The organism is Xylanibacter ruminicola 23 (assembly GCF_000025925.1).
GTDB lineage: Bacteria > Bacteroidota > Bacteroidia > Bacteroidales > Bacteroidaceae > Prevotella > Prevotella ruminicola.
In genome coordinates, this window is record NC_014033.1 from 3,154,044 (window position 1) to 3,211,714 (window position 57,671).

Genomic DNA, 57,671 nt, shown 5'->3' on the forward strand with positions numbered 1-57,671 from the left:
CCGGCAAGCTCGATTTCTGTAATGCAGGTCATAATCCCCCCATACTGGGCAATGGCAACGAGAGCAGATTCCTGAAGATGGAACCCAATGCGCCTATCGGCCTTTGGGAAGGACTGAAATACGAGGGCGAGGTGATAGATGATATCCGTGGCCACCTGTTCTTTGTATATACCGATGGTTTGAACGAGGCCGAGAACACGAAACTTGAGCAGTTTGGCGACGAACAGGTGCTTAACGTAGTTAAAAGTGCCAGCCAGCTGAATCCACGAGATATGGTAGATACCATGAAGAACGAGGTGAATCGTCATCGCAACGGCGCCGATCCTAACGACGATCTCACCATGCTCTGCCTACATGTAGTATAGACTTTTTAAAAAGAGAATATTTGATATGATTAAGTGTAAACATCTTTGTATGATGCTGTTACTGGCATTATGCACTCTTACTGCTCAGGCTCAGGAGGCCGAGCTTATTCGTAATGGCGATTTTGAATTAACCCCCAGGGTTGAAAAAGGTGCTAATGCCACCACCGCTTGGGATAGCCGCAAGCCCTTAGTAGTGGTTCATGTTGATCCTGTTAGTACCGATAATCCTTGCTATGCCGTCATCTGCTGCGACACCATCTATAACCAGGGTTTTGATGGTATCCCTGTAGTCGAGGGTACCAAGTACGATTTCTCAGTATGCCTGCGCAATCTGCCTGCCTTGAAGGAAGAGGACCGTGTGGAAGGCTGCAAACTGCTGATTATCCAGCTGGTTGATGAGCAGCGCCAGCCCCTGGCCGAGGCTACCATCCGTGCCAAAGGCAACCAGTGGCAGCAGTACCACGCTGTGTTTACGGCTCATGGTAGCTGTGCCAAGGCCCAGTTGGCTATTGTGGGCGTTGGTTGCCAAAAGATAGCTATCGATAAGGTAAGTATGAAAAAACACCAGTAGAGTATGTTACATATCCGTTGCAAGAATAACAACATCACCAAGAGTTTCCCTGAAGGCACATCGTTGGCCGACGTTTATCAGGCGTTTGCCAGCGAACTTAATTTTAAGTATCCAGTAGTATCGGCCAAGGTCAACAACGCCTCGCAAGGCCTGAAGTTCCGTTTGTATCAGAATCGCGACGTAGAGTTCCTTGATGCCCGCAGTGGTTCTGGTCGTCGTGTTTATACCCGTTCGCTGTGCTTTGTGCTCTACAAGGCCACCAGCGATGTGTTCCCAGGTAGCAAGCTCTACATGGAGCACCCCATCTCAAACGGCTACTACTGCAACTTTAAAAAGAAAAACAACGAGCCCCTGACGGATGAGGATGTGCAGAAAATCTGCCAGCGCATGAAAGAGATTGTAGATCTCGACCTGCCTTTCCGTCGCACCGAGGCCACTACCGACGAGGCTGTACGTGTGTTCAGCGAGCGTGGTTTTGCCGATAAAGTAAAGTTGATTGAAACCAGCGGTCAGATATATACCGATTATTATATGCTGGGCGATACCGTAGATTATTACTATGGTCCGTTGGTGCCCTCGGCAGGCTTCCTTAAGGTGTGGGGCCTGGAGCGCTATCACGACGGTTTGTTGCTGCGTGTGCCCGATAAGAACGATCCTACCAAATTGGCCGAGAAGGTTGACATGCCTCGCACGTTCGAGGTGTTTGCCGAAAAGGTACGTTGGGATATCATCATGCGCCTGTCGAATGCCGGCGATGTCAACAAGGCCATCCTGCGTGGCTATGGCTCCGAGCTGATTCAGGTGAGCGAGGCCCTGCAGGAAAAGAAAATTGTAAAAATCGCCGAGGAGATCGACCAGCGTTTCCGCGACCCAGAGAATCCCATCCGTATAGTCCTCATTACAGGACCGTCGAGCTCAGGTAAATCCACCTTCTGTAAGCGTCTTTCTGTGCAGCTGCTGGCTTGCGGTTTGCGTCCCTATTCTTTCTCAACCGACGATTACTTTGTGAACCGTGTCGATACCCCCAAGCTGCCTAACGGTCAGTACGACTTTGATAATATCGAGACCGTGGATTACAAGTTGCTGGGCGAGCACCTGGAGCGCCTGATGAAGGGCGAGGTAGTAGAAGTGCCCCAGTATAACTTTGTAACTGGTAAGCGCGAGTGGAATGGCAAGAAGTTTAAGTTGAGCAACGATAGCGTGCTGATTATCGAGGGTATCCACGCCCTGAATCCCCTGCTCACTAAGCAGATTCCCGATTCGGCCAAGTACAAGATTTACATCTCGGCCCTTACCAGTATCTCGCTCGACGATCATAACTGGATTCCCACACAGGACAACCGTTTGCTGCGTCGCATTATCCGCGACTACAACAAAGGAGCCTTCTCAGCTCGTGAGACTATCAGTCAGTGGCACAGCGTGTGCGAGGCCGAGGATCAGTGGATTGTACCTTTCCAGGAAACAGCCGATGTGATGTTCAACTCGGCCCTCAACATCGAGTTTGCCGTGTTGCGCACCCATGCCGAGGTGATCCTCGCGTCAGTTCCCAAAAACTGCCCGGAGTATGCCGAAGCCCATCGCCTGTTAAAGTTCCTGCATTACTTTATCCCCATCAGCGATAAGGAGATTCCCCCCACTAGCATCATGCGTGAGTTCGTTGGTGGCAGCAGCTTCAAATACCGCGGATAAAAAACAAACAACAAAACAAAGGCTTGCTCAATAATCCAGAGCAAGCCTTTTTTGATATTCCCATTAGTGGAACGCGATGTTCCCACGGTGGGAATGAATCGTTCCCAGGTTGGGGACAAAACATTCCCAAGTTGGGAAAATATTATGCGCTTTTGATGGCGATGTGTACAACCTTAGTTTGCACTTTTTGCAACGTTTTTACTAAAAATCCCTCCATCTCTCAACAAATCTCTCAAAACCCGTATAAACACTGGTGTTTTGAGAGATGAGAGATTCTCATAATCCCTCCCTGATCTCTCCCTCATCCCTCCCTCCATCTCTCAATACCATCCAAAATTTAATATTTCAAGAAAAATAGAAAAAAAACGACCGAAACACTTGCAAACCGCGATTTTTTTTGTACCTTTGCACCATGAAACGCACGCTGTGGAAAGCGCGCCAAAAACCTGACCCAAGGAGAAGGACTTAAGGAAGAGTAAAAACTTTTAAAATCTTTTTTTATGACTGAAAACTGTGTTACTATCAGTGAGGCAAATAACGCTTCACAGGAGGCAACGCTCGCCATCGAGCTGTTCCTCAACGAGAATTACGTGTTCCGCCGAAACACCCTCAACGGCAAGGTGGAATATGCTGTGCTGCCTAAAGCAGATGTGTTCCGACCTCTAACCAAGGAGGCCCTGAACAGTATCGTGATTCGTGCCAAGCGCGAACAGATACTGGAAAAGGGAAGTCCTAAGACAGAGATAACGGAATATGTGGAATCTGAGGAGGTGTCTGAGTATAATCCTGCGCAGGCATTCCTGACTACGCTACCCAACTGGGATGGACAGAACCATATCGCCAGGATTTTTGGTCGCATACCTGGCATCAGTTCTGAGCAGCTTAACTATCTCACCATCTGGCTCCGCTCTGCCGTGGCCCATTGGTTGCAGATGGATATGCTGCATGGCAACGAGTGTGTGCCTACGTTTATCGGCAGTCAGGGTTGTGGTAAGACCACCTTTGTGCGTCGACTGCTGCCCCTTGAACTACGTGAGTATTATCTCGACCATCTGAACCTGAGCAATAAGTTCGATAAGGAGATGGCGCTTACCAACAATCTCATTGTGAATCTGGACGAGCTCGAGGCCATCGGCGTTAAACAGCAGTCGAAGCTTAAGCAGACGCTGTCGGTAAGTAAAGTGAATGGTCGTCCCATCTTTGGTCGTACCCAGCAGGATCGCCCTCGATTCGCATCGTTTGTGGCAACCACCAACAATCCTCACCCTCTGACCGACCCTACAGGCAGTCGCCGATACATCTGTATCCAGATTCCTGACGGGCACCTGATTAATAATGAGGGCGACATCGACTATCTGCAGCTATATGCTCAGGTGGTTTATGAGCTACAGGAGCTAAAGGCTCCCTACTGGTTCAGTAACGATGAGGTGGCCCGCATACAGCAGTTGAATCAGGACTTTATGGAACAGAAGGACCTGGGCGAGATGTTTGTTGCATGTTTCCGCCATCCTGAAGAAGGTGAGGTACCTAAGGCGATGAATTGTGACCAGATGATAGTTGTGATGCAGAAGAGCTATCCTTCGCTCACCAATACCATCGGCAACAAGGTACGACTGGGTAAAACCATCAAGGCGCTGGGTTTTAAGCACAGGGAGCGTGCTCACATCTCGTACTACGATGTGATGCCTATCAAGGTGGCATAGAGATGTAGGGAGAGATGGCATGAGAGATGAGGGAGAGATGAGGGAGGGATAAAAGCCATCTCTCATCGCCCGAATCACCAGTGTTTATGCGGGTTTTGAGAGATTTGTTGAGAGATGAGAGATTTTTTGATTAATAACTAAAAAAAATATGAATATGGAAGAGAAAGAACTGAAAGTAGAAAACATCCCTGGGAGCTATGCCCTGTGTTTTAATGGCGAGTGTGGTAAAAAAGATACGTGCATGCACTATCAGGCCATGCTGCTAAAGCGAGGGGAACGTGGTCGTGGCATGGCCATATATCCTACAGCCTGGCAGGATGGCGAGTGCTGCTACTATCGTGAGAAGAAACTGGTACGGAAGGCCTGGGGATTCAGTCAGCTGTACAAGAACGTGGACAAGTATCATAAGGCCGAGGCGCGCCAGAGTGTAAGCTCATTCTTTGGGCGTGGTAACGGACCCTATTATCGCGCCCATCATGGCGAGCTACTGCTCACACCCGAGCAGCAGGAGGGCATTATGAACATCATTGCCCAGTTTGGTCCCATCGACGATATTAAATTCGATCACTACAAAACCGATTGGGACTTTGATTACTAATAACAACAACAAAGGCTTGCTCGGGAATTCCTATGCAAGCCTTTGTTTGTTTATGTTTAGCTGATGTTACAGCTGGTACTGCAGCATAACCATTGAGTAGGGGGCCAGGTCGAGGGTGAACTTCTTCTGGGCCTTGATCTGCTCTTTCTTGGGAGCGATGGGCTGGGCGTCGAAGTTGTTCTCGTCGTTAGGCTGACCTGCGAGGGTGGTCTTGGTGGCCAGCTTCTTGATGCCAAAGCGGCTCAGGTTGATGTTGGCCTTCTTGGCATCGGCACTGGCGTTAACCAGTTTCACGAACAGCTGGCGGGTCTTGGTGTTGAGAATCACGCTCTGACCGTAGTGCACACCCTCCATAGGCTGGATGGCATCGGCAGCATCGCCCTCAAACTTCACGCAGTCGCCATAGTAGTAGTTACCGCTCGACTGTCCGAACAGCTGCTGAACATAGTAGCTGCAGGTGAGGAATGGGCGCTCGTTGTCGTAGTAGATGAGGTCGGGATTCCACTGGGTGCCGTTCTTGCGGGCAAACAGGGGAGCGTAAGATGTCATGGCTACTACATCACCATTGCGCTCTACGTGCAACAGATACAGACCTTCGGCCAGGGCGTCGATGAGTTTCTTGTCCTTAGCGGCATACTCGCCCAGATAGACCTTGGTCTTGCGGTCGCGGGGATAGCTGTCGTACTGGCGCTTGTTCAGGAAGTAGGTGTTGGGCTCGTAGTAGTGCTCGTCGAGGATAGGCATATTGAGTTCCTCGGCCAGCTTCCAACCGTTCTGGTAGTCGCCGTTATCGGCATGCGAGCCAGGACCGGCTGTACCAACAATCACGATTTCAGGATGAGCCTTGGTAACACGCTCGTAGATATACTTGAAGCGCTCGCAGAACTCGGGCGAGATGCGCTCTTCGTTGCCAATACCAAGATATTTGAGGTTGAAGGGCTTGGGATGACCTGCCTCGGCACGCATCTTGGCCCACTTGTTGGTGGCGGGATCGCCATTGGCCCACTCAATCAGGTCGATGCACTCGTCAACCCACTCGTCCATCTCGCTCATGGGAACTACGTCCTGAGCCTGGCCTTTCATGCCCCAACCACCGTTGGCGCCCTGACAGCTGACGCCGGCAGGCAGGATGGGCAGGGGCTCCATACCCAGATCCTCGCAGAACTGGAAGTACTCGAAATAGCCCAGACCTACACTCTGGTGATAACCCCAGGTGTTCTTGAGTTGGCGGCGTGTTTCCTTAGGTCCGATAGTGGTCTTCCAGCGATAGGTGTTCCAGAATCCGTCGCCACCACCGTGAACCACGCAACCACCAGGGAAGCGCATGAACTTAGGATGCAGGTCGGCCAGTGCCTGAGCCAGATCCTTACGCAGGCCGTGGCCCTTATATGTATCTTCGGGCATAAGTGATACCACATCGATATCCATATCACCCTTGGTAAGTACCAGAATCTGCAGGGCAGCCTGCTTGCAGTCGGCATTAGGTGTGAGCACAGCCTCGAACTTCTTCCAATCGCCGTTGCTTACGTCGAAGGTTGTTTCGGCCAGCAGTTTGGGATCCTTAGGTGGCCAGCCCTTTACAGGCTCAATCAGCACCACGCGTACCTGCTTGGCATCGCCTTTTACGTTGCGCATAAAGGCCGAGAAATCGTACTTCTCGCCAGCCTTAACTGAGATGCCGTCGAAACCGTCGTTCTGAATGCCGAAGCCAGTCCAACCTGTGTAGTCGTAATACTGGTTGGCGCGCTCGCAGTGCAGGCGCATATAGGTGGCGTTGTTGGCATGAACGGGGTTGTCCATGCGGGGCTGGATATAGCCGGTGGAGTGACCAGGACGGGTGATGCGCCAGGCGGTGCCGGGGCCCCATCCGTCGCGCTCAACGGGTGAGAACTCGAAGGCGCCGTTCTGAATAAGCTCGGCATAGAGTCCGCCATCGGCAGAGTTGTTAATGTCTTCAAAGAAGATACCAATGAGCTCGTTGCTGATGGCTTTGCCGCCAGCAGGGGCTTTCACTGGTTTCTGGGCGTTAAGACCCATGGTGGCTGCTGCAAGGGCAGCACAGAGAATTGAACGTTTGTACATAGTTGATAATATTATTGATTGTTACTAATTAGTCTCACTTCGTAAATCTCGCCAACCTGCTTGTGGGGCTTGGCCACGAATTTGATGCGCACCTGCTTTTTGCCCTTGAGCAGCTGGGCTGGGATAGGATACTCCTCGAACTTGAACTGTGAGGTGCGATACTTGCCGACGAGGTTGACGGTGGTTACCAGCGTGTCATCTACAAAGATATCGAACTCAGGGTTCTTCCAATCGCCTACACCCCAGTATTTCAGGCGCAGACTCAGGTCGGTCTTGCCGCCTGTCTGCATCAGGTAGCTGAAATAGTGACCATCGCGGGCATCGCGGAAGAATACATCGTTGGTGTTGCCCACGGTCGATTGGTCAGTCTCCATAAAGTGGTCGCTCTCAGGCTGTTGCTCGCCTGGCTGCACCTTGTCGGTGGTGCGGGCCTCGAGTGCCTGGCGCTCCTGCTCCTGCTTGGCCAGATTGGCCAGATAGTCCTTGTAGCTATCCTCAGAGAGCGCCAACCAGTACATCATGTAACGGGCATCGTGCAGCTCGAAGAAAGGCATCAGCTCGCCCTCAATCTTATTTACCATCTTGGTGCTGAGGTTGAAGTGCAGGGGCTTGCCTGCTATGGGTTGCAGCTGGTTGGCAATGCTCTCCACATCCTTATTAACCAGGATAGGGGCCTGGTCGATAGGCAGCTTTTTGCCTGTGGCCAACTGGCCGAATCGGCTGTCGTCGGCTATCAGGTGTGCCAAATCCTCAGTACCCGTCTTCATAGCCAGCATGATAGGGCCGTGCATCAGGGCAATATACTGTGGCAGGTTGGGCAGATACTTCACGCTGTTGTACATGGGGAATTGGATATCAATCACATCGCCCTTTTTCCACTGGCGATTGATGGCTACATAGCTTGATGGACCAGTGACGATGCTCACAGGCTTGCCATTCACCTTAACGCTGAACTGGCCTGGCTTTACCCAGCCGGGGTAGCGCACCATGATGGGTGTTGGCTGTTTGGTGTTGGATGATTGCGTGATGGTGATACGGCTGTTCTCGCTATAAGGGAAACTGGTTTCCTGGCGCAGGGTGATGCCTTTGGCTTTCCAGTTAAGCTCTGAGGCCACAAACAGGTTCACAAACAGGGCATCGCCGCTGTGAGTATAGATAAACTGGTTGTACTTGCCATGATTCTCCATGCCTGTGCCCACGCAGCACCACATGGCCTCGTTGGGAGCCGAATAGTTGCGGTAGTGGCGCGGACGGGCTGAAGTGAAATATACGTAGCCGCCATGCTCAGGGTGCTGGGTTGAGAGTATATGATTGAAGGTAGCCAGCTCGAAGAAATCGGCATAGCGGGCTTCGGGGTTGCGACGATGCAGATCCTCGGTGAGCTTCAGCATATTGTTGGTGTTACAGCTCTCAGGACCGTCGATATCCTGCACAAAGTCCTGACAAGCCTCGCGACTGGGGAAGTGCTCACGACGACTGTTGCCGCCAAAGGCCAGTGTGCGCTCGCCTGTTACGATATCCCAGAAGTAGGCACCTGCAGTGTGGTAAGCCTCGTCGCCACTCAGCTCGGCTATACGCTCAAAACCTATCACCTTGGGCACCTGGGTGTTGGCATGCATGTTGTCGAGCACGTCGCGGCGCTGCATCAGCGGGTTCAGCAGGCGGCGATGCGAGAATCGACGGGCCACATCCAGATATTTCTGCTCGCCAGTGATGGCGTAGGCATCGGCCAGCACCTCGTTCATGCCACCATGCTCGGTATCCAGCGCGCGCTCCATCTGAGCATCGGTGAGATTGGCTGTCAGGTCGATGGCCCAGTCGCAGAAGCCCAGAAAGAGCTTCTTGGCCTGCTCGTTGCCACAGTAAACCCACGCGTCGCGCAGGCCGGCATACATCTTGTGTATATTATAGAAAGGAACCCACGCGCCAAAGTAGGGGCCGAAGTTACCTTTCTTAAAGTTGCTCCAGATACGGTCGCTGCCGGGCACACCGCCCACATAGCCACGGCCCCAGTCGGGGTGGTTCTTGGCATTGGCATCGGCACAGGCCTGCAGCTCGCTAATCCAGTATTCCATGCGCTTGCGGCACTCTTGGCTGCCAGTAGCAGCATTGATGGCCATCGCAGTCAGATAGTGGCCGCCCACGTGTCCGTCCAATCCGTCCCAGTTAGGGTACGACTTGCCTTTCGGTGTTAGTCCGGCCTCTTTCAGATAAGGCGCCAGCAGGCGGTCGTTGTCGTACTTCAGCAGCGTCTCGATGTTCAAGTCGCGCGCATGCTTCAGCGGACCGTTTAGCAGGGTTACATCCCCTAAGGGAAACTCGTTGGCATACAGCCTGTCTTGGGCTTGACTACTGCCAGCTGCCAATGTCAGCAGCACGGATAGTAGCAGGCCTCGTGAATGGTTGTTAAATAGGTACATCATTTGTTATAGTTGTTATTGATTGTTCTTGATGATCTGGTGCACATCGTCGATGCTGTGGGCAAAGGGGCCTGTGTGTTCCAGCTTCAGCGTGCACATGGCGGCTGCAAACTGACCGCTTTCTATATAGCTCATCCCCCTGGCACGGGCATACAGATAGCCAGCGCTGTAGGTGTCGCCGCAACCTGTGGCATCAACTAACTTGGTTGGTGGGTAGGCAGGAGTTTCGTAGAACTTGCCCTCGGTATAGATCACCGATCCGCCACCACCTAAGGTGATAATCACTTCGCGTACACCCCAGTCGTAAATCTGTTGGGCGGCCTCGTAAGGGTCGGTCATGTTCGTCAGCGTCTGGCACTCCCACTCGTTTACCTTCAGGATAGCTGTGTGCTTCAGCAGTCGCAGCTTGTCGGTCCACTCGCAGGCGCGCACCTCCTCGCCAACCACCTCGCGCAGATAGCCCTGCACATCGATGCTCACATCGCCCTTGGTGGCCAGATATTCTACTATTTCGGGTGCAAAGTCGTCGGCCAGCAGTGTGCCTAAATGGAACACGCGGGCCTGCTCGTCGTTCAGTTCGTTAAGTGTGAATGGAGCCGACTTGGCCAGTACCCGCTGTGTGCGGTTGTCCATGTTGGCACCATACTTATTCTCGAAAAACACGTTGGTATCGCTCTCAAAGGCCGTTACCCGCACGCCAGCCTGGCGCAGTTTCTCAACTTCGGGCATCACCTCGCTGCTAACCGAGGTGATAAGGTGGAAATTAACGTCATGGGGCAGTGCCTGGATGGCCCACGCCATATAGTAGGCCGAACCGCCTGCGCAGTGCGTGGTTACGGGCGGAACCTGAGTGATGATCCTGTCACGAGTGATATGTCCAATACAGCAAATATCTGTCATTTTGTCGACTTTTGATTGAATATTATCTTTATTTCGGTTGCAAAGATAACATTTTTTTCTAAATATTTTGTTTTATTCGAGAAATATACTATCTTTGCAACGAATTATTCGTTACTACTAAGATAATTAATGGCGAAAAAAACATTATTGCAGTTAATTCTGCTTTGGATGATAGTGATGTCGGCAGCGGCACAATCGGTTTACGATGTGACGGCAGCTGGCGCTATTGGTAACGGTATCGTAGATGATGCCCAGGCCATTCAGCGTGCTATCGACCGTTGTTCGGCTGAGGGTGGCGGCCGCGTGCTGTTGCCTCGTAATCATACCTTCATGGCTGGTCCTATCCAGCTTAAGAGCAATGTTGAGCTTTATCTGGAAGCTACTGCCATCCTGAAGGCTAACCCCGATGAGAGTATCTATAAGCTGAGTGCTTTTGGACAGAACCGTGGCGAGGGTATGCTGTGGCTCTGGGCCGAGCATGCTGAGAACATCAGTATCTGTGGTAAGGGCACCATTCATGGTAATGGTATCGCTTTTATGGGTGCTGAGCTGAGCGACAGCTACGAGCTGAAGCCATTGAAGGATCAGACTTTCGACCCACGTCCACATGTACTCACACTTACCGATGTAAAGAATCTCACCATTCGCGATGTAACCATCAAGGAGGGTGCCTACTGGACGGTGCACCTGATTGGTTGCGATGAGGCTGTGATTGATGGCATCAATCTGCTGAACAATCTGAAGATTCGCAATGGCGATGGTATCGATATCGACCATTCAAAACACGTGCGTATCGCTAACTGCCATATCACCAGTGGTGATGACTGCATCTGTTTAAAGAACCGTCGTGAGTTCGAGCAGTATGGCTCGTGCCACGATATTACTGTTACCAACTGTGTGATGTCGAGCCGCTCGTGCGCCATCAAGATTGGTAGCGAGAATATGGACTCTATCTATAACGTGGTGTTTGATAACTGCATCATCACAGGTTCGAACCGTGGTTTGGGCATCCAGAATCGCGACGAGGGAACCGTTACCGATGTGGTATTCTCGAACATCCAGTTGGACTGTCGCCTGTGGAGCGATGTGTGGTGGGGTAAGGCCGAGCCTATCTACGTTACCAGCTATCCACGTGCCAACGGCAATCATAAGGATGCCAACTGGCGATTCCCCAAGGGGCAGATTGAGGGTCGTTGCGGCGAGGTGAGTCGTATCTATTTTAACAACATTACCAGCACCAGCGAGAACGGCTGCTTTGTAGGTGGCGACGTGCCTGGCAAAGTGCGCGACATCTATTTTAATAATGTACGCGTACGACTTCAGGGCGAAGGTTCGCGTAGTATGGATAAGAGGCCTTGCAAGGGCGAGGGCTTTATCAAGGCTGACCTGAAAGCTATGCAGGCCATGCAGGTACCCCTGATAACCGAAAACGCTACAGTAGAAATAAGATAAAACTTTTAATATTCTTTTTATACTAACTTTTAATTAATGATTATGCAAAAGATCCTAAATCTCAAGCAAGGAACTCAGAAGGCCATGTTCTTCGTGTTCTTTCTGTTGTGCAGTACAGTGATGCTGGCACAGAACAAGGTGTCGGGAACTGTACTGGACGCAACCGGTGAGCCTCTGATTGGCGTAAGCGTTCTGGAGGCAGGAACCAACAATGGTGTTGTGACCGATTTCGACGGAAACTACACGCTGACTGTAAAGCAGGGTGCCAAGCTCACATTCTCTTACGTAGGCTACACCTCAAAGACCCTGGCTGCCGCCAACGGCATGAAGGTAACTCTCGAAGAGGACAACAAGGTACTGAACGAAGTTGTAGTAGTAGGTTATGGTACCATGCGCCGCAAGGACGTCACATCGTCTATCACAACTGTGAAAGCTGAAGACCTGAACCGTGGTGTATTCACCGACCCAGGACAGATGTTGCAGGGTAAGGTGCCCGGACTGGTTGTATCTTCAACAGCCGACCCTAACGGCTCTCCAACCATCACGCTTCGTGGTGCCTCTACACTGCGTTCTGGAGCTATGTCACCTTACTATGTAGTTGATGGTATTCCTGGTGTTGATATTTCTATCGTTTCGCCCGATGATATTGAGAGCATCGATGTGCTGCGTGATGCTACAGCTACAGCTATCTACGGTTCGAAGGCTGCCAACGGTGTGATCATCATTACTACCAAGAAGGGTGATAAGGAGAGAACCAACGTTACCTATAATGGTTATGTGGCTTTTGATAATATCCTGAAAAAGTATGATGTTGCTTCAGCTTCTGACTTGCGTCAGTATGCCTCTAAGAATGGCGTAGCTCTGAAGGATGGTGGTGCTGATGTTAACTGGCAGGATGAGGTGTTGCGTACTGGTATCAGCCATAATCACAATGTGGGCATCAATGGCGGTAACGGACGTACCAACTATATGATTAGTGGTAACCTCATGAAGCGTGAAGGTGTTATCAAAATGACAGGTATGGATCGTTTCAATGTACGTTCACTCGTGTCAACTAAGACTCTGAAGGATCGACTCACTTTGTCGATGAGCCTGAATGCGATGTATGGCAAGCACTTTGGTGTGCCTACAGGTAATGAGGGTGCATCAGTTCTCGATGCGATGAACTACTACTCGCCTACTAATGCAGTTAAGAATGCTGACGGTTCATGGACGTCGGGAGCTGGTTCAAAGAACTACAATCCACTGGCTCTGATGGAGGAGAATACTTCTGAGACCATCTGGAAGCGTAATCAGTTTATTGGTAAGGCTACTCTGGAGATTCTGAAGGGCCTCCTCTGGAATGTTAACTACTCTTGGAGTAACTATCAGAGCACTTACAGCGCGTATAACACTCGTAACTCTCAGTTGGAGGGTATTGGTAATAAGAATGGTCAGGCCAGCCGTAATACATACTTTGGCTACGAGCAGACCTTCGAGACCTATCTGAACTATGGCTTTACAACAGGTAAGCACAAGATTGACCTGATGGCCGGTTATACTTGGGAGAAGAAAAAGAACAATGATGGTTTCGGCCTGAGTGTTGAGGGGTACTATAATGATGACCTGACATGGTATAATATGTCGTATGCACAGACTATTCTCGGTGTTCAGAACTCTGTATCAAGTGGTTATGTAGAGAATGTAAAGAATATCTCGTTCTATGGTCGTGCCAACTACTCATTCGATGGCCGTTATATGCTGCAGGCTACTATCCGTCGTGATGGTTCATCGGTATTTGGTAAGAACCACCGTTGGGGTACATTCCCATCTGTATCTGCTGCTTGGAATATCACAGAGGAGAGCTTCATGAAGAACCAGAAGATTTTTGATAATCTGAAGTTGCGTGCTGGCTATGGTGTATCTGGTAATGCTATGGGATTCGATGTCTATTCTTCATTCGTTACTTATGGAGCTACGGGTACATTCGAATATGATGGTAAGATCTATCGTACATACGGTGCTTCTAAAAATGCTAATCCCGACCTGAAGTGGGAGACCACATCAATGCTGAACATCGGTCTTGATTTTGCATTCTTGAGAGGTCGTATTAACGGTACTTTGGAGGTTTATCATAAGAAAACCAAGGACCTTATCTGGGGCTATCCTGTTCCAACCACACAGTATGTGTATGGTTGGCTGGACGCCAATGTTGGTGAGATGACTAACAAGGGTATCGAGTTCTCTATCAATGCTGTTCCTGTTCGTACCAAGAACTTCACATGGAGCACCACTCTTAATCTGTCGCACAACAAGAATACTGTTGACAAGATGCAGAATGAGACTTATCATACTACAAACCTGGCGCAGGGAGATCCAATGGTATCTGGTGTTTCTCATGATGGTTGGACCCAACGCATTATGGAGGGTGAGTCTATCGGTACATTCTATACCTATCAGTATGCAGGTACAGTGAAACGTACAGATCCTGATGGAAATATTATTGAACGCTCTGAGTATTACGTTCTTGATGAGAATGGAAACCGTACAGGTGAGACTACTAACAACCCCACTCTGAAGGATCGTTCTATCACTGGTTGTGCACAGCCTAAGCTTAATGCCGGTTGGAACAACAGCCTGACCTATAAGAACTGGAACCTGAATGCATTTATCACAGGTGTATTCGGTAATGATGTTTACAATGCTCCACGTGCACACTATACCAGCTCACAGATGTTCTCTGATGGTAAGAATGTGCTGAAGGAGTTCCTGTCGTTCCCTGTTGGCGATGCTTCTGGCTCACTGCCATCTGACCGCTGGATTGAGAAGGGTACTTACATCCGTCTGCAGTCATTGTCGCTGAGCTACACATTCAAGAACTGTTTCGACAACTGGATTCAGGATCTTACTCTCTATGGTACAGCTAACAACCTTCTCACTATCACAAACTACAAGGGGCTTGATCCAGAGGTTAACCTCGGTGGTATCGATCCTGGTATCGATTATCGTTGGAGCCGTTATCCACACACACGTACATTCATGGTTGGTGTGAAGATTAACTTTGGCGATGGCAAGAAGAAATAAAGTTATTATCATTTAATAAGATTCAAGTATTATGAAACTAAATAAAGTATTTCTTGCAGCTGGCATGTTTGCCGTAGCACTCACCAGCTGTACAGATTTGGATGTAACTCCAAGTTCTCAATACACAGAAGACCCCAGTAAGAATTCTGGAGTTGACCCGATGATTATGGTAGAGGCAAAAATGGCAGATTTGTATTTCCACCTGTCAGGTACATTTGGTCGCCGATATATGGAAGCACAGTGCCTTGCTTCGGATGAGTTTACGTCTCTGGCTTTTGATGGAGGCTACTATGATGGAGGTACCTATGCTCACCAGGCTCTTCACTGCAGTTCGGCTACCGATGCCTCACTCGACTGGTATTCGGATGTAACTGCTGGTATTACAAAGGCCAACACTATTCTTGAGGAACTAGGTAGTAGTGCTTCTGTCCAGATGACAGCACCTGCTCGTGCTATTCGTGCTTACTTTACATGGATATTGATGGATAGCTTTGGCGATACACCTATTCTTGAAAAGGTGCCTGCTGAGGGTGAGGTGGTAGCTCGTTCTCCACGCAAGGAAGTTGCTGAGTGGATTGAGAGTGAACTCACAGAGATTATTCCTTACCTCACAGAGGATGTAACAGAGAATACCTATGGTAAGCCAACCAAGTGGATGTCACAGGCTCTGCTTGCTAAGCTTTATATCAACTGGCCAGTCTATACAGCCGAGTCTGTTGATCAGTATGATGCTGCTACTGCTGCAAATCCAAAACTCGATGCATGTATCGAGCTTTGTGATGACATCATCAATAGCGGTAAGTTCAATTTGGGCTCTGTTGACTATCTGCATAAGTTCTCATACGACAATGGCTCTCAGATAGAAGACTTCATCTATGCAATGCCTTATGACGCTATCAACCGTCAGGGTATGCAGTGGGGACGTCCTCGCTCATTCAAGCAGTTGAAAGGCATGTTGCCAACTTATTATGGATTTGCTGATAAGTTTACCCAGTCGTTTGGTGGTAATATGGTCGTTACACCTGAGTTCGCTAAACTCTTTAGCCTCGATGGCGATATCCGCAATCTCAGCATTCTGCGTGGCGACGTCTTTATCCGTGATCCGAAGACACTGCGTCCTACCTCTGAGCCATTTATGTATAAAGACAAGCAGGTTCATTTCACAGAGGACATTACGCTGATTAAGCAAGACAACACTATCGACGTGGGTAATGATGATAACGCTATCCAGCAGGGCTGTCACTCTATCAAGTGGTTCATTAATCCTGCCGACTATAACAATGGTCGTAACCAGTCGAACGATGTGCCCATCTTCCGTTATGCTGATATCCTGCTGATGAAGGCTGAGGCACTCACACGCATTGGCAAGACTGGTGCCAAGGACCTCTTCAATCAGATCCGTAAGTATGCTGGTGCACCAGAGATCGCAGCAGAACCTACACTCGATGAGATCTATCAGGAGCGTGGCCGTGAGTTCTTTGATGAGAACTGGCGCCGTAACGATATGATTCGCTTCGGTCACTTCGAGGACGAGTTCTTCCCTCACTACAAGAACTTCCCCGATGCTGATTTCGACAAGCGTCATCGTATCTTCCCCATTGAGCAGGAGATGCTCGATCTGAACCCAGGTTGGGAGCAGAACCCTGGTTATTAATCCGAAGTATACATTTTATACAATCTTTATACGTCTGGGCAGTCACCTCGGTGGCTGCCCAGATTTTTATGGTATTTTAATGGGTAATAGTTTTGGAAGTTAGATAATTTTTCGTATCTTTGCGGCGTGAAACCAAAGGTAAAATTATTTATTACTGCTATAACGCTTGCTGTTTGCTTGCCGTTGCTGGCGCAGAAGAAATACACTGGAAAGTTCGTCTTTACGCCACAGTGGACTGCCCACGCGCAGTTTGCTGGTTATTATGTGGCCCAGGAAAAAGGCTTCTATAAGGCCGAAGGTCTGGATGTGGATATAGTACACCCATCGGTATCCGAAACGGCTATGCACCGCATTCAGGAGGCTGAGAGTCATGCCACCACGCTGCCACTCTGTTTGGCGATGGAGATTATGGACAAAGGTGTGCCTTTGGTGAACATCCTGCAAACATCGATGAACAACTCTACGGTTATCGTATCGCGCCGTGGTAAGAATCCGCTCACGCAGAAGGGTGCCCGTGTGGGTATCTGGCATGCCGGATTCGGACAGGTGGCCATCTGCATGAGTCGCAAGGAACATCTGAATTACCAGTGGATACAGTTTACATCGAACTTCGACTTGTTTATAAAAGGTGCTATCGACGCTACGCTGGCTATGAGCTACAACGAGTACTACCAGCTGATGCAGATGGGCTTTACATTTACCAAGGATAATGTTTATCGCTTTAGCGACCACGGTTACAATATTCAGGACGATGGTCTGTACATGCGCCGCGACTACTACGAGACCCATAAGGCCAAGGCAGAGAAGTTTGCCCGTGCCAGCCGTAAGGGTTGGGAATGGGCCAGCGAGCATCCTGAGGAAACGCTGGATATTGTGATGAAATATGTACAGCAGAACCACGTGACAACCAATCGCACGCTGCAGCGCCTGATGCTGAAAGAGATATTGCGCCTGCAGGTGGACCGCGACTCGAAGAAACGCGAGTTCCGTTTGCGCCCCGATATGGTGAAGAAGGCCAATATGCTGATGCGCTCGAATGGGATGCTGAAGCGCGACATTACTTACCAAGAATTATTAGATCGTTAATACCACATGAAGAATCCAAGAGACTATATCCGCACTTCCCTGTCACGTCGCCTTAGTATTATCATTGTACTGATGGCCTCGATATTTTTTCTGGGATCACTTGGATTCTTGTTTGTAGAGTCGCGTAAGGCTGTGCGCGAGGAGGCGCTGAACGGTGCGGCCCAGGTGCTGGATAACACGGTGCAGCGTGTAAACGTGCTGATGCAGCGTGTAGAGATAGCATCCGACAACTTTATGTGGTTGCCATTGCGACATCTTGATGTGGCCGACTCGATGTTTGTGTATTCGCGTCGTATCCTGACCTGCAACCCCGATCTGAACGGTTGCTCGATAGCTTTCGAACCTAACTATTTCCCCGATAAGGGCCATTATTTCTCGGCCTATACCCTTAACGACAATGGCAAATTCGACACCACTCAGGAAGGTAATCCCTCTTATGATTATCATTATATGGATTGGTATCAGGCTCCCAAACTGCTGGATGAGCCAGTGTGGATTGAGCCGTTTGCAGATTTCAACCCTGAGGATGTCTATGCCGAAGAGATTATTGCATCGTACTGCCGCCCAATGAAGGATTCGAAGGGCCGCTATGTGGGCACATTCTCTACTGATATCTCGATGGAGTGGATATCGAAAACCATATCCGAAGTAAAGCCCTATCCCAACTCGTACTGCATTATGATTGGTCAGAGTGGTACTTTCTTTGTACATCCCGATACCACCAAACTGCTGCGCGAGAGCATTTTTACGCCTACACTGGAGCATCCTGATACAGCACTTACCAACCTGGGGCATGCCATGCAGCGTGGCGAAACGGGTGTGCGCAAACTGGTGTTCGAGGGCAAGGAGAGCTACGTGTTCTACAAGCCACTTGGCATTACGGGCTGGAGCGTGGCTATGGTTTGTCCTGAGAGCGATATTTTTGGCGGTTACATGCGTCTGTATAAGATAGTAATCTTTATCGTTATCGTTGGCTTGATATTGATGCGTCTGGCATTCAGTCGTATCATCAAGCGTGAGCTGAAGCCGCTGAACACGCTGGCACAGCAGGCCGAGACGATTGCATCGGGACAGTTCGACAAAACGCTGCCACGCGATAACCGTATCGACGAGATTGGTAAGCTCACGCATTCGTTCAGCGACATGCAGCACTCGTTGGTTAACTACATCAGCGAGCTGAAGCGCACCACAGCTGTTAAAGCCTCTATCGAGAGCGAGCTGAAGGTGGCCAGCGACATACAGATGGGTATGATTCCACGTGTGTTCCCACCATTCCCTGAGCGCCAGGATATCGACCTGTATGCACTGATGACTCCAGCCAAGGTGGTTGGTGGCGATCTGTACGACTACTTCCTGCAGAACGAACGCCTTTACTTCTGTGTGGGCGACGTATCGGGTAAGGGTATTCCCGCTGCGATGTTTATGGCGATTACGCGCGACCTATTCCGCATTATTGCCCAGCAGAACCGTTCGCCATGGGAGATTGCTACGATGATGAACAACTTCCTGGTAAAGGACAACGACCAGAGCATGTTTGTAACCATGTTTATTGGTATGGTTGACCTGCCTAAGGGCCGATTGGAGTACTGTAACTGCGGTCATAATGTGCCTATACTGGATGGTAAGTTCCTGGAGATGGGCAGCACAAACCAGCCATTGGGTTTGTGGGAGTGCAAGGCCTTTGAGGGCGAGGTGATAGAGGATATTCGCAACCGACAGCTGCTGGTTTATACCGACGGACTGAATGAGGCCGAGAACGACCGTCAGGACCGTTTGGGCGACGAACGTCTGCTGGAGGCTATGCAGGGTACTGAGCAGCTTTCATCCGAGGAGGTTATACACCGTCTGCAGGTAGTGGTTAACAACCATCGTGCAGGTGCAGAACCTAACGACGACCTGACGCTGCTGTGCCTCTCGATCCGTAAATAACAAATATGATATAATCCATTTTATCAACCATTTTATTATCAACTGTATGAAAAAGTTTTTTATTTGCCTGATGATGGCAAGTGCGATGACTGCTCAGGCACAAATCGCACGTTTTTCAGGAAAGACAGCACTCGAAGAGATTGCTGCCGACAAGTTCTTGGCTGCTGGTAACATGACCGACTACGATCATTTGCCACGTACATCTCTAACACCTGCCCCTAAGGGCTACGAGCCTTACTATCTGTCGCACTATGGTCGCCATGGTGCCCGCTATCTGCTTGAGGAGAACGATTATGCCATGCCTGTACAGACGTTGCGCAAGGCCAAGTATGCCGGTAAGCTTACGCCGCTGGGCGATAAGGTGCTGGCTAAGCTCGACTCGATGCAGAAGACTACTAAGGACCGACTGGGCGACCTGACAGCTACTGGTCAGCGTCAGCACCATGGCATCGCTAAGCGCATGGCGCAGAACTTCCCTGAGATTTTCAAGAAACCTAATCTGCCTATCCACTCGGTTTCTACCACCTCTATCCGTGCCATTATCTCTATGATGGCTGAGTGTGAGGAGTTGCAGGCTGCTAATCCATCGGCCCGTATCTTTAATGATGCCAGCAAGGCCGATATGCACTATATGAACTACTCGCCATCACGCCAGGAGCGCGGCATGGGTATGCCACAGATGAACGTGATGCGTGCCATGCAGAAGCAGCAGGCCATGAGCGACAGTCTGAAGCACCCTGAGCGCCTGATGCAGCAGCTGTTTAACGATCAGCACTGGGTGTATCTGAATGTAACCACAGGTTCGCTGATGAGCAAGATAGCCGATGTGGCGCTGAACATGCAGAGTCATGATGGAGATGCCACCCTGTTGGAACTGTTTACGCCAGAGGAACTGCGCGACCTGTGGCGCAGCAACAACTTGTACTGGTATCTGTTGTACAGTAATGCTCCACAAACAGGCGGTAAGATGCAGTGGAACCAGAAGAACCTGCTGAAGAACATTATTGAGACTGCCGATACCGTTACCCAGACACAGGTATCGCTGCGTTTTGGTCATGATACCGTTGTGCTGCCCCTGCTGTGTATGCTGGATCTGGATGGATCGGCTGTACAGGTTGATAACCTCGATGAGCTCGAGAACTCGTTCCGCACCTACTACCTCATCCCCACAGGCAGTAACGTTCAGTTCGTCTTCTATCGCCCCAAGAAAGGCAAAACAGGCGATATCCTAGTAAAGGTACTGTTTAACGAGCGCGAGGCCCACATGCCGCTTAAAACCGACACCTGGCCCTATTACAAGTGGCAGGATGTTCGCGAGTACTACTTAGCTAAGCTGGCCGAGCAGGAGAAGAAATAAAAACAAACATGTTTAGATATTATGCAGATATTCCTCGTCGGCAATCTTGCTGGCGAGGATTGCATCTGCAATGGCTTTCTCCATCACCAGCGAGGCCAGCACGCCAACAGTGTTGACGTCCGACAAAATCATACCACCGCTAAGGGAAATGGCATAAACGGTATCGCCATCAGCCATGGTAAACACTGGCCGTATGCTGCGTGCCATGCCGGTAGAGGCCATATTTGCTACCTTCTGTAGGTCGGCGACACTCAGATGGGCGTTGGTAAACACGGCTGCGATGGTGGTATTGCCTGCTATCAGATCGGAATACTGGTTCTTGAGCACTGCCTGTTCGGCACTTACAAAGCCCTTGCGGTCGATGGTGGTCATGCCTGCTATCTTAACACCATCCTGGAAGATGTCGCCTAAGGCATTGACAACAACGGCTACACCTACCTCCAATTGTCCAAGACGTGCTGCAGCATAACCAATGCCACTCTTCTGGGCTGTGGCCATGCCGCCAGGTTTACCTACTGTAGCACCTGTGCCGGCACCTACATTGCCGCTGAGTGGTGAGTTGCTGGCAATGGCATTCTGACAAGCTTTATAACCCATTTCGCGGTCGGGGCGGATGTTACTTTTGCCGTATGAAAGGTCGAAGATGCAACTCTGACATACAATGGGTAGCAGTCCGTAGCCTGTGTTATAGCCATAGCCATGTTCTTCAAGGCTGTTTACCACGCCGTCGGAAGCTGCCAAGCCATAAGCAGAACCACCACTGAAAACCAGAGCGTTGAGAGGCTGTGTGTTGCGCTGAGGGTCTAATAGTGGTACCTCGCGCGATGCAGGTCCACCACCCAGGACTACCGCTGAGGCCATGGATGCCTTTGGGAAAAAGAATACCGTTACACCTGTTTGGGCATCATTGTCTTGTGCATTTCCAACGCTTATGCCTTGAAGTTCTGAAAAAGGAAGGGATTCTACCAAATTATCCATGTCGCTATAGTTATCGACACGGTTTGTTGTATCCACTCCTAACATCTTTTCATCATTGTTCTTTGAACATGATGTAAATATGCTTAAGCCGCAAATACGAATAGCGGCGAAGAGCCCTAAAAAGATCTTCTTTTTCATGTCGTTCAAAAGTTTAATAGGAATTGCAAATATAGTGTTTTTTGATTTTGTGGACCAGCCTGGGCTTGAACCAGGGACCTCCAGATTATGAGTCTGTTGCTCTAACCAACTGAGCTACAAGTCCGATGCCTTTGCTTTGAAAAGCGAGTGCAAAGGTACGGCAATTTCTTTAAATATCCAAATTATTAAGAGAAAATAACTAAAAATGATTGATTGGCAGGGGTAAATTGCGGATTTTTGAGTACCTTTGCAGCCTAATATGGAGATATTCTACGATATAAAAGATACGATGATAGTGCCCGAGTGCGCTGCTACGATAGGCGTGTTTGATGGCGTTCATGCTGGGCATCGCCAGGTTATCAAGCAGATGATGGACGAAGCACAGCAGCATGGCTACAAATCAATGGTAATCACCTTCGATAAGTTGCCACAACAGCTGTTTGTGCCTGGTTTCCAGGCGCAGCTGATTACCACACTCGACGAGAAGATACAGTTGCTTGGCGAACTTGGCATCGACTACTTGGTGGTGCTGCCTTTTGATATGCAGATAGCACAGCTCACAGCGCGTGAGTTTATGGCTCAGATACTGCACGAGCGCCTGAATGTAAAAGCGCTGTGTATAGGCTACGATAACCAGTTTGGTCGTGGTCGCATGGAAACATTCGGCGACTATGTGGAATATGGTAAAGCGCTTAATATACACGTATTTAAGGCTATGGAGGTATGCCCTGATGGGTTTGATGTGCCTGTAAGCTCATCGCTGATAAGACATCTGATAACCGAAGAAGGAAAGGCTTTTGAGGTTTCACAGATGCTGAAGCACTATTACAAACTTACTGGCCGCGTGGTGGCTGGCGAGCATATTGGCACAGGGTTGGGCTATCCTACAGCTAATGTGGTGCCTGATAATGCTGAAAAGCTGATACCTGCCGACGGTGTTTATGCTGTGTTGGCCAGTATTGATGGGAGCGAACCTATGCAGGCGATGATGAACATAGGCAAACGTCCTACTTTTAATGGGAAGCAGCGCACTCTTGAGGTGAATATTCTTGATTTCAAGGGTGACCTGTATGGCAAGCAAGTTGCCATCAGTTTTGTAAAACTTGTGCGCTTGGAGCAACACTTTTCGTCGGCTGACGAGTTAAAACGTCAGATAGAGAAAGACGAGGTATTAATTAGAGATATATTTGAAAAGATAATAAAGTAAATAAGGATATGAAGAATGCGATTATTTATACCGTGCTGTTTGCTGCCCTTCAGGTAGTGGTGTCGACAGTTACCCAGCTGGTTTGGAACCGGTTATTAGGGAATAGCGGCGTCATGGGTACTGAGTTTATGATTGGCACGCTGATAGCATTTAACGTGCTGGGACTGATACTGTTTTTAGCAACCAAGTGGGCTGTGGTTAGCAGAAATTGGATACGTACGCGCCCTTGGATGGTGCTGTTCTGGGCAGCAATGGCGTCGGTGGGGTGTATCGTTCCATCTATGTGGCTGCAAGAAGTGATGCCCGAACTGCCAAATTTAATGCAGGAGGGATTGGAAGAACTGATGGGTAGTCGCTTAGGTTATGTGGTAGTGGGACTGTTGGCACCACTGGTTGAGGAAGTTGTGTTTCGTGGTGCTATCTTGCGTGCCTTGCTTAAGTGGAACCAGAACCATTGGTTGTGCATAGCTATATCGGCAGCTCTGTTCGGCCTGTCGCATTTTAACCCCGCTCAGATGCCGCATGCTTTTCTGGCTGGCTTGCTGCTGGGATGGATGTATTACCGTACGGGTAGTATCGTGCCTGGCGTGGTGGTGCATTGGGTGAACAACTCGGTGGCTTATGCCATGTATAACGTATCGATGGCAGCCTATGGTACAGGCGACCCAACGATGGCGCAGTTGTTTGGCGAACAGCGCGTGCTGCTGGCTGTGCTCTTCTCGCTGTGCATACTGATACCAGCTATCTACCAGCTTAACCTGAGAATGAAGAGAGCTTAAACCATATAACATTGAAGAAGGCTGCACGTTTGTGCAGCCTTTAACTTCAGCGTTAGTATTTCCTGAAAATTTGAGAGAAACAAACCGGAGCTTCACAGCTTTCGGCGTCTTAATTGTTTTACTTGTTTTATTTATAAAGAAAGCATAGAAAAAAATATCTTATTCGTATAAGGCGGGCGTATCCGTGGCACTTACCTTAGTGGTGTCGGCCATATTCTCGGCCTGCATAGTGCCGAGGGTGTTAACGGAGTCGGCCTGATGCTGCTGGTGGAACTTAGCATATGCATCCTTCGGGTCGTCCCATCCGCGGTCCCAAGGGGCCTGTGCGGCGTTACCCAGTGTAAGGATGATGGCTACCACGGCTGCAGCACGGAACAGCGGCATGAGGCGTGTGGTAAGAGTTACCATCTTGGCCTTTGGCGCTTCGGTGTTCTCGCCTACCATTTCGAGTATTCGGGCATCAAAGTCATCGCCCAGTTCAGGCTTCTCCTGCTCGAGAGTAAACAGCGCTTTGTACTGCATCAGACTGGCTGGTACATCCTCCTGACTGAAGAATGTGCGCAGAATTGACTCTTCCTGTAGTGTGGTTTCACACTGCCAGTAGCGCTCCAGTAACTGTTCGATATACTTATAATCCATATTTCTCGGTTTCAATATATTTTTGTCGGATGGCTTGGCGAGCGCGGAAGATGTTTACCTTTACCTGCTCTTCGCTGACAGCCATAATCGACGCTATTTCTTTATAACTCTTGCCTTCGAATTCGCGCAACTGCATAGCGCTTCGCTGTTTCTCAGGCAGTTCATTAATAAGTTGGCGTATCAGCTCGATGCGATCGCGCTGCATAGCCTGCTCTTCAGGGTTCGAGGCGTAGCTCTGGTCGGCTTTGTCGTGGTCGCCTTCTTCCAGACTCTGGTTCTGGTTTTCCAAGTGTCGCATTCTGTCGAGTGCCAGGTTGCGGCAGATGGTAAGGCAAAAGGCTTCAATCGATTCGATGTCGTCCCATGCCTCGCGGCGATTCCACACCTTTATCATCGTGTCCTGTACTACATCCTCTGCCTCTGCAGGGTTGAGGGTGATGCGGAGGGCAAGCCTGTAGAGCTCGTTCTTCAGCGGCAAGATGTCAGTTTTAAAACTTATCTTTTTCATCCTCTCTTATTATATGACGAATAACCTGGGGCAAAAGTTACAAGTAAAACAAAAAAAATCAGAAAATTTTTGTGCCGCTCTCTCCATCGATGGCAGTGGCCAGGGTAATGATAACCCGGCTAACGCCAGCATCGATGGCGCTCAAGGCGTTTTCGATCTTAGGCAGCATGCCACCACTGATGGTGCCATCGGCCTTGTACTGCTTGAAATCGGCGCGGGTGATGGTGGGGATAACCGAATCGTCGTCGTCGGGATTGCGCAGTACGCCTTTCTTCTCGAAACTGTAGATGAGTGTTACATCGTAATAGGGAGCTAAAGCTTTGGCTGTTTCGCTGGCAATGGTGTCGGCATTGGTGTTCAGGATGTGTCCCTGACCATCGTGGGTGAGTGGGGCCATCACGGGGGTGATGCCTGCCTTAATCAGTCGGCTCAGCATCTCACCGTCGGCACGATCAACATCGCCCACAAAACCAAAATCCACACCATCCTTAATGGGGCGCTTATGGCTGCGAATCACATCCATATCGGCACCAGTAAGGCCCAAGGCGTTTACACCATTAGCCTGCAGGCGGGCCACCAGGTTCTTGTTAACCAGGCCGCCGTAAACCATGGTTACCACGCTCAGCATGTCGGCATCAGTAATGCGGCGTCCGCCAACCATCTTCGACTCGATGCCCAGGCTTGCTGCTACCTGAGTGGCACGACGGCCACCGCCATGAATGAGCACTTTGTTGCCCTCGATGGCACTGAAATCCTTGAGCAGCTGACTGAGTTGGGCCTCGTCTTCGACCACGGCGCCACCTACTTTTACAATTGTTAGTTTCTCTTTCATTTTTTATAATATGTGTATGAGTGTTACTGCTTTTGTCCGATAGCCTTGTATTGGCGTATCATGGCATCGGCCAGTATAGCGTTACTCTCGTTGGCACCGTACAGGGTGTCGTAAATCATCTTCACATCATCGCGACCGCCGCCATGCTTCAAGGCGTAAACCACGCACAGGTTCTGCAGACCAACCGACTCAGACAGGATATCAAGGTCGGTAACAGCCAACTGCGACAGGGCCAGCTGATAGGCTGTGTCGCTCAAATCGTCGACCATAGCTTGTACATCGCCTAACGATTCCATGCCAAAATGCTCCAGAACGCGCAGGAAAGGCATCAGCGAGGCGGGGAACAGCTCGGCCTGGTTAACAGCAGCAATACGCTGGTTAAGACGCTCGAATGGGTGCAATTCAAGATAGCTGCGGAACGAGTCGGTAGAGAGTGTTACCTCGCTTAGGTTGCCTGATTTTACCAGCGTTTGTATCTGTCGGCGGTATTCGGTCATAGTGGTGCGCAGACGGCTGAACTCATCGTCGGCCAACTCTAACATACCGGCCAGGCGACTGAACTGTCGGCGATACTGTGGGGGCAGTTTAACGGCACCCTTGTAGCCGATGTCGTGCTCGATGGCCGACCACGTGTGCTGCAGTGCTGTACGTATCTGTATCTCGAAGGGAATGCTACCCTCGTGCAGCTGGCAGATGTAGTGCAGCGAGTTATAGCCAAAGCTGTTGAAATCGTGCAGCTTGCGCTTATCAACAGAGTTGCTCCAGTCGATATCGAACAACTGACTGACAATGGCTGCTACCTTATCCACATCATCGGTATAGAAGGTAACAATGCGCAGGCCAATCAGGTCGGTAATGTCGCTTAGCGAGTGATATTTCTCGCCTTTGCGCTCTAACTTACCAGCCAACGACTCAACACCCTTGATGCGGTGCTCGATGCTGTTAAGTTCGATGCCCTGCTGCTGCATGGTGGTCTGTAACAGCTCGAAAACCTTGTTGTCAAGCTGTATCAGTTGTGGCCGCAGTTCGATGAACTCCTGCAGCAACGCTTCGCAATGTGGCGACAGGCGCATTAGATAAACTCAAAAAGATTAATAAAACCAGTCATGGCAAACACCTGGCGCAGATCTTCGTTCATGTTGCGCAGATAAACATGGCTGCCTTTGGGCTTTGCGGCCTTGAGCAGACCAAGGAACAGGCGCAGACCACTTGATGAGATATACTCGAGTGCTGTGCAATCAAGAATGATATCGTGACCAGAGCATTCGTAAAGTGGAGCCATGCTCTTTTCAACCTCTGCTGATGCAGCCGTATCCAAACGACCTTCGAAGTACATCACGAAATTCTTCTCTTCTTCTTTGAATGTTGTTTTCATAACTATTTATTTTTTAGTGATAATTTTGCTGAGTGTGAGTAGATTCTTATTATCTACACGCTCGTAGTTAATGGTATCCATTATTTGTCGTATCAGGTGAATGCCTAATCCGCCGATACTACGCTGTTCGGCTGAAAGCGTAGTATCGACCTCGGCTTTGACCGTTGGGTCGAAGGGGGTACCGCTGTCGCTGATGACAAACTTAAGATGCTCATCGTTTATCTGGGCATCGATATCCACATCGCCCTTACCATTGGGATAGGCATAGTTCATGACGTTAACCACAGCCTCTTCGATGGCCAGGTTAATCTTCATCGTTGTGCTCATGTCGAGGCCTGCAGTCTCGCACACCTCATCTACAAATGCATTGAGCTGGGGCACTTCCTGCACATCGTTAGGCAGTGTAAGATGATTTTGGTAACGCACGTCGAATTGTTATTTAGTGTATTGAAGTACGACTTGTATCATCTGATAGATGATGGCATGAGAAGAAACTGCCTACTCAAGATAGGTATATCCGTAGAGTCCTGAGCGGTAGTTAGAGAGGAATTCCTTACCCTCGTCCAAACTGATCTTGCCCTGCTTTACGCTCTTGGCAACCCAAACCTCCAGCTGGCGAACCAGCTTCTTGGGGTTGTACTGCACGTATTCCAGAACCTCTTCGACGGTCTCACCATCGATAATCTGGTCGATGTGGTAGGTGCCGTCTTTCTCAGAGATATGAACGGCATTGGTATCGCCGAACAGGTTGTGCATATCGCCTAAGATTTCCTGATAAGCACCTACCAGGAACACGCCTAAGTAGTAAGGCTCGTTCTTTTTGAGTGCATGAACAGGCAGCGAGTGCGAGTTGTTGCGATTGGTGGTAAAGTTGGCTATCTTACCATCACTGTCGCAGGTAATGTCCTGAATGGTAGCATTACGTGTGGGACGCTCGTCCAAACGCTGAATAGGCATGATGGGGAATACCTGGTCGATGGCCCATGAGTCGCTCAGACTCTGGAACAATGAGAAGTTACAGAAGTACTTGTCGGCCAGGAGCTTGTCAATCTTCATGAGCTCCTCGGGAATATGCTTCAGACTCTTGGCCAGGGCATGAATCTCGTGGCATACACTCCAGTACATAGCCTCTACTTCAGCACGGGTTCTCAGGTCGACGATACCATGACTGAACAGGTCGAGAACTTCTTCGCGAATCTGCTCGGCATCGTGCCAGTCCTCCAGGACATTACGTGGACTCAGGTTGTCCCAAATCTCATACAGGTCCTTAACCAGCTGGTGGCTGTTGGCATCTGGCTCGAACTCCTCGGGCATCTCGGGCAGTGAGGCTGTCTCAAGTACATCGATAACCAGCACTGAGTGGTGGGCAGCCAATGAGCGACCGCTCTCGGTAATGATATTGGGGTGAGGCAGTCCGTTCTTGTTGGCTGCTTCTACAAAGGTGTAGATACAGTCGTTAACGTACTCCTGAATTGAATAGTTTACTGAGCTCTCGCTGGATGGAGAACGGGTTCCGTCGTAGTCAACGCCCAGACCGCCACCACAGTCAACAAAATCTACGTTGTAGCCCATCTTGTGCAGCTGGATGTAGAACTGCGAAGCCTCGCGAAGGGCTGTCTGGATACGGCGGATCTTGGTAATCTGGCTACCAATGTGGAAGTGGATGAGGCGCAGACAGTCGTTCAGTCCTTTCTTCTCCAGGAAGTCGAGTGCTTCAAGCAATTCGGCACTGGTAAGTCCGAACTTGCTGGCGTCGCCACCGCTCTCTTCCCATTTGCCTGAGCCGCTTGAGGCCAGCTTGATGCGGATACCGATGTTTGGACGGATATTCATCTTCTTAGCCTCGCGAGCGATAATCTCAAGCTCGTTCATCTTCTCAACTACGATGAAGATCTGTTTGCCCATCTTCTGTGCCAGCAGGGCCAGTTCGATATAACTCTGATCCTTATATCCGTTACAGATGATGATTGAGTCGCTTTGGCATTGCATGGCGATAACGGCATGCAACTCGGGTTTTGAACCAGCCTCAAGGCCAAGGTTGAACTTGCGGCCGTGCGAGATAATCTCCTCGACCACAGGCTGCATCTGGTTTACCTTGATGGGATAAACCACGTAGTTCTCGCCTTTGTAGTCGTACTCCTCGGATGCCTTTTTAAAGCAGCTCCACGTTTTCTCGATACGATTATCAAGAATATCGGGGAAACGCAACAGTACTGGTGGCGTAACATCACGCAGTGCCAGTTCGTCCATTACCTCGCGCAAGTCAATCTGTGTGCTGTTCTTGCTGGGGGTAACGTAAACATCGCCCTTGTCGTTGATACCAAAATAAGAAGTGCCCCAACCGTTGATGTTGTACAACTCCTTTGAATCCTCAATCGTCCATTTCTTCATTTTCTAAACGGATATGAATATGTTATAAATCTAATAGTTCTTTTATCTTGTCGACGCTAATCTTGATTTTCTCGTAGTTGTCCATCAGACTCACGTCGAGTGTATACTTAGCCTTTGTGTAGAAAGGTTCGCGCTTCTCCAGCTGCTGGCGGATAAAGGTTATCAGCTCCTCGGGGCTTTTGCCTTTAATCAGCGGGCGCTCAACCTTGCCCATCAGCAGGTGGTTGTATAGTACCTCGGGATCGGCCTTCAGGTAAACCGTCAGTCCCTGCTGGTTCAGATAGTCCATATTGTCAAAGAAGCAGGGCGTGCCGCCGCCACAGCTGATGATGACATTCTCAAACTCTGCCACCTCGTGCAGCATGCTGTGCTCCATTTTTCGGAACCCCTCTTCGCCACGTTCGGCAAATATCTGTGCCACTGTTTTGCGCATGCGGCTCTCGATATACCAGTCAAGGTCGTAGAAGGTGGCACCTAACTCCTTTGAGAGAGCCTTACCGATGGTGGTTTTGCCGGCTCCCATATAGCCTATCAGAATGATGCGCTTCATGCCTCTGCCTCTGCTTTTGTGGTTGTCTTCTTAGTGGCGGCCTTTCTGCCAGCACCTTTTCTTGCACCTCGCTTGGCGGTTTTCTTATCACCCTCCTCGCTCTTCATCTGCTCGATAATCTTCATGCACTCGTCGTAGGTAAGATCCTTGGCGTTCTCGTGCAGGTTCTTTGGCAGGCGATAGTTCTGTCCGTCGTAGGCCAGGTAAGGACCGTAGATACCGTTCATAATCTCCAGCTTGGGATCCTCAAGGAAGAACTTCATGTGCTTGGCTGCTTCCTGTCGGCGCTTCTCCTGGATGAGCACAATGGCCTCGTCGAGTGTGATAGCCATTGGATCGGCATCCTTTGGCAGCGATGCAAACATGCGGTCGTGCTTAACGTAAGGACCGAATCTACCAGCACCAACGCTTACGGGCAGACCTTCGAACTCACCCAAGTCGCGTGGCAGCTTAAACAGCTCCATAGCCTCTTCCAAGGTGATTGTTTCCATACTCAGCTCCTTAGGTAACTGGGCAAACTGAGGCTTGTCCTTATCCTCTGACGAGCCAATCTGTACTACAGGTCCGAAGCGGCCAATCTTTACAAATACTGGGCGACCAGTCTTGGGGTCGTTACCCAACTCGCGCTCACCAGCCTTGAACTTCTGACGGCTGTTAAGAGTTTCCTCAACCGTTGGCTCAAAGTCCTTGTAGAAGTGTTTCATCATATCCTTCCACTTCTCGTCGCCCTCGGCAATCTTATCAAAGTCCTGCTCTACCTTGGCAGTAAAGTTATAGTCCATGATGCCAGGGAAGTTTTCCATCAGGAAGTCGTTTACTACAGTACCAATGTCGGTTGGCAACAGCTTGCCGCGCTCTGAGCCAGCCATCTCCTTACGGGTTTTCTGGGTAATCTGCTTACCCTTCAGCTGGTAGATAGAGTAGAAACGCTCTTCGCCTTTCTTATCACCCTTCATCACATACTCGCGCTGCTGGATGGTAGAGATGGTTGGGGCGTATGTTGATGGACGACCGATACCTAACTCTTCCATCTTGTGTACCAGACTGGCCTCGGTGTAGCGCTGAGGACCGGCACTGAAACGCTCGGTGGTAAGGATTTCGCGACGTGTGAGCTCCTGTCCTTTCTTGATAACAGGCAGTGAGTGGCTGTAATCCTCGCCGTTCTCGTCATCGTCGGATGATTCACGATATACTTTCAGGAAACCATCAAACTTGATAACCTCGCCCTGAGCTGTGAATACCTCCTCGATACCATCGCTCTTGATGGTTATAGTGGTCTTCTCAATCTCCGCATCGGCCATCTGACTGGCGATGGTACGCTTCCAAATCAAATCGTAGAGTTTACGCTCCTGGGCACTGCCTTCAATCTCAGTCATATTCATGTATGATGGACGGATGGCCTCGTGTGCTTCCTGAGCGCCCTTTGAGTTGGTGTGATACTTGCGAAGTTTGCTATAGTTCTCGCCATAGAGGTTTACAATCTCGCTCTTGCTAGCGTTCAAACAAAGTTGCGACAGGTTTACAGAGTCGGTACGCATGTAAGTAATACGTCCGCTCTCGTACAGGTGCTGGGCCACCATCATTGTCTGACTAACGGTGAAGCCGAGCTTGCGGGCTGCTTCCTGTTGCAGGGTAGATGTGGTGAATGGGGGCGCAGGTGTACGCTTTGATGGCTTTTTGGTGATGGCATCGGCATAGAAAGTGGCTGTTTTGCACTTCTCCAGGAATTCCATCACTTCATCCTCGGTGCTGAAACGCTTGCTCAGCTGGGCTTTAACCTCCGAGGCTGAGCCATCGGGGTTAACAACAGCAAACACACCGCTGACACTATAATAAGGCTCGCTCTTAAAATTCTGTATCTCGCGCTCGCGCTCTACAATCAGTCGCACTGCAACACTCTGTACACGACCAGCCGACAGGGCGGGCTTAACCTTACGCCAAAGTACTGGTGAGAGTTTGAAACCTACCAGACGGTCGAGCACGCGGCGGGCCTGCTGGGCATTAACCAAATCCATGTTGATATGGCGTGGATGCTCGATGGCATCGAGAATAGCCGATTCGGTAATCTCGTGGAATACAATACGGTTAGTCTTCTGTTCGTCCAATCCTAAAACCTCGCAAAGGTGCCATGAGATGGCTTCTCCTTCGCGGTCCTCATCGGATGCCAGCCATACAGTCTCTGCCTTGCCGGCTTTTGATCGTAAATCCTCTACCAGACTAACCTTCTCTTCGGGAATCTCGTATTCTGGTTCCAGCGTCTTTTCGTCGATGCTGATTTCTCTTTTCTTTAAGTCGCGGATGTGTCCGTAGCTCGACATGACCTTGTAATCCTTTCCCAGGAATTTCTCAATAGTCTTTGCCTTTGCGGGCGACTCCACTATCACTAAGTTCTTTTGCATATTCTGTCGCGTTATATTTCTTTCGGGCTGCAAAAGTAAGCAAAAAACTCTCTTCCACCTTATTTATATAGAGGATTTTCAGATTTATTAACAATTCTGTGCTAAGAAACGGTGTACGGCTTGGCGTATGGAGCGCAGTCCGAAACGCTCTACATACACCTCTCTGAGGGGTACCCACTGCAGTTCGGCGGCATCGTCGTCGGCTTTTACTACAGCCTCGCCTGTTACGTGGCACAGGAAGAAGAGGTCGAGCGTGTGTATGTCCATTCCCGAATAGTGGTAAACATTGGGGATAGAGAACTGATACTCAACGGTTTCGGGATCGATGTCGAGTCCGGTTTCTTCCTTTATTTCCCTCACCATGCCCTCTTCGGCGTTCTCGTCGTTATCTACAAATCCGCCAGGCAGGTCGAGGGTGCCTTTGGCAGGTTCCTTGCCTCGTGTGGCTACTAGCAGTTCGCCTTTATCGTTCAGGATAAAAGCGGCTGTTGATGCGCGTGGGTTCTGATAGAATGTAAACCCACAATTGGCACAATGGCGGCTCAGTGCGTTATGAATCTTAAAATCCTGACTGCCGCACTTAGGGCAGAATCGGAATACTTCTAATGGATGCTCTGTCATAAGCGTTTACCAGTTATCTGTTCTGAATGGGAATAATGGCAGATTGGCGCCGTTTTTTACGTTGCCTATCTGGAAATTTTTAAAGCAGTATCGTACAGCCACGGGCTTTTTAACCTGAGGCGACGACAGCTTGATGGCCTCGTCCCAATAACCGCCGCCGGGCTGCCAGAAGTGCTGGGCCTGAGCGGGATAGAATACCTTGTCGTCGCCTGCAATCTCAAAGCCTTGGATGTCTTCGAATGGGGCGTCGGTGTGGTAGTTGTTGTCTAAGTGGATGTAGATGGCATCGCCCTTGATGTTCATGTCCTTAAAGGTTGAACTCTGGTAGAGGATGCCCTCAAAGCCATAGTCGCGAGCCAGTGCCGTGTAAGCCAGTCGCTCACCTACCTGTTGTTTTTGTGCAGGGTGAATCTGGCTGTATTCGTAGGGGTAAACCAGATCGTTGATGCATATCAGCGAGCTGTTGGGAATTATTTGTTGTGCTTTGAACTGCTGTTCGCGCAGCAGGGCGCCGCTGGTAGCATTGTTGTCATCGTCGTAACGATAGGGGGCTATCTGTACGAAATAGAACGGAATTTCGCCCAAACCGAACTGACTGCGCCACTGATCTACCAACAGCTTCAAACGCTGAGAATATTGGTCGCCAGGATCGCCTACGTTCGAACATCCCTGATAGAACAGAATTCCCTTGACGGTATAGTTCAGGATAGGGTTGAACGTACCGTTACCCCATAGCAGTGAGCGGTGGTAGTCGTACTGTGCCCATTTCTTGCAGATTTCAACAGAGTCGGTAGGATCGTTGGTGTATTTCTCCAGATTCTCTTTGGTGAGCCAGCTTTCTACACGTGAGCCACCTTTGTTAGCCTCGATGAGTGCGATGGGGATGTCGAGTGCCTGATGCATGGTGCGTGCAAAGAAATAACCCGTGGCAGAGAAGTCGCCAACGGTCTTAGGTGTACATTCGCGCCACTCGCACTGGGCGTCGTTCTGGGGGGTGGCTGCCATTACGCTAGGTATCTTGATGCTTCGTACGCCTTTGTGGTTCTTGGCATCAATCACCACCTGATTGTAATCTTTGACTGGGCACATCCAGAAACCTTTTACAGGCATCTCCATGTTCGATTGTCCGGCACAAACCCATACTTCGCCACTTAGCACATTGCTGATGGTGAGCTTGTCGCCATCGTCGAACGTAATGGAAAGCGGGGTATAGCTGGCCTTGGGTGTCTTTACCTTTACCAGCCATTCGCCGTTTTTGTCGGCTTTGGCAGTGACCGCTTCGCTGCTCCACGAGGTGGTTACCTTTACCGTTTTTCCTGGCTTTGCCCATCCCCAAAGGCGGGCATCGGTTTGCTGTTGTAAAACCATATTGTCACCAATTAGGTGTGGCAATTTTACTTTGGCCTGAGAGCCAAATGCAAGTACTGTAAGAGCTGTAATAGCTAAGATTTTCTTCATAATTTATCGTAAAGTTTCAAGTTTCTGCTTGCAAAGATAATAAAAATCCGTAAAAACCACGTAATCCGTAGCTTTTTTTTAGTACCTTTGCGCCAAAATTAAAATTATTAAAACAATGAAGTGTGTTAGAATCCTATTATCAGCAGCATTGCTGACTCTTTCGACAACTATTTTTGCACAGAAACCTACCACCATGCCACTCTGGCCAAATGGACCAGAAGTAGTGAGCTCGGATGGTAATGATCAGGCAGAACTAACTGTTTATCTGCCCGATGCCAACAAGGCCACCGGTCGTGCTGTAGTGTGCTGTCCTGGTGGCGGTTATAGTCATCTGGCTATGGACCACGAGGGGCATCAGTGGGCGCCTTTCTTTAATACGCAGGGCATCGCGCTGATTGTACTGAAATATCGTATGCCTCATGGTAACCGTATGGTGCCTGTCTCTGATGCTGAGGAGGCTATCAAAACGGTCCGTAGTCATGCTACCGAGTGGCATATCAACCCTAACGATGTAGGCATCATGGGTTTCTCGGCAGGTGGTCATCTGGCTTCTACCATCGCCACCCATGCCAAGGACAATGCTGCGCCGAATTTCCAGATACTCTTCTATCCGGTTGTAACGATGGATCCGGGCTTTACACATAAGGGCTCGCACGATAACTTCTTGGGAAAGGCACCTGAGGACAAGAAGGCGCTGAAGGAGTATAAGAAGTTGGAGTTTGAGTTTAGTAACGACTTGCAGGTGAATCGTACCACACCGCGTGCTTTCTTGGCGCTGAGCGACGATGATAAGGCTGTGCCTGCGGCTAATGGCTTTAACTACTACCAGCAGCTGTATAAGCACGATGTACCAGCATCAATTCATATTTATCCTACAGGTGGTCATGGTTGGGGTTATCGCGAAACCTTTGCCTATCACTACGAGATGGTTTTTGAGTTGAAAGCCTGGTTAAAAAGTTTCTAAATTGTAGCGTATGTATTTTACAGGTATTATTATAGCTGCCAGTACTTTCCTGGCTATTGGCGTGTGGCATCCGATTGTTATTAAAACCGAGTATTATTGGGGCACACGTCCCTGGATTGTATATCTCATTGTGGGGTTGGCTTGCATCGCGGGCGCCCTGTTTATCGAGAATGCTATCCTTTCGTCTATCGTAGGTGTGTTTGGCGCCTCCGCCTTGTGGGGCATCGGTGAGCTGTTTGCTCAAAAGAAACGTGTAGAGAAAGGTTGGTTCCCCAAGAATCCTAAGCGCAAGTACTAAAAAGAAAAATCCCTTCCAGAATCGGAAGGGATTATTTGTTTACAAAAGCTTTTTGATTTCTGCTTCAAGGTCTGCTATCTGAGCAGCTCGCTTAACCAGATTGTTGCCGCGGTCGATAACAAAGAAGTCGGGAACAGCCTGAATGTTGTAGAGTGTCAGACGCTGTGAACCTGCGCCATCCTCGTCGCGAACGCTGATCCAAGGCAGTGCTGCTGTCTGCTGTTTCCAGAAGTGCTCGTCGCTGTCGAGACTTACCTGGTAAATCTCCAATCCCTGAGCGTGATATTTATTATACAATTCGCGCAGCTGAATGATACGTGCTGGAGAATCCTTGAGAGCGAATACATGGAAGTCGAGCAGTACAACCTGACCCTTCAAATCAGTCAGATGACGCATGTTACCTTTGTTATCGAGCAGAGCGATATCCAGTACACCAGCCTCCTGAACCTTGCTGGCCTCGATCTGAATGTCGGCATTCTGAGCCTCTACGATACGCTGGTTCTTCATGCCTTCGATGGCAATGTTGTGCAGGTTCTGTCCGCGCTCAGCGTGTGGGTAATAAGTGTCCCAGCTGGTAGCAACGGCTGCAAAAGCCTTGATATCTTCCTTGTTGGCACGAGGATTGAAAATCAGGTAGTTGCCGATAGCCTGGAACAGAGCGAAGTAGGCATATGCCTTGTAAGGCTCTTTGTAGATATAGTTGCGCTTAACCTCTTCCTTGTAAGCGTTAATCATGCTCTGGATGCTGTCGTTGGCCTTGGCAATGCCTAACTCGGTGTTGCTCTGCAGCGCAATGGCCTTGGCCTGCAGGTCGATCTGCTTGAGTGCCAACTCGCGAATCTTCTCACAGTTCTCGGAACCGCTGATGGTGTAGTTTGATGCCATACCAGGATACTGACCCTTAACCTGAACAGTCTCGGTAGAATCGATGCTTACGTTGATAATCTGGTCGGCAATGCGCAAACGATAGAATTCAGGGGCTGTAGTGGCATCCTGACTGAACGAGAAGTCGCCATTGTCGTTAAGCTTTACAGAGTCGAGCACGTTAATGCCCTCCAAACCTACGTTTTCGAAGTAGAGCACAGAGTCCTTAGCACCGGCAATCTGGCCCTCGACGGTAAACTTATTGTTGTTGCACGAGGCAATCGATAATGCAGCCAGAACTACGGCTGCTGCTTTACAAATATGTTTCATTTTTTCTAATTAGAATTTCGTTTTGCGGGTGCAAAGATATAATTTTTTTAGTGAATAGTGAAGAGGAATAGTGAAAAATTAAAAAAAATATTGAGTTTTCTCGTTTATTAATATAATTATGTGTATCTTTGCGGCTGTTTTTTATATTTTAGATGTTTTATTAAGATGAACGTAATTACAAAGACCCTTCAATTGGCTGATGGACGTACCATCACCATTGAAACCGGGAAAGTGGCAAAACAGACCGACGGCTCTGTTGTTCTGCGTATGAACAACACCGTATTGCTCGCCACTGTTTGTGCCGCAAAAGATGCAGTTCCCGGAACAGATTTTATGCCTTTGCAGGTAGATTATCGTGAACAGTACAGCGCAGCCGGACGTTTCCCCGGTGGATTTACCAAGCGCGAAGGCAAAGCCAGCGACAACGAAATCCTGACATCACGACTGGTGGACCGTGTTCTTCGTCCACTCTTCCCTTCGAACTATCACGCTGAGGTATTTGTGAATGTAATGCTGCTCTCAGCCGATGGTATTGATCAGCCCGACGCCCTTGCAGGTTTTGCTGCTTCGGCTGCTCTGGCTTGCTCGGATATCCCATTCGAGTGCCCCATCAGTGAGGTTCGCGTAGCCCGTGTCAACGGTGAGTATGTTATCGATCCTACCTTCGAGCAGATGAAGAATGCCGATATGGACATCATGGTTGGTGCATCGGCCGAGAACATTATGATGGTAGAGGGAGAGATGAAAGAGGTGTCAGAACAGGATATGATCGGCGCTCTGAAGGCTGCTATGGCTGCTATCAAGCCAATGTGTGAGCTTCAGGCTGAACTCTCAAAGGAACTTGGTAAGGATGTTAAGCGTGAGTACGACCACGAGGTGAACGATGAGGAGCTGCGTGAGCGTATGAGCAAGGAGCTGTATCAGCCCGCTTACGATGTTACCAAGCAGGCTCTGCCCAAGCAGGACCGTGCTGATGCCTTCGAGAAGATCCTGACAGACTTCAAGGAGAAGTATGCTGCTGAGCATGCCGATCTGACTGAGGATGAGCTCGAGGAGAAGTACGCTATGATGGAGCGTTACTATCACGACGTTGAGCGCGACGCTATGCGCCGTTGTATCCTCGACGAGGGTATCCGTCTCGATGGTCGTAAGACCGACGAGATCCGTCCTATCTGGTGCGAGGTTTCGCCTCTGCCAATGCCTCACGGAAGTTCAATCTTTACTCGTGGTGAGACACAGTCGCTTTCTACCTGTACTCTGGGTACTAAGCTCGATGAGAAGATGGTTGACGACGTGCTTGAGCATGGTTATCAGCGCTTCTTGCTGCACTATAACTTCCCTCCATTCTGTACTGGTGAGGCCAAGGCCCAGCGTGGCGTAGGTCGTCGTGAGATTGGTCACGGTCACCTGGCATGGCGTGGACTGAAGGGCCAGATTCCTGAGGACTTCCCTTACACAGTTCGTCTGGTAAGCCAGATCCTTGAGTCTAACGGTTCTTCATCAATGGCTACCGTATGTGCTGGTACACTCGCCCTGATGGATGCTGGTGTTCCTATGAAGAAGCCTGTTTCGGGTATCGCCATGGGTCTGATTAAGAATCCTGGAGAAGATAAGTACGCTGTATTGAGCGATATCCTCGGCGACGAGGACCACCTGGGTGATATGGACTTCAAGACCACTGGTACAAAGGATGGTCTGACCGCTACTCAGATGGATATCAAGTGTGATGGTTTGAGCTTCGACATTCTCGAGAAGGCTCTGATGCAGGCTAAGGCCGGTCGTGAGCATATCCTGAAGTGCCTGACCGATACTATCGCTGAGCCACGTGCTGAGATGAAGCCTCAGGTTCCTCGCATCGTTCAGATGGAGATTCCTAAGGAGTTCATCGGTGCTGTAATCGGCCCTGGTGGTAAGATTATCCAGCAGATGCAGGAGGATACTGGTGCTACTATCACTATCGACGAGGTTGACGGTGTAGGTAAGGTCCAGGTATCAGCTCCTAACAAGGAGAGCATCGATGCCGCTATCGGTAAGATTAAGGCTATCGTAGCTATTCCTGAGGTAGGCGAGGTTTACGACGGTGTGGTTCGTTCTATCATGCCTTACGGATGCTTCGTTGAGATTATGCCTGGTAAGGACGGTCTGTTGCACATCAGCGAGATCGACTGGAAGCGCCTTGAGACCGTTGAAGAGGCTGGTATCAAGGAGGGCGACCACATTCAGGTTAAGCTCCTGGAGATTGATCCTAAGACAGGTAAGTACAAGCTCTCTCATCGTGTACTGATTGAGAAGCCTGCCGATTATGTTGAGCGTCCTGCCCGTGGTGAGCGTCGTGAGCGCCCAGAGCGTAATGGCGAGCGTCGTGACCGTCGTCCCGACCGTGGCGATCGTCGCAACGGTGAGCGTCATGGTGAAAGGCAACGGGTAGGCGATTCGTCAGAATCGGGAATGCGCCGCCCACGTCCTGAGCAGCAGCAGACTGAGGCTCCAAAAGAGGAAAAGCCAAAGGACTTCAGCGACTCGTTAGATAACATGGATTTCTAAGAAAGAAATCTTAAAAATAAAGAAAAGCGTTAAATTTGTCTAAATTTGACGCTTTTTTCTTTTGCGCGTACCTTATATAATAAAAATAGTTAGTACCTTTGCACACCGATTTAGGGGAGAGACTTAGAATCCCCGTGAAATGTTGTGTGAATAGCGGTGTCTTTGGCCGGGCATGGCGGTTCGTGAATCAGCGTTTCTTGCGACGTTAGACTGACAACCGGGAGTTAGACCCTGGGAGTGAGTTTATGCGCGTACATATTTAATTATAAGTTAAACTGTTTTTTAGTAGTAAATTTAAAATGAACACTTTGAGTTACAAGACACTTTCTGTAAACAAGGAAACAGCAAAGAAGGAGTGGGTGGTAATCGATGCCACAGACCAGGTTGTTGGTCGTCTCGCTTCAAAGGTAGCTAAGCTGATCCGCGGAAAGTACAAGCCAACTTTCACTCCACACGTTGACTGTGGTGACAATGTAATCCTTATCAACGCCGATAAGGTAGTTTTCACTGGTAAGAAAGAGACCGATAAGGTTTATACCCGCTACACAGGTTATCCTGGTGGTCAGCGCTTCAATACTCCTGCTGAGCTTCGCAAGAAGAACGGTGGTGTTGACAAGATGCTGCGTCATGCCGTTAAGGGTATGCTGCCAAAGGGTCCTCTGGGCCGCAGCCTGCTGAACAACCTCTTCATCTATGAGGGTACCGAGCATCCACATGCCGCTCAGCAGCCAAAGACTATTGATATTAACCAGTATAAATAATAAGGAAAGATGGAAGTAATTAACGCAATAGGTCGTCGTAAGAGCTCTGTAGCCCGTGTATACGTAACAGAGGGTACTGGTAAGATTACGATCAACAAGAAAGATTTAGAGGTATATTTCCCATCAGCTATCCTGCAGTATGTGGTTAAGCAGCCACTCGCACTGCTCGAAGTAGCTGAGAAGTATGACATCAAGGCAAACCTCGACGGAGGTGGTTTCACAGGTCAGAGTCAGGCTCTGCGTCTCGCAATTGCCCGCGCTCTGGTGAAGATCAACGAAGAGGATAAGAAGAAGCTGAAGGATGCAGGTTTCATGACACGTGATAGCCGTGAGGTTGAGCGTAAGAAGCCAGGTCGTCCAAAGGCACGTCGTCGCTTCCAGTTCAGTAAGCGTTAATCCCGCTGAAGAACTTAGCGCAAGTTTAGTATCTAAACCCGCTGGATTCCTTTGGACTACCGTCGGGCTGATTCTAAGAAGAATTAAAAAGAAAGTAAACAATTTAAAAGAATTAAGAAAATGTCAAGAACAAATTTTGATCAGTTGCTGCAGGCTGGCTGTCATTTCGGTCACCTGAAGCGTAAGTGGAACCCCGCTATGGCTCCTTATATCTACACAGAGCGTAACGGTATTCACATCATCGACCTGCATAAGACAGTAGCCAAGGTTGACGAGGCTGCTGAGGCCCTGAAGCAGATTGCCAAGAGTGGCAAGAAAATCCTGTTCGTCGCTACTAAAAAACAGACAAAGGAAGTGGTTGCTGAGAAGGCTGCAAGCATCAACATGCCATACGTTATCGAGCGTTGGCCAGGTGGTATGCTCACAAACTTCCCCACAATCCGTAAGGCCGTTAAGAAAATGGCGAACATCGACCGTCTGATGCAGGATGGAACCTACTCAAACCTCTCAAAGCGTGAGCTGCTGCAGATCACACGTCAGCGTGCTAAGCTCGAGAAGAACCTGGGTTCTATCGCCGATCTGACTCGTCTGCCAAGCGCACTCTTCGTAGTTGATGTAATGAAGGAGAACATTGCCGTTCGCGAGGCTAACCGTCTGGGTATCCCCGTATTCGGTATCGTTGATACTAACTCTGATCCTAATAATATCGACTTCGTTATCCCTGCTAACGACGATGCTAAGGACTCTGTAGAGGCTATCCTGAATGCCTGCTGCACCGCTATCGCCGAGGGTATCGAGGAGCGTAAGGTAGAGAAGGCCGACGAGAAGGCTGCTGATGCTCAGGCTGAGGGCGAGGAGCCTAAGGCTAAGCGTGCTCCACGCAAGGCTCGCAAGGATGCTGAGCCAAAGGCTGAGGCTGCTGCTGAGTAATACAATTAAAGATTAAACATTTAAAGATTAAAGATTAAAATGGCTATTTCAATTGATGATATCAAGAAGCTTCGCGCAATGACTGGCGCTGGTCTGGCTGACGTAAAGAAGGCTCTGACCGAGGCTGAGGGCGACTTCGACAAGGCTAAGGAGCTCCTGCGTGAGCGTGGCCTCGCTATTGCTGCTAAGCGTAGCGACCGTGAGACATCTAATGGTTGTGTACTCGTTAAGAGCGTTGATGGCTTCGCTGCTATGATCGCCCTGAAGTGTGAGACCGACTTCGTTGCTAACGGTGCCGATTTCATTGCTCTTACTCAGAGCATCCTCGACGCTGCTATTGCTGCTAAGGCTAAGGATATTGAGGCTGTTAAGGAGCTTACTCTGGCCGACGGTCAGAAGGTTCAGGACGCAGTTACTCAGCGCTCTGGTATCACCGGTGAGAAGATGGAGCTGGATGGCTACCTGACTCTCGAGGGTGAGAACATTGAGATCTACAACCACATGGCAAAGAACACTCTCTGCACCATGGTTCAGACCAACAAGCCCGCTGCCGAGCAGGGTCACCTGGTAGCTATGCAGGTTGCTGCTATGAAGCCAGTAGCTCTCGACGCTCAGAGCATCGATCCAAAGATTCTCGACGAGGAGTACAAGACTGCTGTTGAGAAGTCAAAGCTCGAGCAGGTTCAGAAGTTCGTTGATATGAAGCTCAAGAAGGCTGGTTTGAACCCCAACCTGGTTGATTCTGAGGATCACATCGAGAGCAACATGTCTAAGGGCTGGCTTACACAGGAGCAGGCCGACGAGGCTCGCAAGATCATTGCTGATGCAAAGGTTGAGGGCGAGGCTAACCTGAAGATGCCAATGATTGAGGGTATCGCTAAGGGTCGTGTTGAGAAGTTCAAGAAGGAGAACTGCCTGGTTGACCAGGAGTTCCAGTTCGGCGACGGCGACAAGGCTACTGTTGCTCAGTGGCTCGCTAAGCAGGACAAGGATCTGAAGATCGTTGCCTTCCAGCGCTTCACACTCGTTGCTGACTAATTCATTTAGCAATATAGACAGGATCGGCATTGCGAAAGCAGTGCCGATTTTTTATGAGACTATGAGAAAAGTAATAGGAATAGGAGAAACTATACTGGACATCATCTTCCGCGACGATCAGCCTATTGGTGCTGTGCCTGGCGGTTCGATGTTCAACGGACTGATATCGCTTGGTCGTAGCGGCGTAGATGCGGCTTTTATCAGCGAAACGGGCAACGACCGTGTGGGGCGTCGCATCATCAGTTTCCTGGAGGATAATCATGTTGATGCCTCGAACATCAGCGTGTATCCCGAGGCCAAATCGCCCGTATCTCTGGCATTTCTGAACGAGAACAACGATGCCGAGTATATCTTTTATAAGGATCATCCCCACGACCGCCTGGAGTTTATCACGCCCGATATCCAGCCTAACGATGTGGTGATGTTTGGCTCGTTCTATGCCATCAACCCTGTTATCCGTCCACAGATGCTGGCATTCCTGCAGTATGCACACGAGCAGGGCGCCATTCTTTACTACGATGTAAACTATCGTGCGTCGCATCTCAAGGATCTGGTGAAGGTTACGGCTAATATCCTTGAGAACTTTGAGTTGGCCGATATCATCAAAGGCAGCTCGGAGGATTTTGAGAATATGTATAACAAGACGGGGGCCGATAGCGTGTACCGTTCGCAGATAGATTTCTACTGCAAGAACTTTATCTATACGCAGGGTGCCCAGCCTATCGAGTTCCGTGCGCAGGGTGGTTTGGCCAGGCAGTATCCTGTAGCAGCCATACAAACGGTTAGTACCATTGGCGCAGGCGATAACTTTAATGCCGGCTTTGTGTACGGACTGCTGAAGTATGGCGTTACACGTGATATGCTGCACGAGGGCGTTGATGCGGCCATCTGGGATAAGGTGATAGCCGAGGCCCAGCAGTTTGCTGCCAATGTGTGCGGTAGCATTAATAACAGCGTTGATACCGCCTTTGGCGATGCCAAGAAAGCCGAATACCAAGCCGCTCTTGCTGCTATGGAATAAAATTAAAGCCTCGCAAATACTGCGAGGCTTTTTCTTTCTCTTTACTTCTTTTTCTTTCGTGGTTTGCGCATGGCCCAGCCCTCTTCGCTAAAGTCGGGCTCCTTGCCTTTCAGTTCGCGTGGTGCCTTGCCCATCAGCTCGCGCCAGTTATCTTTCTTCTGGCGCTTGGGCTTGGCTGAACGCTCGCCGCCCTTGCCCTGTCGCTCGCCGCCCTTGCTGGCGTCGTCGGCGTCGTTGCAACGCACCGTCTGACCCTTGTAGCGGATACCTGTCAGCTGCAGCATTACCTTCTTGGCATCCTTTTCGGGCACCTCAAAGTACGAAATGCTATCCAGCAGGTCGATATGGCCCACCTCCTGGCGTCCGCCCACAAATCGGTTCAGCGTCTGCATCAGCTCGCCTGGGTAGAAACCGTTGCGCTTACCAAGGTTGATAAACAGTCGGCGGTAACCCTTCTGCGGCTTGTTCTGCAACTTCTGCTTGTCGCTCTGCTGGCGTCGGTCCTTCTTTTCAGGCACCACAGGCTCAATCTCTGGTGCGTCGGCATAGTAGGCCAGGAACTTGCCAAACTCAAGCGATACAATCTTCTTAATCAGCTCGTCCTTGTCGATATACTCAAAGTAGCGGTTGATATCCTGCATGAATGGGGCAATCTCCTCATCGTCAACGTCGGTCTTAACAATCTGGTCCATCACCTTATAGAGCTGCTTTTTGCAGATCTCTTCGGCCGATGGAATCTCGGCCTTTACAAACTCTTTGCCGATAATCTTCTCGATGTTACGGATCTTGAACTTTTCGCGACTGTGTACAATCGAGATAGATGTACCTTTCTTGCCCGCACGGCCTGTACGACCTGAGCGATGGGTGTAGCTCTCGATGTCATCAGGCAGTCCGAAGTTAATCACGTGCGTCAAGTCGTCAACGTCCAGTCCGCGTGCAGCCACATCGGTAGCTACCAGCAGCTGTGTCAGGTGGTTGCGGAACTTCTGCATCGTCTGGTCGCGCTGCTGTTGGTTCAGGTCGCCATGCAGCGATTCGGCATTGTAGCCGTCTTTAATCAGCTTGTCGGCCACCTCTTGTGTCTCTACCTTGGTGCGACAGAAGATAATAGCAAAGATGCGTGGATAGAAGTCTACGATTCGTTTCAGCGCCAGGTATTTATCCTTGGCGTTCACCATATAATAGATGTGGTTAACGCTCTCGGCGCCCTCGTTGCGGCTGCCTACAACTATCTCTTTGTAGTCGTGCAGATACTTCTTAGCTACACGCTCCACCTCTTTGCTCATAGTGGCCGAGAACATCAGCGTGTGATGATCGGCCGAGAGCGACTCGAATATCTCGTTGATACTGTCTGAGAAGCCCATATTCAGCATCTCATCAGCCTCGTCGAGCACAATGTTAGTTACCTGCTCCAGGCGGGCAATGCCGCGATGCATCAGGTCAACCAGTCGGCCTGGTGTGGCCACGATAATCTCCACACCCTTTTTCAGAGCACGCATCTGCGGCTCGATGGCAGCGCCACCATACACGGCCTCTACATGCACGCCATCCATATATTTGGCAAAGTCGCGCAGGTCGTCGGCTATCTGCAGGCACAGCTCACGTGTTGGCGAGAGCACCAGTGCCTGTGTGTAGCGCTGCGTTGTGTCGATGCGCTCAAGCAATGGAATGCCGAACGCTGCTGTTTTTCCGGTACCAGTCTGGGCCAGGGCTATCACATCATTTTCGTTGCCCAGCAGGTATGGTATTACCGCCTCTTGTACAGGCATCGGATGTACAAACCCTAACTCTTCGATGGCTTTGCGAATCTGCTCGCAAACGCCTAATTCTTCAAATGTCTTCATTAAATAAATTTATCTTACTACTTCTGTAAATTCTGGCTTGCCGCCCTTTTCTACGGTTACGTAGATGGTAGCGGTGGCCTCTTTGCCGTTCATGCCGCGACTTTTTACCTTAAACTCATAGTCGGTGCCATCGGGCGTTTCGCGCTTACCTACTGTCTGAGGTGTGCCGAGAGGGAACTGATAGCTCGAGCAGGCGGCGTCAAACAGCGCCTTCTCGGCATCGGTTACGGGCTTCTGTGCTGTATAGGCTGGCAGGGCTTTTACTGCGCCCTTCTTGTAGCCGTTCTCTGTCAGGAAACGGTTCAGCTCTTTGGCTGCTTTAGCCACGCGGGCTGTACGTACGCCATAGCCCTGGGCAATCTTGGCCTTGGGCAGTGCCTTCTTCAGGTCGGCCGATGATGTGTTCAGTCCGCCGCTGCCAAAGGTGCAGAAGGGCACAATCGTCTTACCTGGAAAATCCTGCCCGTTCAGCAGTGTTACAATCGGGTTGGCATAGGTGCCATACCAGATGGGGTATCCTAAAAAGATGACATCGTACTTGCTCAAGTCGCTCTTGAGGGGCTTGATGGCGGGCCACTCACCGTTTTGGCGCTCTTTGTTGCCACGCTGTACGGTAGCCTGAAAATCGCCTGTATAAGGCTCAACAGCCTCTACGGCTTCGATGTCAGCACCCAGTTGTTTCTGGATTTCCTCGGCTACGGTCTTGGTTGTACCATTCTCTGAGTAGTAAAGCACCAGCTTCTGCTGTGCATAACTCGTTGCAATGCCTGTAATCATTGCCAATGATAAAAATAGTTTTCGCATAATAATTTTGTATAATTGTCTATAATCGTTTGCAAAGATACAAAATAATTTGTAATTTTGCAAGCATTATGAAAATATGTGTGTTTTGTTCTGCCAACGAGCAGATTGATGCCGAGTTTTTTACGCTTACGGCCGAGCTTGGCAAGTGGGCGGCTGAGAGTGGTCATAGCATCGTGTATGGCGGTGTTAACCAGGGCCTGATGGAGTGTGTGGCCAAGGCTGCCAAAACGGCTGGCGGCCGTACCATCGGTGTGGTGCCTACCAAGGTAGAAGAAACGGGACGCACCAGCGATTACGTAGAGATAGAGATACCTTGCGATAACCTGACCGACCGCAAGCAGCTGATGATGGACCAGAGCGACGTGTTTATCGCCCTGCCTGGCGGCATCGGCACGCTCGATGAGGTGTTTACTGTTGCCGCATCGGCCACCATCGGCTATCACCACAAGCCTGTTATCCTTTATAACATGAAAGGCTTCTGGGATCAGTTGATAGCCCTGATGGACGATCTGCAGGCCCGCGGCATGATTCGCGGCGATTGGCACCAGTACATCAAAGTGGCCAACAGCTTAGACGACATCAAAACTCTTTGCAGTTGCTAAGCAACTCAAAAAGCCCCCAAGAGTTTTTGGGACTCTTGAGGGCTTCTTAAGGTTTACAGGCTGCCCACACAACTGGTGGCGCCCAGGGCCGTTACAATCGCAGTGGCGATGCTGGCAATCATCTGTAGGATGAACTTCATGGTTTCTTTCTTACTCATAATGGTTAATGTTTAATGTTTAATGTTTAATGTTTAATCTTTAATGTTTAATGTTTAATCTTTAATGTTTCATGTTAAGCGGGGGGCCTAAGCCCCAGCCGCTAATCGCCGATGGGTTCTTTACTGCCGCCGCCGGTGTTGCCACCCTGATTGCCGCTACCCGAACCTCCACCGTTCGAGGGCTGATTGCCGCTTGGATTGGTGGGCTCATCATCTTCATCTTTGTAGTCGGTGAAGTTCTTAGGCAACTCGGTTACGTTACCAGCCTTGGTAAGCTCCTGTCGGGTAAACTCGCCAGTGGCACGGGCGCGCAGGTACACGCTGTCGATGTGCTTGGTGGTCGAGAAATCCTCGCTCTTCAGGGCACCGCCCTTGGCAGTCTCGATACCTGCCGAGAAGATAGCCAGGTTAGGCAGCTTAACGGCCTTGCCCTCCAGCACCAACTCGCGGATACATTCTACCATGTCGGTCAGCATACCCTTGATGGCTCCCTTAGAGTAGGGCGTGTTGTGGCTCGACATGTGCTTGGCCAGCTCGTCCAGATCGATGGTTTTGCCGATGGTAACGGCGCGTGCAAACCAACGTCCGTAAACGGCACTCTGCTTGTTCTTGTTCTGATACTTACGATAAAATACACTCATAATGGTTAAAATTTAAATGGTTAATACTAATGTTGTTTTGACGATGCAAAGGTACAACATTTTTGGTGCGAAACCAAATCCACAGGCCCTTGCACTGCAAAAATTTGTTAACGCTACGTTTACGCCTCGCAAACATAATATTTGCCCCTCGCAAACGCACCGTTTACAAATCGCAACAGCCCCGCATACTTTGTGACTGTGATTCTGTGACAATAAGCCCCTCTCGCAAATCGCAGCCACAACCCATCCGTATAGTTTAAAAATAATATAATAAATTATTATATTATTTTTAAGTACCCATCGGCACCATTATCGTACCACCTTAATGTCACAAAGTCAAAAGTCACAGAGTACAGAATGAATCATTAAAAAGCCATAAATTTCGGTCAGAATGATTGCAGAATAAGATAGAATGTTTAAATTTGCAGTCTTAAAAAATTAGAATGAGCAACTATGGCACAGATAGAAACAGCCAGTGTGGAACTGGCGTGGGTTGAGAAAAATTTCTTTAAAGGGGCAGGTTTGGATAAGGCCAGCCGTTTGAAGGGTGATGAGCGCAGGGCTTATAGGCTTGCGCAAGTTGAGCGATTACTGGCAACGCCATGCGGATATACTACAGCAGCAATATGGTTGTCGGATAGGTTCTGGACGGCCGAAGAAGGCAGGAAGATATATGAAAAAGACCCTAATCCGCTGTTGCTGCTGAAGGAACAGCAAACACTAGAGGATGACGAAATGGCGCGCTTGCGACTGATACTGGAGGTGGCCGGCTTGTGCCACGACCTGAGTTTGCACTATACGTTCAACCTGGATGACGCTTTCGGTGTTGAGAACAATTTCTGGGCGTCGAACAAGCAGTTAGTAGAGTGGCTTACAACAACCGAATATGAAAACATAGCAATGCACACGGCATATATTATGAAGAAGTATGCTACTGGTGTGTATGCATGTGGTCGCTACCAACCTGCGCAAGATGCGCTGGCCGAACTTTTTTCGGTAGAGTATGGCAAACTTATACGCGAACCTGAAAGAACAGAAATGCCCTCGCGTGCTTATGTTAAGATTGTTCTTGACGAGTTGATACGTATAGATGAGCATTGGAAGCAGGGGCGTAAGAAGAGGTTGAGACCAGATTTGATACTTCTTCACGACGAAATATATGGCGTGGTGCCCAACCAGTTTGACAATGATGTACTGAAGGCCGCAAAGGCGCTCTACAATTATATGGACAACGATGTGTACGGGCGAATGGTAGGTAACAATCCTTTTGGGCCTGAGGCGCTGAAGCTCTTTGCTAAAAAGGTTCGTGAGGTTCGTGCTGAGTATTTGGCTGAAGGTTGGGTTGCCGACGATTCGTTGGAGTTTGCCTATTTGATGGCTCATGCCGAGAGTTGTGCTAATGGTTGGTGGCGAGAGGAGGACGAAGCCTTATGATGAGTAGTAATCGTAGCGACTATAAGTCGGCTTCGGAATGGCTATCTACACTTATACACGATGAGGCGTGGCTCACTCAACAACAGCAGCTACAATCCTCAACTGCTGCCGATGCAAACGTACATCGCGACGCAGCCATCAGGCGTATTGGTATAGGTGAGACTTATGAGTTCTGGGAAATCCACGGCCATCAGGTGGAGAAGGCGGTTAGCGAGGTTTGGGAGATAGCAGAGTTGTCGCTCCCAAAACTAAAGATTCAAACCATCGGCATGCTTTCGATGGCATGGCTTGAGCAGCATACAGATGCACAATTAGACACAAAGCAGCAACAAGAAGTGGTTGAGAAACTGGCGCCCATATTTTTTGGACAGACAGAAGCAGCAAGAGAGTTTCTGGTGAGCATCAAAGGCATGAAGCCCACGCAGATTACCAACATGGTAAACCAGTTGGTATGCGATAAAAAAATATCGGAACTATCCATGCATCGCGACTTGTGGCAGGTGTTGCACGACTATAAAATCTATACCAAATCGGAATCTAACTGGAATATGCAGGTAAAATAATTACTGCCCTAAAAAGTATTTAAACTAAGGAATCGGCGCTTGTCGGTTCCTTTTTTTGTATCTATACTTGTACAAAAACTTGTGTACGACTTGTATAAACTTGTAATTACTTGTAAATCAATAGTTTACGAGTGGATAATCTTTTTTATTAGCTAAAATCGTCTTACCTTTGCATCGTCAAAAAACAAAAGTATTCACTAAAGGTCGCTTTAAGGAGGCGACGTTAAATAAAAAAATAATTATGAGTCGTACACGTAATCACATCGTAATCGCACGAGGTATTATGGCTGAGAATTCACGTCGACAGATGTCGTTGATAAACAGGTGCCAGATGCCTTACTCATCGAAGAAGGATTATCGCTTCGTGAACCACAAGTTCTAAACCAACGGAAAGGATAGTCGAAAACCAACAATTAACATTATTACTAATTTGAGCGAAGTGAGCTGAAGAAATCTCATGAGTTAAAGCTGGCCAGCGTTTCGCAAGGCTTCTTCACTCGCTAAATCGTTCAAAACATGCGAAAAGAATTTCTTACAAAGCACTTGTTGCAGCAGAACGTCCAGATGGACGGCAACGTTAACTTTATGGTGAATGGCGACATTAATATCCAGCCCTGCCCTTGGGAGCAGGATGTGGATCTGACCGATGGGCGCCCCGTTCACTACCTGGCTAACCTTGAGGTGATGGCCGATGGTCAGACTCGAGTAAAGGCCAAGCGCACCGGCAGTCGCGGCCCGTTGTATCAAACACTGTTTGAGACTGCTCACGGCACTGTAAAGATAGTGCCCCAGCGCAAGCAGCGCCACCCTGAGCGCGAACAGCTGATAGTAGAGTTTAAGTTTCCTCGCCGCTATGGACTGGCGCTAACCAAGGCGCTCTATGAGGAGGAAGCAGATCAGGTATTGTCGTACTTTAAAACACGAAAGGAGGAATGTTTATGGAATCAGCATTAATCAGCACCATTAAATTTACATGTATTGGCAAGGGGCACGGCGCTCCTTGCACCCCCGCCAGCCGAGAGGAGTGGGAACAGCTACGCCGAGAGCCCTGGTTGGCACAGATGTGCGAGCGCATAGCCAAGGGCGACGATGAACTGAAGCACCGATTGCCTGTGTGGACACCCCATTGCGCGGAGTTTGCCAACAATCACCGATCGATAGCCGATGCCATCAAGCCGCTTAACCGACTGATGCTGGACTTTGATGAGAAGGGACACACCGACGACATTCTGTCGAAATTGAAAATTGAAAATGGAAAATTGAAAAATGGCTGCGCTGAGCCTGACTTGCACGGAATGGTGGTGCTGCTGGTTGAAGAATCGGTGCGCCATGGTACGCATGTGCTGGTAGAGTTGCCCGATGGGATGACTGCCGAACAGGCGCAGGAACTGATGCAAGAGGCTACGGGATTTGTACCCGATGCTGCCGTAAAGGATGTGTCGCGTTGTATCTACATGGTGCCCGATGACCATACCCGCTACGTAAGCGAGCGGCTGTTTAATATAGGCACGGATGACACGGCTTCTAAAGAAAACACGGCTGACTGTGCTGTTGAAAAAAGCAGCGTCTCTCTAAAAGAGAGCTGTGTTAATCCGTGCCAAAAAGAATTTAAAGGCATACCCTACAGCTCTATCATAGCCGAGTGGTGGCACCGCAACGGGGGCGAGCCTGCCGAGGGCGAACGTAACGTAAAACTACACAAGTTGGCAGTAAATCTGCGCGCCATCTGCGATAATAAGAAAGAGGTGCTGATGCAGGTGATGCCCCGATTCGGACTGACCGATGCCGAACTTAAATCGGTAGTCGATTCGGCTTGCAAGGAAGAACCCAAAGGCGTTTCGAAGACGCTGTCTTCTATCATTGACAATTTATCATTAACCATTAACCATTCTGATGAGGAGGAGTTAGATGGTGCGGAAAATGGTCAATCTTCAATGTTCAATGTTCAATGGAACAAACTGCCCATCGGACTGAAAGAGTCGTTGGTTGGTGTGCCCGTATCCATGCATATGCCTGTGCTGTGCGGCGTGCTGCCCATTGCGGCGGCCTATGCCGACCAGGTAACGGTGGAATATTGCGATGGCAACACCCAGCGCTTAGGTCTGATGTCGATAATCCGTGGCGAGCAGGCCAGCAACAAATCGGTAGTAAAGAATGCTGTTGACATCTGGAAACGACAGCTTGACGAGGAAGATGCCCTGGCCCGCAAGCGCGAAGAGGAGTGGAAGGAGCGCAAAAAGGGGCGCAAAGCCAGCGAGAAGGCACCCGAAGATCCGCATGTATTGATTCGCGTAGTGCCCGTAACCGTTAGCTGCTCAACGTTGCTTAAGCGTTTCAAGAACGCTCAGAACCACACCCTGTACAGCTTTGGTGAGGAACTCGACACGCTGCGTAAAACCAACGGAGCCGGTTCGTGGTCGAGCAAATACGATATTTATCGCTTGGGTTTCGACTATGGCGAATGGGGACAGGATTACAATAGCGATGCAGCCGAGAGTGGTGTGGTAAACGTGGCATATAACTGGACTATGCTGGGAACAAACGGCGCCCTGCGCAAGTGCTTTAAGGCCGATAACATAGAGAACGGACTCTCGAGCCGTGTGTTGGTGGCCGAAATGCCTGATGCCAGCTTTGCCAAGATGCCTAAGTTCCGCAAGCGATCGGACGAGGATGTGGCCAGGATACAAGAGGCCGTGAGCCGTTTGCGTGGCTACTCAGGATTGGTTGACACACCCCGCCTGCGCAAAGCCATCGAGGGCTGGGTAGAGCAGAAACGCATAGAGGCAGCCAAGGATATCGACCACGTAAAGGATACCTATCGTAAGCGTGCTGCCGTTATCGGCTTCCGCTGTGGCGTGGTGTTCCACCTGCTGAGCGGTTGCAACAAGGAGAGTAAGGCCTGTACCGATTTTGCGCTGATGATGGCCGAATACTGCCTGCAGCAGCAGATAAAGGCCTTTGGCGAGGCACTCGAAAGTCAGTTCCTGGATGCCCGCGACGAGTGTGTGCGTTATGGCTCTAACCACTCTATCTTCGATCAGCTGGCACCTACGTTTACCATGGACGATTTGCGTGCGCTGAAGCGAGGATTCTGCGGCGAGGCCGGGCTGCGAAAAATCATTTCGCGCTGGTATCGCGACCAGTGGATTGAGAAAACCGACCGCACGCACTGGAAGAAACTAAACACTACTGTGTGACGTGTGATTATGTGACATTTAGTACATTAAACATTAAAGATTAAACATTAAAGATTAAACATTTTATGGAGATTATATTAACACGCATAGCTAAGCGCCAGCAGTACACGATAGGTAGGCTGGCCATTGTAGAACGTACCGACGATGAGTATCTGGCTGGTGAGCGCGAGGTGTATTTTTGCGATACCCTCGAACCGCCTGTCATCCAGACTAAAACTACCGTATCGCTGGCTTCGGTGCTGCGTTCGCCCGTAAAACTTAAATCTATCAAGCCCGTGGCCATCCCCGAAGGCCGCTACGCAGTAGTTATTACCTACTCCCCAAAGTTCAACAAGTGGTTACCGCTGCTGTTGGGTGGTCAGGACTTTAACCGCCTGTGGCAGGGCATACGCATACACTTTGGCAACACCGTTGCCGATACGCAGGGTTGCATACTGCTGGGGCGCAACCAGCGCGTGGGCAGGTTGTTTGAGAGTCGTAAGTGGGTGTACGAGCTAAAGCAGAAAATCATCGAAGCCAAGGCCCGAAAAGAAGCAGTGTGGATTACCATCAGGTAGTCCACACTGGCTTTTATCGTCGTAAGTGCTAATGTTTACTTGGCACCAATCTCTTTAATCAAGCGGTCGGCTTTGCCCCAGCTTTCCATCATGTACAGCACGTAGCGGATATCTACGCCGATGCAGCGGGCCAGCTGCTTGTCGAAGAAGATATCCGAAGAAAGGCTGTCCCAGTTGCCGTCAAAGGCCAGTCCGATGAGCTCGCCCTTGCCGTTGAACATAGGCGAACCTGAGTTACCACCGGTGATGTCGTTGTTCGACAGGAAGCACAGGTGCATCTTACCTGTGGTTTTATCGGTATATTTACCAAAGTCCTTCTTAGAGAGCAGCTCCTTCATGATAGGCTCGGCCTCGTAGTCGATAACGCCCTGCTCGCCACGGTTCATCTTCTCAACAATGCTCTCGGCTGTGGTGTAGTAGCCCGAGGGCTGACCGGCCAGCAGGTACTCGCCTACCTGACCGTACGAGAGGCGCATGGTGAAGTTGGCGTCTGAGTAGTTAGGCATATCCTCCTCCATGCGCAGCTTGGCAGCACACAGGTAGCGCTCCTGCACGGCGATAGAATCGTAAACCTCGGTAGCCTCGGCTATAATGTCGCTTATGGTGTTGTTAAGGCTCTCGCCAAAGGCCACACCAGGATCCTTACGGAAGCTCTTCTTGTTGATATAGATTTTCTTGCCGTGCTTCATCAATTGCGACTTCTTGAACAGATAGTCGATATACTTCTGATAGTTGCCGCCAAAGTCGCGATCAACTACCTGATAGAAGTCGGGCAGGTATTTCTCCTCAACCTGAGTGCGATAGAATGCCATGGCTGCAGCCTGAATCTCCTTGTCGGTAGCCTCGTCCCACTCGTTGCTGTTGTCTTCGAACTCTATGTACTGGCTCTTGGGCTTATTCTCATCGCCCTTAACGGTAGAGCCGTTCTGGGCACGATAAGCACGGCGTGTAAGCTCGTCGGCGCTACGGCCGCCAAAGGTCTCGCTAAAGTAGGTGAGTGCCTTAATGGCCTTGAACTGCTTAGCGTACAGGCGCTCCAGAAGGTCGAAGTCGAGTTTGCCCTTCAGGAATCCCGTAGAATCCTGCCAGCAGCGTATCTTCTGTTCGAACTCGGCCTTCTGCTTAATCAATCCGATAGAGTCGATACACTTGTTCATACCGATAGAGTTCTTCCAGTAGTTTGAGCTCTGGGCGTATTTAGAATCGTACTTGATACGTACAGCCTCGTCGGCGCGCATGTGGCGAATCATAATGTTCTGCTTAACCTCGCGGGTTTTATAGCGTGGCTCATTTTCGGCATCGCGACGCTCGCGGATACCATAGCTCGACAGATAGCGGTTGGTAGAGCCGGGATAGCCGATGGTCATAGAGAACGAACCTGGCACGTAGCCCTGCAGCGATACGGGTGCCCACTTCTTTGGGTGGTAAGGCACGTTATCCTTTGAGTACTTGGCGGGACCGCCGGTTTTTGGATCAACATAGATGCGGAAAACCGAGAAGTCGCACGTCTGACGGGGCCACATCCAGTTATCGGTCTCGCCACCAAACTTACCCATCGATTTGGGCAGGGCGAACACCAGGCGCACATCCTCATAGTCGCGATAGGTAGTAAGGAAGTAGCGGTTGCCCTCGTAGAAAGGCTTCAGCTCTACACGCAGGGTTGAATCCTGCTGGCGGATGGCCTTGCTCATAGCGTTTTCAACAGAATCAACAAACTGGGCGCGCTTGCTCTGTGGCAGGTTGTTAAGTCCTAATGAGTCGAGATAGGCTGTGACATCCTTCTGCTCAATCATAAAGCTAACAAACAGGCGCTCGTTGGGCAGCTCCTCTTCGTAAGAGTTTGCCACAAAGCCGTTCAGCATGTAATCGTGCTCAACGGTAGAGTGCGAGCGGATGGCCTCGAAACCGCAGTGGTGATTGGTAAACACCAGACCATCGGGCGAAACGACTACACCCGAGCAGAATCCACCAAAGTTAACCACGCAGTTTTTAACGGCATCTTCGCCGTAGTACAGCGCGTTGTAAGGCAACTCATAGTTCTCCTGCTTCATGGTTTCATACACGGCATTGGGCAGGTTGTAAAGTGTCCACATGCCTTCGTCGGCCTTAGCGCTTGTAAGGCTGCATGCAGCAAGTAAAGTAAAAAGTAACTTTTTCATATATTTATTTTGTTTTCTTGAATTTCTTTCCGATAATTGGCAGGCTTGAAAGTGGCATGTCGGTTTTGATGATGCGATAGATAAAGCCTAAAATCATCAGGCTGTTCCAGATGAGTGATGCCCAGGCAGGCAGTCGCTGCTCGCCCCATTTCATCAGAGCAAAGAAGGCACCTGCGGCGATAAAGTAAATAACGATATCCTTCATAGGATAGGGGATGGGGTTCTGCTTCTGACCAACGATATAGCTCAGCACCATAGCTGTGCCATAACCTGCCAGTCCGCCCCAAGCGCAGGCCCAGTAGCCTATCTGGGGGATGAAGATAACGTTAACGCCAAACAGCACAGCGCAACCTGCCAGCGAGAACCAGGCGCCATAGATGGTCTTGTCGATAAGCTTGTACCAGAACGACAGGTTGAAGTAGATGCCCATAAATATCTCGGCCATCATCACTATCGGCACAATGCCCAGTCCCTCGCGGAACTTATCGCCTACCAGGTACTTGAAGATATCGATATAACCCATGACACATAGGAATGCCAGCAGCGTGAATATCACGAAGAACTTCATCGACTTGGCATACAGCTCCTTGCTGTTCTTTTCCTTGGCCGAACCGAATACGATGGGCTCGTAGGCAAAACGGAAGGCCTGGGTAATCAGGGCCATTATCATTGCAATTTTGATGCAGGCGCCATAGATACCTAACTGATGGCGACCCTCCTCAGAGTCGAGGATACGTGGCAGCAGTATCTGTCCGGCCACCTGGTTCAGTATGCCTGCAATACCCAGCACCAGCAAGGGCCACGAGTAGCTAAGCATCTGTTTGCACTTCTGGCTATCGAACTGCCATTTAAAGCCCACCAGCTCGCTGATGAGGCAGAACGATATAATAGTGGTACACAGCAGGTTGATGGCAAAGGCATAACCGATGTGTATCTGCCACTCGGGGTTGATTTGCGGCATGAGCCAGTAAGCCACCACGTTAAGCGTAACGCTCATGAAGATAAACAGCAACTTGAGCGATGCAAACTTAATGGGGCGATGCTTGTAGCGCAGATAGGCAAAGGGGATGGCCTGGAAGGCATCCTGAGCCACGGTTACAAACATCATACCTACGTACCACTTGTGGTTGGGATAGTCGAGCACACTGGCGATGGGGTTGATAAACAGCAGTACCAGTGCAGCAAACGTGAGGCACACGCCGCCAACCATCATCAGTGCCGTGCTGTACACACGCATCTTGTCGCCCTCTTCCTTATTCATAAAGCGGAAGAAGGTGGTTTCCATACCAAACGTAAGCAGCACCATCAACAGCGCTGTTTGGGCATAGATATCGTTGTAGATGCCGTAATCGGCACAACTCTTCAGGGTGTAAGTATAAAGCGGCACCATCAGGTAGTTCAAGAATCTACCTACAATGCTCGAAAGGCCGTAGATGGCCGTGTCTTTTACTAATGATTTTAAATTTGCCATAGTTTTTATCCGAAGAACAAGTATGCTATTGCGATGGCAGCGATGATGCCAGCCAAGTCGGCTAATAGTCCGCATGCCACAGCGTGACGTGTTTTTACAATGCCTACGCTACCAAAATAAACAGCGAGGATATAAAAGGTGGTATCGGTAGAGCCCTGGAAAATACAGCTCAGTCGGCCTACAAACGAGTCGGCGCCATAGGTCGTCATGGCATCGACCATCATGCCGCGAGCGCCACTGCCCGAGAGTGGTTTCATCAGCGCAGTGGGCAGCGCACCTACAAAATCGGTATTACCACCGCAGGCCTCTACACCATATTTCACGCCATCAATCAGCATGTCCATCGCACCT

Annotated in this window: 51 protein-coding genes and 1 tRNA gene (2 of these 52 cut by a window edge); 28 read left to right on the forward strand and 24 right to left on the reverse strand. The window is 49.8% G+C overall.

All coding sequences use genetic code 11. The annotated features are described in order from the left end of the window. The 5 genes from PRU_RS15475 to PRU_RS13375 all read left to right on the forward strand — a co-directional run. On the forward strand, positions 1-365 hold the final stretch of the coding sequence (locus PRU_RS15475) for a PP2C family protein-serine/threonine phosphatase (RefSeq protein ID WP_049769176.1). 1,699 nt of this gene lie to the left of the window's left edge; only the last 365 of its 2,064 coding nucleotides appear in the window; the start codon falls outside the window, past its left edge; it ends in the stop codon at positions 363-365. 25 nt (positions 366-390) lie between these two features. Continuing rightward, the gene (locus PRU_RS13360) at positions 391-936 is read left to right on the forward strand and encodes a hypothetical protein (RefSeq protein WP_148214894.1); all 546 of its coding nucleotides are present in this window, start codon (positions 391-393) and stop codon (positions 934-936) included. A 3-nt stretch (positions 937-939) separates the two neighbouring features. Then, the gene (locus PRU_RS13365) at positions 940-2,625 is read left to right on the forward strand and encodes a nucleoside kinase (protein WP_013065035.1); all 1,686 of its coding nucleotides are present in this window, start codon (positions 940-942) and stop codon (positions 2,623-2,625) included. A gap of 500 nt (positions 2,626-3,125) precedes the next feature. After that, on the forward strand, positions 3,126-4,328 hold the full coding sequence (locus tag PRU_RS13370) for a VapE domain-containing protein (protein ID WP_013063230.1): 1,203 nt from the start codon (positions 3,126-3,128) through the stop codon (positions 4,326-4,328). A gap of 154 nt (positions 4,329-4,482) precedes the next feature. Next, positions 4,483-4,926 carry a DUF6078 family protein gene (locus PRU_RS13375; protein ID WP_013063347.1) on the forward strand — a complete coding sequence of 148 codons (444 nt, stop codon included), beginning with the start codon at positions 4,483-4,485 and terminating at the stop codon, positions 4,924-4,926. A 66-nt stretch (positions 4,927-4,992) separates the two neighbouring features. Here PRU_RS13375 and PRU_RS13380 read toward each other — a convergent pair whose 3' ends face one another. The 3 genes from PRU_RS13380 to PRU_RS13390 are packed head-to-tail and all read right to left on the reverse strand — an operon-like array spanning position 4,993 to position 10,328. Continuing rightward, the gene (locus PRU_RS13380; RefSeq protein ID WP_074683885.1) at positions 4,993-7,008 is read right to left on the reverse strand and encodes an alpha-L-arabinofuranosidase C-terminal domain-containing protein; all 2,016 of its coding nucleotides are present in this window, start codon (positions 7,006-7,008) and stop codon (positions 4,993-4,995) included. 11 nt (positions 7,009-7,019) lie between these two features. Then, positions 7,020-9,431 (reverse strand): glycoside hydrolase family 127 protein, encoded by a 2,412-nt coding sequence (locus tag PRU_RS13385; RefSeq protein WP_224082991.1) that lies wholly within the window; start codon positions 9,429-9,431, stop codon positions 7,020-7,022. A gap of 12 nt (positions 9,432-9,443) precedes the next feature. After that, complete coding sequence (locus tag PRU_RS13390) at positions 9,444-10,328, reverse strand: PfkB family carbohydrate kinase (RefSeq protein ID WP_013065741.1); 885 nt, start codon at positions 10,326-10,328, stop codon at positions 9,444-9,446. A gap of 168 nt (positions 10,329-10,496) precedes the next feature. On the opposite strand from PRU_RS13390, the gene PRU_RS13395 reads away from it, so the two are divergent. From PRU_RS13395 to PRU_RS13420, 6 genes are all read left to right on the forward strand, one after another. Next, positions 10,497-11,780, forward strand: a complete 1,284-nt coding sequence (locus PRU_RS13395; RefSeq protein ID WP_373314245.1) for a glycoside hydrolase family 28 protein — start codon at positions 10,497-10,499, stop codon at positions 11,778-11,780. Positions 11,781-11,822: 42 nt separating this feature from the next. Beyond that, complete coding sequence (locus tag PRU_RS13400) at positions 11,823-14,843, forward strand: SusC/RagA family TonB-linked outer membrane protein (RefSeq protein WP_041386892.1); 3,021 nt, start codon at positions 11,823-11,825, stop codon at positions 14,841-14,843. A 31-nt stretch (positions 14,844-14,874) separates the two neighbouring features. Further along, positions 14,875-16,497, forward strand: a complete 1,623-nt coding sequence (locus tag PRU_RS13405) for a RagB/SusD family nutrient uptake outer membrane protein (protein ID WP_013064305.1) — start codon at positions 14,875-14,877, stop codon at positions 16,495-16,497. 126 nt (positions 16,498-16,623) lie between these two features. Continuing rightward, positions 16,624-17,583, forward strand: a complete 960-nt coding sequence (locus PRU_RS13410) for an ABC transporter substrate-binding protein (protein ID WP_013065649.1) — start codon at positions 16,624-16,626, stop codon at positions 17,581-17,583. A 6-nt stretch (positions 17,584-17,589) separates the two neighbouring features. Continuing rightward, entirely contained in the window at positions 17,590-19,512 is a 1,923-nt protein-coding gene (locus PRU_RS13415; protein ID WP_013063159.1) for a SpoIIE family protein phosphatase, read from the forward strand. 46 nt (positions 19,513-19,558) lie between these two features. Beyond that, on the forward strand, positions 19,559-20,869 hold the full coding sequence (locus PRU_RS13420) for a histidine-type phosphatase (RefSeq protein WP_041386295.1): 1,311 nt from the start codon (positions 19,559-19,561) through the stop codon (positions 20,867-20,869). 12 nt (positions 20,870-20,881) lie between these two features. On the opposite strand, the gene PRU_RS13425 is transcribed toward PRU_RS13420, so the two are convergent. Then, positions 20,882-21,883 carry a P1 family peptidase gene (locus tag PRU_RS13425; protein WP_187288011.1) on the reverse strand — a complete coding sequence of 334 codons (1,002 nt, stop codon included), beginning with the start codon at positions 21,881-21,883 and terminating at the stop codon, positions 20,882-20,884. 152 nt (positions 21,884-22,035) lie between these two features. Continuing rightward, positions 22,036-22,109 (reverse strand) — tRNA-Ile (locus PRU_RS13430). Between the two features lie 135 nt (positions 22,110-22,244). On the opposite strand from PRU_RS13430, the gene PRU_RS13435 reads away from it, so the two are divergent. Continuing rightward, positions 22,245-23,192 (forward strand): bifunctional riboflavin kinase/FAD synthetase, encoded by a 948-nt coding sequence (locus PRU_RS13435; RefSeq protein ID WP_013064699.1) that lies wholly within the window; start codon positions 22,245-22,247, stop codon positions 23,190-23,192. Positions 23,193-23,200: 8 nt separating this feature from the next. After that, positions 23,201-23,971 (forward strand): CPBP family intramembrane glutamic endopeptidase, encoded by a 771-nt coding sequence (locus tag PRU_RS13440; RefSeq protein ID WP_013065294.1) that lies wholly within the window; start codon positions 23,201-23,203, stop codon positions 23,969-23,971. A 159-nt stretch (positions 23,972-24,130) separates the two neighbouring features. On the opposite strand, the gene PRU_RS13445 is transcribed toward PRU_RS13440, so the two are convergent. The 11 genes from PRU_RS13445 to PRU_RS13495 form a co-directional block, all read right to left on the reverse strand. Next, positions 24,131-24,610: a hypothetical protein gene (locus PRU_RS13445; RefSeq protein ID WP_041386297.1), complete on the reverse strand. Its 480-nt coding sequence runs from the start codon at positions 24,608-24,610 to the stop codon at positions 24,131-24,133. Continuing rightward, positions 24,600-25,118, reverse strand: a complete 519-nt coding sequence (locus PRU_RS13450) for an RNA polymerase sigma factor (RefSeq protein ID WP_013065037.1) — start codon at positions 25,116-25,118, stop codon at positions 24,600-24,602. Before PRU_RS13450 ends, PRU_RS13445 begins: the two co-directional genes overlap by 11 nt. A gap of 58 nt (positions 25,119-25,176) precedes the next feature. Continuing rightward, positions 25,177-25,950, reverse strand: coding sequence for an acetylglutamate kinase (gene argB / locus PRU_RS13455; protein WP_013063544.1), 774 nt, complete (start codon positions 25,948-25,950; stop codon positions 25,177-25,179). Positions 25,951-25,973: 23 nt separating this feature from the next. Next, positions 25,974-27,023, reverse strand: a complete 1,050-nt coding sequence (locus tag PRU_RS13460; protein ID WP_013063828.1) for a GTP pyrophosphokinase — start codon at positions 27,021-27,023, stop codon at positions 25,974-25,976. Next, the gene (locus tag PRU_RS13465) at positions 27,023-27,325 is read right to left on the reverse strand and encodes an STAS domain-containing protein (protein WP_013063616.1); all 303 of its coding nucleotides are present in this window, start codon (positions 27,323-27,325) and stop codon (positions 27,023-27,025) included. The genes PRU_RS13460 and PRU_RS13465 overlap by 1 nt, the downstream gene beginning before the upstream one ends. Positions 27,326-27,331: 6 nt before the next feature. Continuing rightward, positions 27,332-27,751, reverse strand: a complete 420-nt coding sequence (locus PRU_RS13470) for an ATP-binding protein (protein WP_013065604.1) — start codon at positions 27,749-27,751, stop codon at positions 27,332-27,334. Between the two features lie 72 nt (positions 27,752-27,823). After that, on the reverse strand, positions 27,824-29,716 hold the full coding sequence (gene speA / locus PRU_RS13475) for a biosynthetic arginine decarboxylase (RefSeq protein ID WP_013064814.1): 1,893 nt from the start codon (positions 29,714-29,716) through the stop codon (positions 27,824-27,826). A gap of 22 nt (positions 29,717-29,738) precedes the next feature. Then, a complete protein-coding gene (locus PRU_RS13480; protein ID WP_013063930.1) occupies positions 29,739-30,266 on the reverse strand; it encodes a shikimate kinase in 528 nt (175 codons plus the stop codon). Continuing rightward, positions 30,263-32,665, reverse strand: a complete 2,403-nt coding sequence (gene topA, locus PRU_RS13485) for a type I DNA topoisomerase (RefSeq protein ID WP_013064748.1) — start codon at positions 32,663-32,665, stop codon at positions 30,263-30,265. The genes PRU_RS13480 and topA overlap by 4 nt, the downstream gene beginning before the upstream one ends. 87 nt (positions 32,666-32,752) lie before the next feature. After that, entirely contained in the window at positions 32,753-33,286 is a 534-nt protein-coding gene (locus PRU_RS13490; RefSeq protein ID WP_013065528.1) for an NUDIX domain-containing protein, read from the reverse strand. Between the two features lie 6 nt (positions 33,287-33,292). Next, positions 33,293-34,744 carry a sialate O-acetylesterase gene (locus tag PRU_RS13495; protein ID WP_013063551.1) on the reverse strand — a complete coding sequence of 484 codons (1,452 nt, stop codon included), beginning with the start codon at positions 34,742-34,744 and terminating at the stop codon, positions 33,293-33,295. A 115-nt stretch (positions 34,745-34,859) separates the two neighbouring features. On the opposite strand from PRU_RS13495, the gene PRU_RS13500 reads away from it, so the two are divergent. Beyond that, positions 34,860-35,708 carry an alpha/beta hydrolase gene (locus tag PRU_RS13500; RefSeq protein ID WP_013065179.1) on the forward strand — a complete coding sequence of 283 codons (849 nt, stop codon included), beginning with the start codon at positions 34,860-34,862 and terminating at the stop codon, positions 35,706-35,708. A gap of 10 nt (positions 35,709-35,718) precedes the next feature. Continuing rightward, positions 35,719-36,006: a DUF4491 family protein gene (locus tag PRU_RS13505; protein WP_013064403.1), complete on the forward strand. Its 288-nt coding sequence runs from the start codon at positions 35,719-35,721 to the stop codon at positions 36,004-36,006. Positions 36,007-36,045: 39 nt separating this feature from the next. Here PRU_RS13505 and PRU_RS13510 read toward each other — a convergent pair whose 3' ends face one another. After that, complete coding sequence (locus tag PRU_RS13510) at positions 36,046-37,200, reverse strand: TlpA disulfide reductase family protein (protein ID WP_013065265.1); 1,155 nt, start codon at positions 37,198-37,200, stop codon at positions 36,046-36,048. Positions 37,201-37,365: 165 nt separating this feature from the next. On the opposite strand from PRU_RS13510, the gene pnp reads away from it, so the two are divergent. From pnp to PRU_RS13540, 6 genes are all read left to right on the forward strand, one after another. After that, a complete protein-coding gene (gene pnp / locus PRU_RS13515) occupies positions 37,366-39,744 on the forward strand; it encodes a polyribonucleotide nucleotidyltransferase (RefSeq protein WP_013064198.1) in 2,379 nt (792 codons plus the stop codon). A 299-nt stretch (positions 39,745-40,043) separates the two neighbouring features. Then, a complete protein-coding gene (gene rplM, locus PRU_RS13520; RefSeq protein WP_013063360.1) occupies positions 40,044-40,505 on the forward strand; it encodes a 50S ribosomal protein L13 in 462 nt (153 codons plus the stop codon). 9 nt (positions 40,506-40,514) lie between these two features. Beyond that, positions 40,515-40,901, forward strand: a complete 387-nt coding sequence (gene rpsI / locus PRU_RS13525) for a 30S ribosomal protein S9 (RefSeq protein ID WP_013063558.1) — start codon at positions 40,515-40,517, stop codon at positions 40,899-40,901. Positions 40,902-41,021: 120 nt separating this feature from the next. After that, positions 41,022-41,831 (forward strand): 30S ribosomal protein S2, encoded by an 810-nt coding sequence (gene rpsB / locus PRU_RS13530; protein ID WP_013065523.1) that lies wholly within the window; start codon positions 41,022-41,024, stop codon positions 41,829-41,831. Between the two features lie 39 nt (positions 41,832-41,870). Continuing rightward, a complete protein-coding gene (gene tsf / locus PRU_RS13535; RefSeq protein ID WP_013064482.1) occupies positions 41,871-42,869 on the forward strand; it encodes a translation elongation factor Ts in 999 nt (332 codons plus the stop codon). A gap of 61 nt (positions 42,870-42,930) precedes the next feature. Continuing rightward, the gene (locus tag PRU_RS13540; protein ID WP_013064330.1) at positions 42,931-43,890 is read left to right on the forward strand and encodes a carbohydrate kinase family protein; all 960 of its coding nucleotides are present in this window, start codon (positions 42,931-42,933) and stop codon (positions 43,888-43,890) included. Positions 43,891-43,931: 41 nt separating this feature from the next. Here PRU_RS13540 and PRU_RS13545 read toward each other — a convergent pair whose 3' ends face one another. Together PRU_RS13545 and PRU_RS13550 are read right to left on the reverse strand one after the other, a co-directional pair. Continuing rightward, positions 43,932-45,734 carry a DEAD/DEAH box helicase gene (locus PRU_RS13545; RefSeq protein WP_013063880.1) on the reverse strand — a complete coding sequence of 601 codons (1,803 nt, stop codon included), beginning with the start codon at positions 45,732-45,734 and terminating at the stop codon, positions 43,932-43,934. A 9-nt stretch (positions 45,735-45,743) separates the two neighbouring features. Continuing rightward, complete coding sequence (locus PRU_RS13550) at positions 45,744-46,538, reverse strand: flavodoxin (RefSeq protein WP_143040106.1); 795 nt, start codon at positions 46,536-46,538, stop codon at positions 45,744-45,746. 68 nt (positions 46,539-46,606) lie between these two features. On the opposite strand from PRU_RS13550, the gene PRU_RS13555 reads away from it, so the two are divergent. Next, positions 46,607-47,140, forward strand: a complete 534-nt coding sequence (locus PRU_RS13555) for an LOG family protein (RefSeq protein WP_013064753.1) — start codon at positions 46,607-46,609, stop codon at positions 47,138-47,140. 53 nt (positions 47,141-47,193) lie between these two features. Here PRU_RS13555 and PRU_RS16175 read toward each other — a convergent pair whose 3' ends face one another. After that, the gene (locus PRU_RS16175; protein ID WP_013063288.1) at positions 47,194-47,298 is read right to left on the reverse strand and encodes a smalltalk protein; all 105 of its coding nucleotides are present in this window, start codon (positions 47,296-47,298) and stop codon (positions 47,194-47,196) included. Positions 47,299-47,399: 101 nt separating this feature from the next. Beyond that, positions 47,400-47,939: an HU family DNA-binding protein gene (locus tag PRU_RS13560; protein ID WP_013065447.1), complete on the reverse strand. Its 540-nt coding sequence runs from the start codon at positions 47,937-47,939 to the stop codon at positions 47,400-47,402. Positions 47,940-48,392: 453 nt separating this feature from the next. Between PRU_RS13560 and PRU_RS13565 the strand changes: the two genes are divergently transcribed. From PRU_RS13565 to PRU_RS13585, 6 genes are all read left to right on the forward strand, one after another. Further along, entirely contained in the window at positions 48,393-49,373 is a 981-nt protein-coding gene (locus tag PRU_RS13565; RefSeq protein WP_013064466.1) for a hypothetical protein, read from the forward strand. After that, positions 49,370-49,936, forward strand: coding sequence for a hypothetical protein (locus tag PRU_RS13570; RefSeq protein WP_013063854.1), 567 nt, complete (start codon positions 49,370-49,372; stop codon positions 49,934-49,936). Before PRU_RS13565 ends, PRU_RS13570 begins: the two co-directional genes overlap by 4 nt. A gap of 241 nt (positions 49,937-50,177) precedes the next feature. Beyond that, positions 50,178-50,318, forward strand: a complete 141-nt coding sequence (locus PRU_RS16180; protein WP_177168167.1) for a hypothetical protein — start codon at positions 50,178-50,180, stop codon at positions 50,316-50,318. A gap of 134 nt (positions 50,319-50,452) precedes the next feature. Then, positions 50,453-50,890 (forward strand): hypothetical protein, encoded by a 438-nt coding sequence (locus tag PRU_RS13575; RefSeq protein WP_074683883.1) that lies wholly within the window; start codon positions 50,453-50,455, stop codon positions 50,888-50,890. Beyond that, a complete protein-coding gene (locus PRU_RS13580; RefSeq protein ID WP_224082992.1) occupies positions 50,875-53,133 on the forward strand; it encodes a DUF3987 domain-containing protein in 2,259 nt (752 codons plus the stop codon). The genes PRU_RS13575 and PRU_RS13580 overlap by 16 nt, the downstream gene beginning before the upstream one ends. Before the next feature lie 65 nt (positions 53,134-53,198). Continuing rightward, positions 53,199-53,690 (forward strand): DUF5675 family protein, encoded by a 492-nt coding sequence (locus PRU_RS13585; RefSeq protein ID WP_041386301.1) that lies wholly within the window; start codon positions 53,199-53,201, stop codon positions 53,688-53,690. 35 nt (positions 53,691-53,725) lie between these two features. Here PRU_RS13585 and PRU_RS13590 read toward each other — a convergent pair whose 3' ends face one another. The 3 genes in view from PRU_RS13590 to PRU_RS13600 are tightly spaced (at most 5 nt apart) and all read right to left on the reverse strand, a layout consistent with a single transcriptional unit that may run on beyond the window. Then, the gene (locus tag PRU_RS13590; RefSeq protein ID WP_013064883.1) at positions 53,726-55,849 is read right to left on the reverse strand and encodes a S46 family peptidase; all 2,124 of its coding nucleotides are present in this window, start codon (positions 55,847-55,849) and stop codon (positions 53,726-53,728) included. A gap of 4 nt (positions 55,850-55,853) precedes the next feature. Beyond that, complete coding sequence (locus PRU_RS13595; protein WP_013063903.1) at positions 55,854-57,320, reverse strand: lipopolysaccharide biosynthesis protein; 1,467 nt, start codon at positions 57,318-57,320, stop codon at positions 55,854-55,856. Between the two features lie 5 nt (positions 57,321-57,325). Then, positions 57,326-57,671, reverse strand: the 3' end of a protein-coding gene (locus PRU_RS13600; protein ID WP_013064839.1) for a nucleoside recognition domain-containing protein. Its footprint extends 887 nt past the window's final position; only the last 346 of its 1,233 coding nucleotides appear in the window; its start codon lies beyond the right edge, outside the window; the stop codon is at positions 57,326-57,328.

Bases quoted from the DNA above. Each gene is read 5' to 3' on its own strand.
- PRU_RS13360 (WP_148214894.1), top strand. From the start codon at position 391: ATGATTAAGTGTAAACATCTTTGTATGATGCTGTTACTGGCATTATGC.
- PRU_RS13365 (WP_013065035.1), top strand. From the start codon at position 940: ATGTTACATATCCGTTGCAAGAATAACAACATCACCAAGAGTTTCCCT.
- PRU_RS13370 (WP_013063230.1), top strand. From the start codon at position 3,126: ATGACTGAAAACTGTGTTACTATCAGTGAGGCAAATAACGCTTCACAG.
- PRU_RS13375 (WP_013063347.1), top strand. From the start codon at position 4,483: ATGGAAGAGAAAGAACTGAAAGTAGAAAACATCCCTGGGAGCTATGCC.
- PRU_RS13380 (WP_074683885.1), bottom strand. From the start codon at position 7,008: ATGTACAAACGTTCAATTCTCTGTGCTGCCCTTGCAGCAGCCACCATG.
- PRU_RS13385 (WP_224082991.1), bottom strand. From the start codon at position 9,431: ATGATGTACCTATTTAACAACCATTCACGAGGCCTGCTACTATCCGTG.
- PRU_RS13390 (WP_013065741.1), bottom strand. From the start codon at position 10,328: ATGACAGATATTTGCTGTATTGGACATATCACTCGTGACAGGATCATC.
- PRU_RS13395 (WP_373314245.1), top strand. From the start codon at position 10,497: ATGATAGTGATGTCGGCAGCGGCACAATCGGTTTACGATGTGACGGCA.
- PRU_RS13400 (WP_041386892.1), top strand. From the start codon at position 11,823: ATGCAAAAGATCCTAAATCTCAAGCAAGGAACTCAGAAGGCCATGTTC.
- PRU_RS13405 (WP_013064305.1), top strand. From the start codon at position 14,875: ATGAAACTAAATAAAGTATTTCTTGCAGCTGGCATGTTTGCCGTAGCA.
- PRU_RS13415 (WP_013063159.1), top strand. From the start codon at position 17,590: ATGAAGAATCCAAGAGACTATATCCGCACTTCCCTGTCACGTCGCCTT.
- PRU_RS13420 (WP_041386295.1), top strand. From the start codon at position 19,559: ATGAAAAAGTTTTTTATTTGCCTGATGATGGCAAGTGCGATGACTGCT.
- PRU_RS13435 (WP_013064699.1), top strand. From the start codon at position 22,245: ATGGAGATATTCTACGATATAAAAGATACGATGATAGTGCCCGAGTGC.
- PRU_RS13440 (WP_013065294.1), top strand. From the start codon at position 23,201: ATGAAGAATGCGATTATTTATACCGTGCTGTTTGCTGCCCTTCAGGTA.
- PRU_RS13445 (WP_041386297.1), bottom strand. From the start codon at position 24,610: ATGGATTATAAGTATATCGAACAGTTACTGGAGCGCTACTGGCAGTGT.
- PRU_RS13450 (WP_013065037.1), bottom strand. From the start codon at position 25,118: ATGAAAAAGATAAGTTTTAAAACTGACATCTTGCCGCTGAAGAACGAG.
- argB (WP_013063544.1), bottom strand. From the start codon at position 25,950: ATGAAAGAGAAACTAACAATTGTAAAAGTAGGTGGCGCCGTGGTCGAA.
- PRU_RS13460 (WP_013063828.1), bottom strand. From the start codon at position 27,023: ATGCGCCTGTCGCCACATTGCGAAGCGTTGCTGCAGGAGTTCATCGAA.
- PRU_RS13465 (WP_013063616.1), bottom strand. From the start codon at position 27,325: ATGAAAACAACATTCAAAGAAGAAGAGAAGAATTTCGTGATGTACTTC.
- speA (WP_013064814.1), bottom strand. From the start codon at position 29,716: ATGAAGAAATGGACGATTGAGGATTCAAAGGAGTTGTACAACATCAAC.
- PRU_RS13480 (WP_013063930.1), bottom strand. From the start codon at position 30,266: ATGAAGCGCATCATTCTGATAGGCTATATGGGAGCCGGCAAAACCACC.
- topA (WP_013064748.1), bottom strand. From the start codon at position 32,665: ATGCAAAAGAACTTAGTGATAGTGGAGTCGCCCGCAAAGGCAAAGACT.
- PRU_RS13490 (WP_013065528.1), bottom strand. From the start codon at position 33,286: ATGACAGAGCATCCATTAGAAGTATTCCGATTCTGCCCTAAGTGCGGC.
- PRU_RS13495 (WP_013063551.1), bottom strand. From the start codon at position 34,744: ATGAAGAAAATCTTAGCTATTACAGCTCTTACAGTACTTGCATTTGGC.
- PRU_RS13500 (WP_013065179.1), top strand. From the start codon at position 34,860: ATGAAGTGTGTTAGAATCCTATTATCAGCAGCATTGCTGACTCTTTCG.
- PRU_RS13505 (WP_013064403.1), top strand. From the start codon at position 35,719: ATGTATTTTACAGGTATTATTATAGCTGCCAGTACTTTCCTGGCTATT.
- PRU_RS13510 (WP_013065265.1), bottom strand. From the start codon at position 37,200: ATGAAACATATTTGTAAAGCAGCAGCCGTAGTTCTGGCTGCATTATCG.
- pnp (WP_013064198.1), top strand. From the start codon at position 37,366: ATGAACGTAATTACAAAGACCCTTCAATTGGCTGATGGACGTACCATC.
- rplM (WP_013063360.1), top strand. From the start codon at position 40,044: ATGAACACTTTGAGTTACAAGACACTTTCTGTAAACAAGGAAACAGCA.
- rpsI (WP_013063558.1), top strand. From the start codon at position 40,515: ATGGAAGTAATTAACGCAATAGGTCGTCGTAAGAGCTCTGTAGCCCGT.
- rpsB (WP_013065523.1), top strand. From the start codon at position 41,022: ATGTCAAGAACAAATTTTGATCAGTTGCTGCAGGCTGGCTGTCATTTC.
- tsf (WP_013064482.1), top strand. From the start codon at position 41,871: ATGGCTATTTCAATTGATGATATCAAGAAGCTTCGCGCAATGACTGGC.
- PRU_RS13540 (WP_013064330.1), top strand. From the start codon at position 42,931: ATGAGAAAAGTAATAGGAATAGGAGAAACTATACTGGACATCATCTTC.
- PRU_RS13545 (WP_013063880.1), bottom strand. From the start codon at position 45,734: ATGAAGACATTTGAAGAATTAGGCGTTTGCGAGCAGATTCGCAAAGCC.
- PRU_RS13550 (WP_143040106.1), bottom strand. From the start codon at position 46,538: ATGCGAAAACTATTTTTATCATTGGCAATGATTACAGGCATTGCAACG.
- PRU_RS13555 (WP_013064753.1), top strand. From the start codon at position 46,607: ATGAAAATATGTGTGTTTTGTTCTGCCAACGAGCAGATTGATGCCGAG.
- PRU_RS16175 (WP_013063288.1), bottom strand. From the start codon at position 47,298: ATGAGTAAGAAAGAAACCATGAAGTTCATCCTACAGATGATTGCCAGC.
- PRU_RS13560 (WP_013065447.1), bottom strand. From the start codon at position 47,939: ATGAGTGTATTTTATCGTAAGTATCAGAACAAGAACAAGCAGAGTGCC.
- PRU_RS13565 (WP_013064466.1), top strand. From the start codon at position 48,393: ATGGCACAGATAGAAACAGCCAGTGTGGAACTGGCGTGGGTTGAGAAA.
- PRU_RS13570 (WP_013063854.1), top strand. From the start codon at position 49,370: ATGATGAGTAGTAATCGTAGCGACTATAAGTCGGCTTCGGAATGGCTA.
- PRU_RS16180 (WP_177168167.1), top strand. From the start codon at position 50,178: ATGAGTCGTACACGTAATCACATCGTAATCGCACGAGGTATTATGGCT.
- PRU_RS13575 (WP_074683883.1), top strand. From the start codon at position 50,453: ATGCGAAAAGAATTTCTTACAAAGCACTTGTTGCAGCAGAACGTCCAG.
- PRU_RS13580 (WP_224082992.1), top strand. From the start codon at position 50,875: ATGGAATCAGCATTAATCAGCACCATTAAATTTACATGTATTGGCAAG.
- PRU_RS13585 (WP_041386301.1), top strand. From the start codon at position 53,199: ATGGAGATTATATTAACACGCATAGCTAAGCGCCAGCAGTACACGATA.
- PRU_RS13590 (WP_013064883.1), bottom strand. From the start codon at position 55,849: ATGAAAAAGTTACTTTTTACTTTACTTGCTGCATGCAGCCTTACAAGC.
- PRU_RS13595 (WP_013063903.1), bottom strand. From the start codon at position 57,320: ATGGCAAATTTAAAATCATTAGTAAAAGACACGGCCATCTACGGCCTT.